Raw genomic sequence first — 57,671 nt, 5'->3', positions numbered from 1 at the left:
GGGGTTTCCCTAAAAGGGAAAAGAGTTTCTCAAGGCCGTCAGTAATGTCTAAAGCTGAAGCTAAGGAATGTCTGGAGTTTTTCTTTATTCCTGTTTTTTTGATGGCAATGACTGGAGATAATCCTCGAACACTTTCTACTTTTGGTAGAGGGGTCTTTTTAATAAGTGCTTGACGAACATAATAAGGAAATAGTTCGGCATAAGCGATATTTCCTGAAGCATAAAGGATATCGAAAACTAAAGTATGCTTTCCTGATGCTGAAGGTCCAGAAATAGCTGTTAAGGCATTGCGAGGCAGAGTAACATCAATGTGTTTCAGGTTGTGATGATAAGCATCTTTAACAGAAATATCTCTAAGAATATGCGTATTTTGGCATTTTTTAGTGCATTTAGGAATAGGTTGGGTTTTTGTAAAATATGGTTGCAAAGCTTTTGCCGTAGGAGTGTCTAAGAGAATGAGCTCTTCAGGAGAACATGATGCAAGTACATATCCACCAAGATTTCCTCCTTCAGGGCCAAGTTCAATGACGTGATCCGCAGTTTTTACAATGTGCATATTATGTTCTATGATAACTACCGTATGTCCCTGGTGTGTCAGAGAAAACAGAACTTGAATAAGAGCATGGATGTCATGAGTATGTAATCCTGTTGTTGGCTCATCAAGAATATAGAGGGTAGATTTTTTAGATGGGGAAAGAAGCTCGTAGGTAAGCTTTAATCTCTGAATTTCTCCTCCAGATAAACTGGATAAAGGTCGTCCTAAAGGAAGATGATCCAGCCCTAGAGAACATAACGCGTGTATCTTTTCATGAATATGGGGAGTAGTTATAAAGAATTTTTCTGCTTCATATGCTGTCATTTCTAAAATGTCAGCTATGCTTTTCCCTTGATAATGTACGTCTAAAATTTGGGGTTGAAAACGTTTTCCATGACACAGAGGACAGGGAATGAGGGTATGATCATCTAAAGTTACCTCCCCTATTCCTTGGCATTCCGTACATGATCCTAATGGTAGGTTAAAACTAAAATGCCCTTTAGTTAACCCCAGCCGCTTACTTTTAGGCAGTTGGGAAAATAGTTCTCGCAGATCATCAAAAGCTTTAATATACGTTAGGGAAATAGAACGTTGCGAGCGGCCAGGAAGGTCGCGAGTAATATGTACAACACGTGAAATATCCCCTCCATCTATGCGCAGGTAAGGTTCTGGTTTTCCTTGTATAAGGCGTTCCATAGCAGGAACTAACGTGTCGTTAATTAAAGACGATTTTCCAGAACCTGAAACACCAGTAACCGCGGTGATTCTTTCCAAGGGTAGGGAAATAGCCTCGTCTTTTAAATTGTTAGTTGTTGCATGAGATAGAGAAAGAGTGGATTGTGTTTTAGCACGTCTTTTGGGGATATCTATAGTGAGTTCATTTCGTAAATATTTTGCTGTTAGAGAGTTGCTTTTGTTTAGGAATTCTTGGGGGGTGCCGTTAAATAGTACCTCACCTCCGAAAATCCCTGCTCGTGGACCAATATCAATAATACGGTCTGCGAAAGAGATCATATGTTCATCATGTTCTACAAGAAGAATGGAATTCCCTTGATTGCGTAGTTTTTGAATTACTTGTATGAGCTTATCTGTGTCACGAGGATGGAGTCCTATGGAAGGTTCGTCAAGAATATAGGTAATTCCTGATAACTCAGCGCCGAGATGCTTAGCAAGAGCTGTACGCTCTTGCTCTCCTCCTGATAGCGTTGCTAAGGCTCTATCTAAGGTAAGGTAGGAAAGACCTAACTGAATAAGTGTAGCAAGGCGATTATTGAAACCTTCTAGTACCTCATGCACAGATTTTGATGACGGTGTTATAGAAGATGTCAAAGAGAACAACTCATCAATAGGCATTTTCTGAAGTTCGATAAAAGTTTTTCCTTGCCAAGTGGCTGCAGATGCGTATTCTCCGATCCCTATTCCTTGACATTTAGGACATGGGACTGCTGTGGTCCCCTCAGGAACATATTTTGAAGGTTTCGCTCCATAGCGTACTTTTTCACCAATATCATTAAGAACTCCTCTCCATACTTTGTGGGTAAGGGATTTCTTTCCAATTGCAGGATCAAAAAGACGTACTGGAAGAACTAGGTATTTTTGACCGTAGAGAAAGGCGTCCTGGATATGACCAGGGAGATTTTTCCAAGGAGTATCTAAGCTGAAGTTTAAAGTGTCCGCTAGAGATTGATAAAGGGCATGGTAAAAATAAGTAGAGCAGTTTCCAGCGAGCTTACAACAGTTTTCCCGGATTGATAAATTATTTTGGATGAGAGAAGGGTCTTCAATGGTGATAAGAACTCCTGTTCCCTGGCACTTAAAACAACGATCTTCAAGGCTATGGGGAGAAAACAATTGTCGCGTTAATGGTGTATAAGTTTGTTGGGTTTCTGGTATATACACTTGTGTAGAAAAGGTTTCTTCTTGGGATCCGGTATTTATAGAGCAGCGCCCCTGACCTAGTTGCAGCGCTGCGAATAAGCTCACTTTCATTCTTGCATTGTTACTTTCATTTTTAATGAAAGAATCCACAACAATGTCGATAGGGTGATCAGTAGTAAGAGGAGATGATAGAAAAGGGTAGATTGATGAGATTTCATTATTAATACGGATTTTAGTATATCCCTGCCTGACGCATTCTTGAATTGCTGAGCTACTTGTATCCGGTAACGGAGCAAGTAGTGTTATTTGCGTGCCTTCAGGGATATTAGCAAGTGTTGCAAGAATCTTTTCTTTGCTTTGTAGATGAAGCGCTTTGTTACTTACGGGATCTCTAGCCTCCCCGTCTAGGGAAAATAGCAGCGCAAGGTGTTGGGAAAGTTCTGTAACACTGCCGACAGTAGCATGAAAGTGATAAGCAAAATGATTTTGCTTAACAGCAATGGTTGGAGATAAGCCCTGGATGCTTTCAACAGTAGGTTCAGGTAAAGAAGATAAAGTTGTCGCAAAAAATGAAGGTAGCGTGGATATATACCGTTTTCTTCCTGCAGCGTAAACAGTATCAAAAGCTAACGAAGATTTTCCAGATCCTGATACTCCTGTGAGTAGAACAATTTCTCCTGGTAGAAATTCTATGGAGATATTTTTCAGATTTCTAACTGTAATACCGGAAATACGAACAGGTAAGCTGGGCATAGATCTCATAATAATTTTGGAAAATAAGAAGAAATTCTCTACATGGATAATTATAACTACTTAGTAGAAACTAGTTTGATTTACTTTTAACTTTATAGAAAGAAAAAAATCCAATCCTTCATTTTGCCTGATTAAAGGATAGGGATACGCGATATGTTCTATAAAATAGTATTTAGTTGGGTATTTCAACGTACAAATTAAGGTCAAATCATGTATCGTGTCTTGAGTAGCGAAGAATGTTAGCTGTAAGATAAAAAAAGTTTTTGATTGGTTTGATAAATTAGGGAAGTATGATCGCAAGAACGAAAATCATTTGTACTATAGGTCCGGCCACAAATACTCCGGAAATGCTTGAGAAGCTTTTAGACGCGGGTATGAATGTCGCCAGGTTAAATTTTAGTCATGGTTCTCATGAAAGTCATGGTCAGACAATAAATCTTCTTAAAGAGTTGCGAGAGAAAAAAGGAGCTCCTTTAGCGATTATGTTGGACACTAAAGGTCCAGAAATTCGTTTAGGAAAGATTCCCACACCAATTAAGGTAGCACGAGGTCAGAAAATCACTTTAGTAGAGAAAGAGGTCGAGGGATCTCTGGAAGTGGGAGTCACTTTACATCCTCAATGTGTATTCCCTTTTGTGCGTGAAGGTACTGATGTTTTGATAGACGATGGGTATCTCCAAGCTGTTGTCACTTCTGTTGGTAACGATTGGTTAGAGTTAGAATTTATTAATTCTGGAGAGCTGAAGTCTCACAAGTCTTTAAGTATCAGAGAAATTGATTTAGCTCTTCCTTTCATGACCGATAAAGATATCCATGATCTTAAATTTGGAGTAGATCAGGGTGTTGATGTTATTGCGGCTTCCTTTGTTCGTTGTGCTGAAGATATCGAGAGCATGCGCAAGTGCTTAGCAGATTGCGGATGTGAGGATATGCCGATTATTGCTAAGATAGAAAATCACCTAGGTGTAGAAAATTTCCCTCAGATTGCCAAAGTTGCGGATGGGATTATGATTGCCCGTGGGGATTTAGGAATCGAGCTGTCTGTTGTGGAAGTTCCTAGTTTGCAAAAATTTATGGCAAAGATCTCTCGTGAAACAGGTCGTTTTTGTATTACTGCTACACAGATGTTAGAATCTATGATTCGCAATGTATTGCCAACGCGTGCAGAGGTTTCAGATATAGCGAACGCTATTTATGATGGGACATCTGCAGTGATGTTATCAGGAGAAACGGCTTCAGGTAGTCATCCTATAGCTGCTGTGAAAATTATGCGTTCTGTAATTCAAGAAACGGAAAAAAATCTTAATTATATGTCTTTCCTAGAGATTAATGATAGTGAGAGTGCTGTTAAGGTATCTCCTTATCTTCAGTCTATAGGGCTGTCAGGAATTCAAATTGCTGAGAAGGCAGCAGCTAAAGCAATTATCGTGTATACAGAATCCGGAGGCTCTCCGATCTTCCTTTCTAAGTATCGTCCACGCTTCCCAATCATCGCTGTTACACCAAATCTGTCTGTATACTACCGACTTGCTTTAGAGTGGGGGGTATACCCTATGCTTACTGAAGAGTCGGATCGTGCGGTCTGGAGGCATCAAGCTTGTGTCTATGGTATCGAAAGAGGAATTTTATCAAATTACGATAAAGTTTTAGTGTTAAGTCGCGGAGCACAAATGAAAGATACCAATAATCTGACATTGACAACAGTAAATGATATCGTCTCAGCATCAGCCAAATAAGCTGATGCTCGTAGGATTTCTTATGCAGGTAAAAAGCGGTTTCTCGCTTTGAAGCATCCTGCTGATAATGAAGCTGTTACCAATGCGATTGCCAGGAGTATTGGTGTCATGACGTACTTGCTGATTCCCCAAAGGGTTTCAGGAACCTGAATCGTGCCTGCGCATATTAATGAGAAAATAACAACAGCTGCTATTGCTAATATTGCAAAGACTAATGCGGAGATTAGTGCTAGAATACGTTTATTATTCTGAGAGTTTTGACAACTGCAGATGCAGTTGAGGGTACATTCAAATGAGGATCCTAAACAGTCTGTTAAGCACATAAAATTCTTTTTATTTATAAAACACCAAGAGCATTCTGGTGTAAATCAAGAAAAAAATCAAAAAAACTCTTTTGCAAGTTAAAAATTTTTTGAAAATTTCTTGATTGCTGTAATTAAGGGAGCTGTAGGTTGGGATATTTTCTTTTCTAATGCTTTTCGGGTATAAAGAACCATTGACCCCGTTTTCTTAAAATGCTTATGCAGGCGTACTGGAAGTTCAGCTAAATCAAATATAGCGGGAAAGCTATTGGGAAGAGCATATAGAGTTTCAAGATGTGAAAATTCTTTTATAGTATATTGAAGTAGGTTTGCAGCAAAGATCTTTTCTTTAGTAGGGTTATATAGGGCTAATGTTAACGCGGCTCCTGAGTACAGTCGCGCTAGGTCAGAAAGAAATTGTCCAAGGTGGTCAAGATCCCCAGAGTTCACAATAACGAGTATGTGACTATAGGCATATTTCTTTTTTAACCCATTGTGCAGTTTACGTTTCCATCGTTTATGCATCCACATCCATTGCTGTGGCTTATGAGCTATGCCTTTTTCTAAGAAGCCCATGAGCTTGTTCATAAGTGATGTTGTGGCATCTTTGATAGGAAGAGATTTATCAGCATAGAGCTTTTTACTAGGAACAATAGTATAGCCGTTTTTATTCCGGTATATTGATATGGCTATCACAGGCTTGCCTGTTTTATATGCGAGTAAAGCGGGGGATGTTGTTGTAAATGCTTCATGCCCGAAGAGTGGATAAGTATAAGAAGAGATCAGTAATGCTTGATCACCAACTATGCCGATAACATGCCCTTGTTGTAAGGCATGAAGGGCAGAATTGATTCCTTGTTTTGGAGCAACAATTTTCCCTTTAAAGATTTCCCTTAATGAAAAAATTTTTTTATTTAACCGGGCATTTGTTATAGGTTTAGCAAAGGCTAGACCTGGATAGTCTCTAGTAATATAAAGAAAAGGCAGTTCCCAGTTTGCCTGGTGGCCACAAAATAAGATAACTCCTTCATTTTCATTGAGCTGAGAAAATGTATCTTGTAATTCTTTTTGTGTAAGTATTTCATCCGAGGAAAATCCTTCAGGACGCGATTCTGCTGTAGCTATGGAAATTAAATCATTAAGGTTACTAATGAGTCCTTCTACCGCTAACAATTCTAAAACAGTAATCATTACATGTTGTATTGAATGTTTGGCAATGGATTGTCTCTCTTTAAAAGATTTATCGGGGAAAGCTAATGCTAAATTTGTAAGAGCTGTTTTTTTATAGTCAGAGATAGTATAAAAAGCGAGAGTTCCTAAAGCTTTTCCGAAGCGATGTAACAAAGAATGAGGAATACGTTTGAAAATACCGATTAAAGTTATTCCTAGATAGTAAACGAAAAAGTCTACAAAGCTTTGCTTAGCACGACGCAAGTTATTTAACATAATTTAGGATCCCTACTCTACACAGCGTAATAAGAGGCTGGGGGTAAGTGAGAACGCTGTCCCTTTATTTATGAAAAATTACGCTCTTTTAGTAATTAAATGAGCTATTCGCATTGACACTATAATAGTCTCAATAACTCTAACAACTATTTTTATAATTTTTACTCCTATTCAAACTGTTAGTTATAAATATCAAACGGTAGACATAACGAAATTCCTACCAATCTTTTTTATGTAGCTTTGAGGTTTCTGTAGGTTTTGAACGAATAATAACCTTATTATGAGAAATCTCTGCAGAAAGGTTTAATGGAAATCCGTCTTTGCCAAATAAGGTAAGTTTTCTTAGGTATTCACGGAAGCGATGACGTATTCCTGTTTCGTCAATCAAAGCAAAGTCATGAAGAATTCCATGTTCTTGCGCCATGATTGCTTGAACAAAGGTGTCCTCAAGAGTCTTTTCATCTATAAACTCTACAGCCCAATTTACAGAGTTATTCTCATGTGGGGGAGCCATAACAACTGTTAAAGCAATGTTATTCTTTACAACATCTAAGAAAAGTTTACTTACATCTTTCACATAAAGAGGAATATTAATTTGATAAATGCCCTGATTAAGAATAATTGGGTGGGAAGGTTCTAAAGTATAGGCTAAAGGATTGAAAGTGTTGCTGTATTTAACAGGGAAGAAGAGTAAAACAGGGAGATTAAGATTTAGAGGAATAAATTCCTGTTTTAAAAATAATAGACGTAAAAAATCTGCTTGAGGATCATTTAGGTTTTCATATGTATTTGTATTCCCAAAAGGTATAAGAATTTTTTTCCATTCTTCAGGAATAGGAAAGATAATTTCATCATGATTCCCTTGAGCAATACGATTTCTTTCTAATTCTTCAAAAGATACCTTATTGAGATTAAACGTGAGCTCCAGTCCTTGCTCTTTAAGAGCATTGACATATTCTTTAGGACCGCTAACTTTTTGAATAAGATATTTTGGCCAAACATCCAAGTATTCGTAACCTTTGGGGGGACTACCTACGGGAGTCGTAATCGTTACTGTAATATCTTCGGTTACATATTGTGTAAGGCGAATAAAAATATCATCAGCAGAAACACTTTGAATATCTCTACGGATATTAGTTTCACCATCGAGACTGACAAGGTTGTACTTATCAATAGCTGCTATCCAGCTTTCTGAATGTCCTGTAGCGCTAATAACGACTTCTAAGTTTGTGGGTCGAAGATCATGAACTGTATTTTTATTCCCAGTAATCGTTAAAGAGACTTTTTTGTCTAATAACCCATTACTTTGTAATCCTAATACAGTTTGATCTGGATTGAGGTCAATAATACGCACAGGAATATTATTTAATGTACGGGTAACAGTTACTGTTTGCCCGACGAGAACCCAAATGATGATGGCAAAGCCCAAAGACACCACTTTTCTCAGCCAATTACGAATGAAAAAACGAGAAAAGAAATCGATCATTTTTTCCAAATCCATGAGCTAAAGGGTTTATGTTTTTGTTCTTTCAGAGTAAGGATGCTTCTTAGAACAGCTTTAAATCTATCCATCTTGACTCCGCGAGTCAAAATTCCATCGCGGGATAATGATACATAACCATTCTCTTCAGAGACAATGATGATCAATGCGTCGGTACGTTGACTCGCCCCTAAAGCTGCGCGATGACGGGTCCCCATAGAACGAGATAACTGTGTTGTATCTTGAGCTAGGGGAAGAACAACACGGGCATAGGCTATTGTTTCTGCTCTGAGGATTACAGCTCCATCATGCAGAGGAGAAGAAGGTTCAAAAATTGTTTCTAGAAGTTCTTCTGAAAAGTCTGCGTTAATTTTTACGGAAGAAAAGCTTAAGAATTCATCAAAAGAATCCTTATTTTCGAGAACAACAAGAGCTCCAATTTGTCTCTCAGACATTTGATAAATGCATGAAGTCAGATGCTCAATAAATTGATCCTGTAAATCAATAACAAACTTTCTCCCATGAAAGCGTACACGAGATAAAGCCAGTCGTATTTCTGGCTGGAAAATAATAAAAACGACAATGGCAGCAACATTAACAACATGTAGCATCAATCGTCGAATAATGGGAAAATGTAGCTTGTCTGCAAGAACAAAGAGAAATAGAAAGGCTAGTAAACCAAAGACAACGTCCATGGCTCGAGTTCCCCAAAAGAACTTTAAAAGATAATTTAACATTACCCAAATCAGAACAATCTCTAATAAGGGTGTTGTATAGTAAGTAATATCTATGGGCATAGCTTTACTAGTTTCTTGAGAATACTCGAAGAGATTCTCACCTTAATGGCAATGGACTGCTTTCTAAAAGAAGGTAATATACTACTGTAGCATATAGAGAAAAAGGTTAACAGCAAAGTATTTTATAGTTGCAATAGTTTGTTATATACTTCACATTACAGCTTTTTTATTTGTTCTCGGATTTCTGGTGGACATGATGGATACAGTAATTTTATCTAGAATACAGTTTGGTTTATTTATTGCATTTCATTACCTATTTGTTCCTTTGAGTATGGGTCTCAGTATGATGCTTATTTTAATGGAGGGCTTGTATCTAGTTACGAAGAAGAATATCTATAAACAAATGACTTGGTTTTGGATTGGCGTATTTGCTTTAACATTTGTTATTGGCGTTGTCACTGGAATCATGCAAATTTTTTCCTTTGGATCTAATTGGGCGAGGTTTTCTGAATATACGGGGAACGTGTTTGGAACACTTTTAGGAAGTGAGGGTGTTTTTGCTTTTTTCTTAGAGTCTGGTTTTTTAGGCGTATTGTTATTTGGGCGTCATAAAGTTTCTAAGAAAATGCACTTTTTCTCTACCTGTATGGTCGCTTTAGGAGCTCATATGAGTGCTTTCTGGATAGTTTGTGCTAACTCTTGGATGCAAACGCCTTCAGGTTATGAAATGGCCATGCATAACGGAAACCTTGTTCCTGTGATGACTTCATTTTGGCAAGTAGTCTTCTCTCCTTCAAGTATAGATCGCTATATTCATGTGGTATTGGGCACGTGGCTCTCTGGTATTTTCCTAGTGATTAGCGTAAGTGCGTATTATTTGCGCAAACAACGCCACATAGAATTTGCGCGTAAGGGATTAAAATTGGGTGCAGTGACTGGTATTATCGTACTCATTTTGCAGTTGTGGTCTGCAGATGTTACAGCACGTGGTGTTGCTAAGACGCAACCTGCAAAATTAGCTGCTTTTGAAGGTTTATTTAAAACTGAAGAATACAGCCCAATTTATTTGTTTGGTTACGTAGATGTAAAAAACCAAAGAGTTTTAGGCTTGCCTATTCCTGGAGGTCTTTCGTTCTTAGTGCATAGAAATACTAAGACGCCAGTTACGGGTTTAGATCAAATTCCACAAGATGAGTGGCCTAACGTGCAACTTGTATTCCAATTTTACCACCTTATGGTAATGCTTTGGGGGCTTATGGTTATTTTGGCGATCATTTCATGGTTTGCCTATAAGAAAAGACGTTGGGCAGTACGACCTTTCTTTTTATCTATACTTTCATTTTCCGTTCTTTGCCCTGAGATATGTAATGAAGTGGGGTGGTTTGCTGCAGAAATGGGAAGACAACCCTGGGTTGTTTATGGATTATTAAAAACTAAGGACGCTGTTTCTCCTATGATCCGCGGAGGACAGGTTGTTCAGTCTCTGATTTTATTTAGTTTGGTGTTTGTTTGTCTCTTATCTTTATTTCTCTTTCTTTTATGTAAAAAAATACAACGAGGACCAGATCAAAACGATCTTAATGAGGTGGAAGTATAATCATGGAATTTTCGTTAACTTCGATGTTGCCAATAGCTTGGTACGTTATACTAGTGGTTGCAGTATTTGCTTATTCTCTAGGAGATGGTTTTGACTTAGGTTTGAGCACAATCTATTTCATCTCTCGTGCAGATGAAGAACGACGCGTATTACTGAACTCTATAGGACCTATTTGGGACGGTAATGAGGTTTGGCTTATTATTATTTTTGGCGGACTTTTTGCAGGATTTCCCCCAGCTTATGGTGCATTATTATCTATTTTCTATATGCCAATATGGACTTTGGTTTTGCTTTATATTTTTCGGGGATGTTCTTTAGAATTTCGTAGTAAGACCGAGTCAGCAAAATGGAAGTCTTTTTGGGATGTTACTTTCTGCATATCAGGAATAATGATTAGCTTTTTCCTAGGGGTTATAGTAGGGAATATGGTCTTAGGATTGCCTATATCTCCTACAACTCCGTATTCTTCATTATCTTGGATACTCTTTTTCCGTCCCTACACGTTGTTGTATGGAGCTCTTGTTGTTTGTGCTTTTGCAATTCATGGGATAACTTTTGTTTTAATGAAAACTACCGGAGAATTACAACAGCGTATTATTAAACGCTTCCCTTATGTTTTGTCAGCATTTTTAGTTGTTTATCTACTGTTAATTAGTACTACACTTGCCATAATACCACAAATACAAGGGAACTCTTTCCAAGTAGGTAATTTTTCTGGTGTCCCTACATATCCTCTATTGATACTTTTATTGGCTATGACTTTAGGTTGTTGCTTTGCAACTAAAACTTGCATATCTCGAGAACGTCATGGCTGTGCCTTTCTCTATTCTTCGCTGAATTTACTTCTTTTAATATTATCTGCCGTGACTTTGGTTTTCCCAAATATCTTATTTTCTACAGTAGACCCTGAGCATAGCTATACGATTTATAATACAGCAGCAAGCACAAAAACTTTACAAAGCTTATTAGTCATTGTACTTGTTGGTTTGCCGTTTATAGTTGCCTATGGTGTGTATATTTATCGTGTTTTCAGAGGGAAAACAGATTTCCCTTCTGTGTATTAAGAAGTTTTAGAGGTGACGTGTTTTTACCCATTACAAAAAACTCTAAAATTTTTATAACATGCTGCCTATTTTTTATTTTTAGGTTGCATTTATGTGGAAGGGCTGGATTTGTTTGATATTCTTTTCTCCTGTGGGTTTATATGCAGGAGAAATTTATAAGCCCTGTGAGGAGCGCTGGCTATCTTCTGACAACAGGACTTCAGGAATGTCGACAATTGTAGAGACTTCGGGACGTCTGCTTGTTGTTTGGCAAGATTGCGACAGCAATAAGCTGATAGGAAGCCGTTGTGACCAGGGGATATGGTCGGAGCCTTATGAAATTTTCCCTCAAGAATCCGGCCTATTTTCTCATCCTGTATTGGTAAGAATTAGCTCTCAAGAAATTTGGCTGTTTTATAGAAAGCAACAGTTTGGGGAGAGTATAAGTAAACCTTATGTAGCTTTTTCTTTTAATTCAGGATTTCATTGGTTGGAGCATAGACTCTTGCCTCCAGGAATAGAAGGAACAACTAGAAATCCTCCATATGTTGATAGGATAAGAAATCGAGTATACATTCCCTCGTATAGTGTTTATGAAATTCCCGGTCAAGAGTTGATAGGAGATTCTTGGGTTGAAATTTATAATTTCTTTTCTAGATCTTGGGAAGGACGTATTGGTCCTATTTTAGGAGGTTCACGAAATCAAGTTCCTATAGAACCTGCAATTGTAAAACTAACGTCGAATAAGCTCGCATTGTTTTTTAGGAATGCTTCTGTAGAAGAAAGTTATATTTGTATGGCTGTATCGACAAATCAAGGAATCTCTTGGTCAAAACTCAAGAACCTTCCCTGGAGAAGCTATGACAATAGTATTTCTGTTCAATCCGGAAGAAATGGAAAATTGTACCTTTTTGCGAATAGCGCTCCTGCAGGAGAGAGGCTTACATGTTTCTCATCGTATAATGAGGGAATAACTTGGAATCATCCTAAGCTTATTGACTCTGGTTATAGCATAGATCCTTGTGCTTATTTAGACAGACAAGGATGCATTCATCTTGTGTATACAAGTAAAGACGTCCAAGGTATTCAGCGCATTAAATATTATAGAATCAAAGAAGATACTCTACTTCTAAATTGTCCTGCATGCTGGATACTCGAAGATGTTAAAGAGAGTACGGAAGAATAATTTAAGAAACTATTTCTTTGATATTAATTATGTAATAAGCAGGGAAAGCAAAATGGTTGTTTGGGCGAGGGAGGCATTCTACAGAAACTCTCTTTCCTAACCATTTTTCTAAATCTATTTTTGTTGCATAGACGAATGCTATAGTATTTTCTTTGTCTTTAAGCAAAAAATCTCCGGGATTGTTTTTTACGACATGAGGATAAATTTCAAGCTCACCGACAAAAGTTTGCTTTTTCTTTTTCTCTTCTTCATAGAAGGCTTCTTGAGTAAGCTTTTTAGCGTTTTCTTGAGGTTGCATGCTTGCCCAAATTTTAAACAACGACAATTCTAGACTTTCTCTTCCTTGAGTTTTCGGAGAAGTTTTTATTGCTGTTTGCTTGCGGATATGTCGAGATAACAAAGACCCTGTTGTAGGTTTCTCGATATTGTCAACAATACTAGAAGAGTTGGACACTTGTTGTTTCCCTATCGTATTATCTTGATTTGTCAATGACTTCGATAGGTAAGAATCTTGAATTTCTTCTAAAGCTTTTTGTATTAGAGGTTGTAAACCTGGGACATCATTAAATTCTTCAGATTGTACAAGGTTAATCTTTTTATAAATAGCTTCTAGATCAACCGCGTCTAAAGTTTTTTGTAACTCTGCTTTAGCAAAATTCATAGCGGAATCTAGCAAATCTAAAGCAATTTTTTTCTGACCTTCTCTATGTTTATAAATATCTATAGGGCCTTTCTGAGAAACAAAATTTTTGGCAACATAGAAAGCACATTGGTTAGGTAAAGCAATCTCTAACCACTTTCCTTGTGGTTGGCTGGATGTTGCTTGGATTTCTGTTCCTCGGGACAAGCGTGCAAGAACAGGAGCTGATGTTGAAGGCTCTAAACGTACATTCACTTGCTCGCCTTCAATAACATTGTCTAAAACAAACGTCCGAAATACATAACCTTTGAGACCTTCTGGTGCTGCAACAATGTAGTAATCCTTGCTTTCACCAATTACAGCAACATAATCACCTTTGGAAAGTTCTTTTACAATAGAACTATCAACATGGGGAGCTAAGCGCAGACGAACACGATTTCCTTTAATCTCTCCTGTAAATGGAGAAAAGGAAGCTTTGTCTATTTGCGCAGCGGGGGTCTTTGATGTGGAAGGTGCAGCATGCAAGCTTACTGAACTTATTCCTGACCCGATGGCAAACAAAAGCATAGAAATCGATAGCGTTCGCATGCTTTACTCCTACAGTGTATTCACATTAGAAATCGATACAAGGATGTGACCTAGTCCTTTAGGGGAAGTACCCCTAGAAAAAAGAATTATATCGACTGCAGTGAAAAAGTCAATTATCTTACCAAACGAGATTAGATTGAACCTTAAGTATAGAGAACAGCTTTGATATGTTCACAATTTACCTGCCCACATGTACATCCTATAGGTGTGCCTAAGTATACACTAAATTGCTCATTCGGATTTAAGGGATTGGTAACAAGATACAGTTTGTTCCCTGTCGGACTGATATCCCATGTGCGAAAAGATAAATCTTGTTCGGATACAGTTGCTTCTTCTTCTTCACTAATAACTCTAGCAATTTGACAGTGCATGCAATTACAGTGAGGCTCTGCTTTAGGAAGAAGGTTTTGATTATTGCCTACTAATGAACGAATTACCGTAACCATTTTTTCTAAAATATCGGCAGGAGCGTCTGGATGATCCTTATGTTCTGGAGTATGTTGTAAGATCATTTCCATTGGACTAGTTCCAGAAAATAGAGGGGATATGAGACTTTTATGTGCAAATATCTGCATATCGGTATCTTTTGATAATTGTTGCAGTGCATTTATTAATATACCCAATTTGTCGTCTTCACGGCCAGATTCATCGCGCATCATTTGAGAAGATTCTAAGTGGAGGAGATGCTCTTGGAAAGCAATGTCGATAATCGCCTGATCTAAGTTAGGGATAGAAATGGTTTTTCCGTCAATTAAATGCAGCTTGAGGGTAGACCGACCTTGAACTTCTCCTTCTTGTGATTCGATAAAAGCTATTTGATTCCATCGTGCGGAAATATAGGGAGGGATGCAAATCAATTGGTCATTAATTTTCACTTTCATGACGACCTCCAATGGGTAAACTCTACTGTCGTTGCTTAACGTCATTGTAGGGAAGCTTTGTTTTTTTTACAATCGAATTAGCAATTAGTATTATCGATTGCTAATTCATGACTTAACTTCCTAAAGATTTAGGGAGTTTTTCTTTTTTCAAGAATAAGAATAGAGTTTTTTTTACTTAGAATTATATAAAAGGGGCAAGAAGTTTCTAATAAATTTTTGTCAACGCCGGCAAAGATTCTCTAGGTATTTGTTTAAATATTTTCATAGTTCTACTACTAAGGATATTTGTCGTTATAAAATGATTTGATTAGGGTTGGGGCCCATTTCGTTAGGAGTTAGCTGAATGAAGAAGACAATGGTCATTGATACGAGTGTGTTTATTTATGATCCTGAAGCCCTATCATCGTTTGAGAATACACGCATCATTATTCCTTTTACTGTAATTGAAGAGCTGGAGGCATTTGCTAAAGATCGTGATGAATCGGCAAAAAATGCTTCGCGCGCTTTGAGCAATATCCGTTTATTGCTTGAAAGGTCTGGTAGTCACGCTGAAGGCATTTCTTTACCTAATGGCAGTGAATTGCGTATAGAAGTATCTTCTATTGCTAATTTAGCTAATGATGAAAAACGTAGGAAACTTCTCACGTTAGAACTTCTTCAAGTGATCGCACAAAGAGAACCTATGGTTTTTGTTACGAAAAGTCTGGGACGTAGAGTGCGAGCAGAGGCCCTTGGAATAGAAGCCAGAGATTATGAAAATAAGAGATTTTCTTTTAGATCTCTGTATCGTGGTTATCGTGAGTTAACTGTATCAACATCTGATGTAGAGAACTTTTATACACATGGGTATTTAGATGTTCCTTTGGATATAACTCCATCACCTAATGAATATTTTTTCATTTCTGGAGGAGAAAATTATTTTGCCCTTGGTCGTTATCATGAAACTGAGGGAAGGATTGTTTCTTTAAGAGCCCTTCCAGATAAAATTTGGGGAATAAAACCTTTAAATAATGAACAAAAATGTGCGTTGGATCTTCTTTTAAGAGACGATATCAAGTTAGTTACCCTTATGGGACAAGCTGGGTCTGGGAAAACCGTATTAGCTTTAGCTGCAGCTATGTATCAGGTATTTGATAAGGGAAATTATAATAAGTTATTAGTAAGTCGTCCTATTATCCCTATGGGCAAGGATATTGGATTTCTTCCAGGTCTTAAGGAAGAAAAGCTTCTTCATTGGATGCAGCCTATCTATGATAATATGGAATTTCTTTTTAGTATTGGTGGGATGGGGGATTTTTCCGAAGTTTTACAGTCTTTAATTGAGGCTAAAAAATTAGAAATGGAAGCGCTCACATATATTCGTGGACGGTCTTTGCCAAAGGTGTTTATGATTATCGATGAAGCACAAAATCTTACTCCTCATGAAATTAAAACAATTATTTCTCGTGCAGGTAAGGGAACAAAAATTGTTTTAACTGGGGATCCTACGCAAATTGATAGTTTGTACTTTGATGAGAATTCCAATGGTCTTACTTACTTGGTAGGCAAGTTTCATCACTTATCTTTGTATGGCCACATGTTTCTGACGCGTACAGAGCGCTCTAAACTTGCTGCTGCTGCTGCAACTATTTTATAGTTGCATAGGTCCTAAGAAATCTTGGAGTTCCTCCTGTGCAGATTTTGGAGGCGGAACTGGTAGATTTACGAGATTAATATCTGCGCATGCCGGAGATATACACCCACAGACTTTATTGAAGTATCCAATAACTACGCGTATAACCTGAAGAATTGCTTGAAAAATAGCTGCAAAGCCTTTAATTCCAAAAATTTCCAACCAAGCATCTTTATGGATCTTGGGCACAGCTTCATTAATATCCACACAAGGTCCAATGGAGCATATTGTACTGTAACCTCCTGTTGGAATGAGCAAAACATTTTCAATATTTGAAATTCCTAATAAAGCACGCACTCCAGTAAAAGTACTGAAAATTGGTAAGTAGCTCAGAAACAATTCAAAACAGGAGCGGTATAGAGGATTTTGAAGCACGTATTCTTTATTCGTGTCAAAATAATGATCTAATTCACCAGTAGGAGTATGAGAATGATTTATTATTAAGACTGCGTGTTCTAAAATTCTCATGCTTTGTGCAAGTTTCTGCAATTGTTTGATTTATTTGGGAACTATAATGAAAAAGTAAGTTTTCGAATAGATGCTGATTGCAGTTACTGTGAAATTCAAGGGATTATTTATTTCTTTAGGTCAATAAACGTTTTGATTCCAGGCCTTTCTATAATTAGCAAAGTATGGAGGTGGAGAGACTCGAACTCTCGTCCTTAGTAAATTCCCTGCTAACTTCTACATGCTTAGTCCCTAGTAGTATTACATTGCATTTCCTCAGCTAAGAACATCTATGGAAACCAACGATTCTCAATAACCTCGAATAAACCCCCTTGAGAATTAGAGGAGGTAGATTCCAACCAGATAGATGACGGTACTTCACAAACCTCTGGTAAAGTCCATGAAGACCGGGTTATTTAGAGGTTATCTAAATAACAACTTTTGCTAATTATGCAGCTAATCTTTGCTCAGAGAGTTCAGAGAAACTGATAATTTCGCATTCAGCCTTAGGTTCGGCATTTATTGTTTTGTCGGCTTTTTAGGAGGCCAGCCAACGCCCTCCGCATGCGATTAACACTTCATTCCCAAGTCGAAACCTATACACCCCCGAAGTATATTGTAATCTTTCCTGTGCTTTTGTACAACTCAAGTATCTCTCTATTTTAAATGTTGTCAAGAGAAGGAAAATTTATCTCAAACTCTAGGGCAAGGTGGACGAAAACCAAGGAAATCTTTATTTTTAGAGTGATTTTATATCAACACACACTCAACGGCTACAGTATGCATATGGAAGGGGATGGCAGCAGGGAAAGTCTTGCTAGTAGAGAAGAAAGAATATTGAATTTTTGGAAAACCAAAGAAATTTTTCAAAAATCATTAAAAAATAGAGAGGGTAGAACCCTGTATTCTTTTTATGATGGCCCACCATTTGCTACAGGTCTACCTCATTACGGTCATCTTCTTGCCGGAACAATTAAAGATGTTGTTGGGCGTTTTGCTACTATGGATGGGTACTATGTTCCTAGAAGGTTTGGCTGGGATTGTCATGGTGTTCCTGTGGAGTATGAAGTAGAAAAATCTTTAAATCTTACCACTCCAGGGGCCATAGAAGATTTTGGTGTTGCTAAGTTTAATGAAGAGTGCAGAAAAATTGTTTTTCGTTATGTTGATGAATGGGAGCATTATATAAATCGCTTAGGCCGCTGGGTAGATTTTTCTGCTACGTGGAAAACTATGGATGCCTCATTTATGGAAAGCGTCTGGTGGGTGTTCCGTTCTCTTTATGATCAGGGGTTAGTTTACGAAGGTGTGAAGGTTGTACCCTTCTCTACGAAATTGGGCACACCTTTATCAAATTTTGAAGCAGGTCAAAATTACAAGGAGGTCGATGACCCTTCTGTAGTGATTAAGTTTGCTTTACGCGGGGATCCTGGGTCTTTATTGGTATGGACCACAACACCTTGGACGTTAGTGTCTAATATGGCAGTTGCTGTGGGTCCTGAAATCACCTACATACGTGTTGCTGATAAAGTTTCTGGCGAGCAATGGATTTTAGGGCAAGGATGTCTATCGCGGTGGTTTTCCGATCCCGATACATATGAAGTTATAGAAAGTTTCCCAGGAACAACATTGATTGGGAAAAGCTATGAGCCACCTTTTAACTTTTTTGAGCAGAAACGTTCGGAAGGAGCTTATAAAATTCTTCCTGGTTTGTTTGTGGAAGAGAGCGAGGGCACGGGAGTTGTGCATATGGCGCCTGCATTCGGTGAGGCGGATTTCTTTGTATGCAAAGAGCACCATGTTCCCATGGTCTGCCCTGTAGATAATCGCGGCTGTTTTACTGAAGAGATTCCTGAATATCAAGGACAATACGTTAAGAGTTGTGATAAGGGAATTATCAAGTCTTTAAAAAACCAAGGAAAGATTTTTTATCACGGTACTGTAGTGCATCGGTATCCTTTCTGCTGGAGAACAGATACACCATTGATTTATAAAACAGTGAATTCTTGGTTTATTTCTGTTGAGAAGATCAAAGATAAAATGTTGCAAGCGAATAAAAAAATCCATTGGGTTCCAGAACACATTAAAGAAGGACGTTTTGGCAAGTGGCTGGAAGGAGCCAGAGATTGGGCTATTAGTAGAAATCGTTATTGGGGAACGCCAATTCCTATTTGGAAAAGTAAGGATGGAGAAATCTTAGTTATAGGTTCTGTAGAAGAGCTTGAGGAGCTTACTGGAGAGAAGGTTTCGGATTTACATTGTCATTTTGTTGACCAATTAAAAATTGAAAAAGATGGGAAGTCATTTCATCGCGTGCCTTACGTATTCGACTGTTGGTTTGATTCAGGAGCTATGCCTTATGCACAGAATCATTATCCTTTTGAAAATCAAGAAGATACTGAATCTGGATTTCCCGCAGATTTTATTGCCGAAGGTTTAGATCAGACACGAGGATGGTTCTATACTTTAACTGTTATTTCAGCGGCTTTATTCGATCAGCCTGCGTTTAAGAATGCGATAGTTAATGGTATTGTTTTAGCTGAAGACGGCAATAAGATGTCGAAAAGGTTAAACAACTATCCGAGCCCTATGAGCATAATGAATACTTATGGTGCCGACGCTTTGCGGTTGTATTTATTGGATAGTGTTGTTGTTAAAGCAGAGGATTTGCGTTTTTCTGATAAAGGTGTTGAATCTATCCTTAAGCAAGTTCTATTACCTTTAACAAATGTATTATCATTTTTCAAAACCTATACAGATTTATACGGTTTTGATGCTAATAATTACGATAAAGAAGAAATTAGTTATAGTGAAATTGATAGATGGATTCTCTCTAATCTTTATACTGTTGTTGGTAAAGTTCGTGAGAGTATGAGCTCTTACAATTTGAATACCTCTGTGAATCCTTTTGTTACTTTTATTGATGATCTAACAAATTGGTATATTCGTCGTTGTCGTCGACGTTTTTGGGAATCAGCAGATACCCCAGATAGAAGAGCAGCTTTTGCGACACTCTATGAGGTGCTGGCTGTTTTCTGTAGAGTGATAGCTCCTTTTATTCCTTTCATCTCAGAAGATATATACCAGCAGATAAAAACAGAAAACTCTTTGGAGTCAGTACATCTTTGTGATTTCCCACACATTGACCTTGCTAAGGTATTTCCAGATTTAGAACAGCGTATGGGTGATGCTAGAGAGATTGTCGGGTTAGGGCATTCCTTAAGGAAAGAGCATAAGTTAAAAGTACGTCAACCTTTGGCTAATTTCTATATAGTGGGTCCTAAAGATCGTTTGGACCAGTTAGCTTCTTTTAAGCAGCTTATTTCAGAAGAGCTTAATGTCAAAAATATTGTATTTTATAAGGAAGCACCAAGTTTTGTAAAAACAACGGTGAAACCGAATTTTCGTTCTTTAGGTAGAAGAGTTGGAGGGAAGATCAAGGATATACAAAACGCTTTGGCTTCTCTTTCTCAAGCACAAATACAGCAGTTGTTAAAACAGCAATACATCTCTCTTAATTTAGGTTATGAAGAGATTATTTTAAATATGGATGATGTATTGATTTCCTGGGAAACCGATCCAGGTTATGTGGCTCGTAGTTCTTCGTTGTTTACTGTTGTTCTTGATTGTCAATTGACTGAGGATCTTATTGTTGAGGCGATTTCTCGAGAATTAGTGAATAAAATCAATACTATGCGTCGCAATCAGAAACTTCATGTTTCTGATCGTATTGTCTTGCGAATACAAACATCAGAAGATGTTAGAAAAGCGTTTTTACAATATGAAGATTATATTTGTGAGGAGACTTTAACTACTCAATTGGAATTTGCTGATATTCTTGAGGGAGAAGCATGGGACATTAACGGCCATCCTACAGTTATCGCAATCGAAGTAGTTACTAGACCACATTAAGCTCTAGATTTCTTACTGCATAGAGAAAAGAAGATCCTCTGTTAGGAGAGTCTTCTTTTTTATTTTTTCTTATTATTCTTGGGGAACAAACGATGGTGTCGTTGATAGCGAATGTACCCAAATATATAAACAAAGAATCCTAAAGCCAGACTATTGACTAGATATCCCGGAAGCGTAGTTGGTGCGGGAACATTTTTTAAACGTCCAAAATGTCCCAAAGGCCAGAAAATCCATAAAGGTGATCCTAAGAGGTTTTCTAAAGGCACAAAGCCGAACTCTCTACTATCAGCACTCATAGGGTAATTATCTCCTAAAACCAAAACGTGGCCCTCAGGAATTTGTATTCCGAAATTGTGAATAAACTCTGAGAATTGTTCTGGATCTTGAGGAGGGGGGCCTCTGTCAATAAAGCCTATATAAGGACGATCTTCTGCAGATGCTTCCTGTTTTGTTTTTTCAGATTCTACAAACTTTTGCAAAGCAGGATCATTTTTAATGAAAATAGGAGAGTCCATAACATAAAGATTCCCCTGGTTATAAAATGCATACCGGTTAGGCAAAGGATTGTATTTAGGATTTTTTGGGATGAAGAAAGAACTAAAATTAATGCCGCAGTTAAATAAATCAATTACTTGATTATCATTTAACTGCATTAAAGGATGCGTAGGTTTAAGTTTATAACGCATGCCTCCGAAACCTATTTTGTAAGCTTCTCCCTTTGAATATTCATAACAACCATCATCTACTCCGGGAAAAGGAAGACCATAGAGTTTAGCGGCTCCCTCTGAATCTGTTGCAAATGGTTGGTATTTACAAGCAACACCGTCAGAAATCACAAATCGCGATGTGGTTAGATTATTCCTAATCAGGTGAATATGTTCCTGGCGTAAGGGAAGAAGAGTTTTCATCGGTTGTATTGTAGGAACAATCTGATTGTTATAATGCTGAAGATTTGGTGTGGGATAGGAAACGTTTGGAGTATGAGATATCTCTAAATATGCCTGAGCTGTTGAATTAGGTAATGTATGACATAAGCTCGCTTGTTTATGTGTCAGAATGCGCACCATAGCATAGTTGCCTATACCAAAAAGATCCGCATAACTAACAGGAGAAGAGTGGTGTTTTTTTAATGCACTCGGAGTATCATTGTGCCAAACAGCTTTATGGAAAAATTTGCCGTAGGGACCCTCTTGAGGTAAGGAAAGTTTTCCACATGGTTGGTGCATTTGTTTAAAATAAGCGGTAGTTTTATTGTTATTTACGATCTCTACTGACCCATCAAAAGATATGTAAGGAACGTGATAGAGATGCTCTAGGCCAAAATCATTGGGGAAGTGAATAACAGAACCTTCTTTATCTAAGCCGTAAATTTTACCACCATAAAAATACAGGGTGTCGCCTGGCTTCCCCATACAGCGCTTAATATAACGTTTCTTCCCTGGAATGAATCCAAAGTACTTGGTGTCGGAGTTGGAAATTGGAAGATCACCAACAGTAAAGACTACCAGACCACCACGAGTAACAGCTTCAGGACGAAATCCCCAAGGTTTTTTCTTAAACGGAAAATGTAAGCCGAAAGTGGTTTTAGAAACAATCATACGGTCTTGTTCTAAAATAGTTGGACGCATTGATCCTGTAGGAACTTCATAAAGTTCAAACCAAAATTGGCGAATAAGAAACGCTGCTAAGGCAGCAAAAAGAATGGCTTTAGTAAGTTCCCATGATTTTTTTGCAAAAGAAGCGGGATAACGCTTGCTGAATTGCTGAGCTTGTCCTGCGAGTTGACTAGCCGCTTCCTGATCTTGTTGAAAAATGGCTTCTTCAAGTTGTTCTAATAACTTTTGTAGCTCTTGTTTAGAGTCGGGATCTTGAGCAAGTTTTTTACTTTTGAGTAATTTATATGTTGAGTGAAGTATCTGACGACTTTTATTTAAAGAAAACCGATCTTTCATGAAGATGCCTAGTGAAACCCTTAATTGCTTTCTGAGTTTGAATTTCTCCATAACATATGGAGGTTCGAAAAGGGAATTTCCCTAATCGGAATTGTGGCCATACTTAGCGCACCTAGAGTAGACGAAAGTCATACACACTTAATTTTAGTATTAAAATTAAAATGCGAATGTCTAACAAAAACCATGGTAGTCATTTTACTCTATTGGATTTTTCAATCAAAAATATTTTCTAGATAGGTTTAAGAATTTGCACTTTTCAAAGTTTAATCTATAGAAGACGTCTAGGCATTATTTTGGAAAGGGTTTTATATTTTCGGAATGCTGTAGGAATATGGAGATATAGCATTATGACCCACATCAATAGTTCGTAAGACAACCGAACCTTTGGGAGTTTCTATACTTGTCCATAGAGGGAAAACAGAGATTTCACAGGCTGTAAAATACATAAGAACGTTTTTCTCTGATAAAATAGAAGAATCTTTGGGCCAATGTGCATGCCAAGCTTGCACAGGCATTTTAACCGAACAATTTCCTTCTAGAGTAATTCTAGGGGACCATGGGTCGTTGTTTTTCCCTTGTGTTTTTATTAGATGCGCAGGAGCTTCGTTTAAAGAAAGTTGTACAAGCGTGGCAAACAAAGACAGATCATCTGTTTGGATCTGCTGCAGTTGTTGAGTCTTTAGATTTAAAGAGAAGATAAGCAAGTCTTGCTTTGACAGAGAAATTACAAAAACTCTTCTGGGCGAGTGTAGACTGCTAATTAAAGTTTTCCATGGGGTGTTTTTTAATAGGGTTTGGTCTTGTTGTGACAAATATGGGAATTCTGTCATTTCTATCCAAACAGTTTCTGCTGATATGGATTTCACAAATAAAAAAAACTTTTGTCCTCCCTTGCTAAAGACTGCATAATCTCCAGCTTGAGCAAGAAACAAATTTTTTTTTAGAGAATGGGGAGACTGAGAAAAAGCTGAACAAGGACAAAGGAAAATAACTAGAATGAAAAGTCTTTGAAATAGAGGAAATAAACGTGTTTTTTCTTGCTTTTTCATAAAGTATTACTGTACTCTTTTCTCTTAGTATTTCATGATGTTGTTACCCACATACCATAAGATGGTGATTTTGGAGTTGTCAATATGAAAAAGAACACTCATCCCAACTATCAACAAGTTTTATTTGTAGACTCTTCTACAGGATATAAATTTGTTTGCGGATCTACATATCAAAGCGATAAAACTGAAGTGTTTGAAGGGAAGGAGTACCCTGTATGTTACGTAAGCGTATCTTCAGCTTCACATCCTTTCTTTACAGGAAGTAAGAGACTAGTGGATGCTGAGGGTCGAGTAGACAAATTCTTAAAGCGTTACAGCAATGTAAAGCCCGCACAACCCTCCCTGGCTGCTGTTGAAGAAGAACCTACAGTTAAAGCTAAGAAAAAAGCTCCAATAAAGAGAAAGAAGTAATTTCCCTTTTAAGCTTCAAATGTTTTTGTAAACACGTTGTCATTTCCCCTGTGATAAGGGTGTATTGAGACGTGTTTTGTCATTTAATCCCCTATTTGGAAACACTCATAGTTATTCGATAAATAGAGTAATGAATTAGTAACCTTTTTTGTTTGCAGTGACGCATATTGACAAAATATGATAGAACTATGATCCAATTACCAATTTAAAAGTAAGCAAAGGCTTTATTTGCAGTGGGTTTGATCCGAGGATATAGCGGCTCTATAAGAATGTTTTCATTAAGGGATGGCCTACTTACATCAGGTAAATAATTTAAGAAATTAACTTAAGAACTTCTGGGCATGCGTAGCGGGAAGCATGTCAGGAACTCTTGATTGAGAAGTGATACATGCAAAAAAAGATTCTAGAGTATTTGAAACGTCTCGAGGAAGTGGAAGTTAAAATCTCTAATCCAGAGATTTTTGATAACCCTAAAGAGTATAGCCTCTTAAGTAAAGAGCACGCGCGGCTTTCTGAGTTAAAAAATACCTATGATAGGGTTGTGGCACAGGAAAAAGTTCTGAGTGATGATAAACAAGCTTTAGCTCAAGAAAAAGATCCTGAGATGATAGCTATGCTAGAAGAGGGAATTCAATCGGGGAAGGCTGAGGTTGAGAAACTTTATAAAATTTTAGAGAATTTATTAGTCCCCCCTGATCCAGATGACGATTTGAATGTCATTATGGAATTACGTGCAGGTACAGGAGGAGACGAAGCCGCACTATTTGTAGGGGACTGCGTAAGAATGTATCACCTATATGCGTCTGCTAAAGGATGGAAATATGAAGTGCTTTCCGCTTCCGAATCAGATGTCGGTGGATATAAGGAATACGTGATGGGTATTTCAGGAACTGGAGTTAAGCGTTTACTTCAGTATGAAGCAGGAACACACCGTGTTCAAAGAGTCCCTGAAACTGAAACTCAAGGTCGTGTGCATACTTCTGCAATTACTGTTGCTGTATTGCCAGAGCCTGCTGAAGATGATGAAGAAGTTTTTATCGATGAAAAAGATTTAAAAATCGATACTTTTAGAGCTTCGGGAGCTGGAGGACAGCACGTAAATGTCACGGATTCTGCAGTTAGAATCACCCACCTTCCCACAGGCGTTGTTGTTACTTGCCAGGATGAACGCAGTCAGCATAAGAATAAAGCTAAGGCTATGCGTATTTTGAAGGCACGTATACGTGATGCAGAAATGCAGCGTCGTCATAAAGAAGCGTCGGCTATGCGGTCGGCCCAAGTGGGTAGTGGAGATCGATCAGAAAGAATTCGTACTTATAATTTCTCACAAAATCGCGTGACAGATCATAGAATAGGACTGACGCTTTATAGCTTAGATAAAGTTATGGAAGGCGATTTGGATACTATTACCTCAGCTTTGGTTAGCCAAGCTTATCACCAGCTTTTGCAAAATGGAAACGAAGAGAATTCTTAAAGAAGCTGCTGCTTATTTGGAATATCGTGGCGTAGTTTTCTCAAATAGAGAAGCCGTTGATATTTTGATGGATTTGCTTGGAATAACTTCAAGAGCTCAAATACTATCCGTGCGTTTGAATTCTGATACTCTAAACATGTATTGGATGCGTATTCAGAAAAGAGCAGAACGTGTCCCAACAGCATATATTCATGGTAGTGTACGTTTTTTAGAACTAGATCTAGAAGTAGATTCTCGGGTGCTGATCCCTAGAATGGAAACAGAGTTGCTCGCTGAGAAAATTATACAATATTTAACACAGCATTCTCATATCCAAACATTTTATGATGTGTGTTGTGGTAGTGGGTGTTTGGGATTATCTATAAAAAAATATTGTCCAAATGTTAAAGTAATTCTTTCAGATATTTGCCCAAAAGCCGTAGCTGTAACTAAAATAAATGCTTCTAAAAATAATCTAAAAGTAGACGTTCTTGAAGGGGACTTATTTGCCCCCTTTTCTTGTCCAGCTGATGCTTTTGTCTGTAATCCTCCTTACCTTTCTTTTGATGAAATTATGCGAACAGATCCAGAAGTTCGTTGTCATGAGCCCTGGAAAGCTTTGGTGGGAGGCAGTTCGGGATTTGAGTTTTATGAAAGAATAGCTCGGGATTTAGACGCTATTTTATGTCCCGGAGGTGTAGGTTGGCTGGAAATTGGTTATAGTCAAGGAGAGGTGGTAAAAAGAATTTTTGCAAATCATGGTGTGTGTGGTTCCATACACCAAGATCTCTCAGCATGCGATAGGATTTTTTTTCTTGAAAATCATGCAAGTGATACTGTATTCTCATGAGATTATTCTTGATTTTTGCTCAGTAGATGATCAGTTCTTTATCGCAAAAACTATCCTCAATTTTTTCTTCTCTGGTTGCCTCACGTAGAATTACTGAAGAAAATATCTCTGAAGCGATCCGGGAAGTCCGGTTGGCGTTGTTGGACGCTGATGTGAATTATCATGTGGTTAAAAGTTTTATTTCCAAGGTAAAGGAAAAAGTTCTTGGAGAGGAAGTCTGGAAACACGTTTCTCCCGGACAACAGTTCATACGTTATTTACACGAGGAACTGACAGAATTACTGGGTGATAAAACTGATTTAAATACTTTTGGGAATCCTGGGGTAATTTTACTTTGTGGCTTACAAGGAACAGGGAAAACTACGACCTGCGCTAAGCTCGCAGCTTATGTTTTAGAGGAACGCAAAGCAAAGAAAGTACTTGTTGTTCCCTGCGATTTGAAACGCTTTGCAGCGGTAGAACAATTGAGAAACTTAATTTCAAAAACCAAAGCTGAGCTTTACAATAGCGAAGAACAAGATCCTGTAAAAGTAGTTTCTCAGGCTTTAGATTACGCTAAACAGGAAGGGCATGATCTTGTTTTGATTGATACAGCAGGTCGTTTGCATGTTGATGAAGTATTAATGGAAGAATTAGCCTCCATACAAAAAGTATCCCATGCATGTGAAAGGCTTTTTGTTATGAATTTAGCGATGGGGCAGGACGCTGTTTCTACAGCAAAAGCCTTTGATAATTATTTAGACTTGACTGGAGTTATTATCTCCATGACAGACGGTGATGCTCGCGCCGGTGCCGTATTATCTATGAAAAGTTTATTAGGGAAACCAATAAAATTTGAGGGGTGCGGCGAGAAAATACAAGATCTTCGACCTTTTAATGCAGAATCGATGGCGGATCGCATTTTAGGTATGGGAGATACTGTGCATTTTGTGCAAAAAATGCGTGAATGTATTTCTGAAGAAGAAGACGAAGAACTCGGGAAGAAGTTAATAGAATCGACCTTTACTTATGAAGATTATTATAAGCAGATTAAGGCGTTTCGACGAATGGGTCCACTTAGAAAACTTGTGGGAATGATGCCAAGTTTAGGTGGTGCTAAACCTAGCGATAAAGAGATAGCGGATTCCGAAGAGCATATGAAAAAAACAGAAGCGATCATTCTTTCTATGACTCCTCAAGAGAGACAAGAAAAAGTAGAGTTAGATATGAGTCGCATGAAAAGAATAGCATCTGGTTGTGGGTTGACTTTAGGTGATGTGAATCAATTCCGGAAGCGTATGATGCAATCTAAAAAGTTTTTTAAAAATATGAGTAAAGAGAGAATAGAACAAATGAAAAAGAAAATGTCTGGAGGAAACCTGTGGCGTTAAAAATTCGTTTACGACAACAAGGGCGAAGAAATCACGTAGTCTATAGACTAGTACTTGCTGACGTTGAGTCTCCTCGTGATGGTAGGTATATCGAATTATTGGGTTGGTACGATCCTCACAGTACAGTTAATTATCAATTGAAAAGCGACCGAATCTTTCACTGGTTAAATCAGGGGGCAGAACTTACAGAGAAGGCTGCTGTTTTGATTAAGCAAGGAGCTCCTGGAGTTTATTGTGAATTAATGGCTAAGAAAATGGCTCGTAAAGCTGCCTTATGCCAAAAACGCCGTGCTTATCGTCAGCGTCGTTCTTTAAAAAGAGCTGAAGTAACACAAAGTGTCGTCAAGTAATTTTTTAGGCTTGGGATGGAGATTGATATACTTTCTTTATTCCCAGAGTATTTTGATAGTCCTTTGCGCTCTAGTATTTTAGGGAGGGCTATTAAGAGAGGGCTGTTAAAAATCCAATCCAGGGATATACGAGAGTTTGGATTGGGTAAGTGGCAGCAGGTGGATGATGCTCCTTTTAATAATGATGGGATGCTTCTTATGGCTGAGCCTGTAGTGAGGGCAATAAGGCATGTTAAAAGAAGTGATTCGAAGGTGGTGTATCTTTCTCCTCAAGGAAAGCTTTTAACAGCAAAAAAGAGCCGGGAATTAGCAAAATGCTCTCATTTGATATTCTTATGCGGGCATTACGAAGGTGTTGACGAAAGAGCCTTAGAAAGTGAAGTTGATGAAGAGATAAGTATAGGGGATTACGTTTTAACTAATGGCGGCATCGCGGCTTTAGTTGTAATTGATGCTTTATCTCGCTTTATTCCCGGAGTGTTAGGGAATCAGGGGAGTGCGGATAAGGACTCTATGGAAAACGGGTTATTAGAGGGGCCCCAATATACACGTCCTCGAATATTTGAAGGGCGAGAGGTTCCTGAAGTGCTTCTTCATGGGGATCACCAAGCGATTTCCCAGTGGAGAAAACAAATAAGTTTAGATAGAACCAGAGAAAGACGTCCTGATCTATATATCCGTTATCTTTATGATCTGGGAAATAGGGAAGTAACTCAGCAGGAAGCTGATCCCAAACAGTCTATGCTAGAAGGGGAAAGTGCGGTAATTTTAGAGGTTGAAGATCTCAACCGGTCGCGAAAATTTTACTCTAAGATGTTTAGATTAAATCAACCTGTCAATGATAGACTACATATTCCTGGAAAGACGCAAATGACAATACATTTGCAAGAGGTGGGGTTAAAAAATAAAAATACAGTCCTTTTATCGCTTCGATTAGATTGTAAAGATGATTTTTTTAGTTTTTTAGGACGATGGAAAATGCTTGGAGGCACTCTAGAACAAACTGACGATCGTGGAGCGGTGAGATTAGTTCGTGATTTTGACGGCCATTTATGGGCTATCTCTTGCAAACAGGCAGAATAGAAATAGAGAATGTAGGTGAAGTATATGGGGAACTTAATAAAGGAATTGCAAGAAGAACAACTTCGAAAAGAAATTTTTACAAATTTTTGTGTTGGGGATACCATTCGTGTAGCTACAAAAATTGTAGATGGTGGTAAAGAACGAACACAGACATTTCAGGGTACAGTTATGGCTCGTAAGGGTGGAGGAGCAGGAGAAGTGATTTCTTTGCACCGGGTAGCTTATGGAGAAGGCATGGAAAAAAGTTTTTTACTTCATAGTCCTAAGATTGTTGGCATTGAAGTAGTGAAACGCGGTAAGGTTTCTCGAGCTCGTCTGTACTACTTGAAGGGTAAAACTGGTAAAGCTGCTAAAGTTAAAGAGTATATTGGTCCTAGATCTTCAAAGAAATAGTTGTAACTAGTGCATTTAGCTGATTTCTGATTTTATTTAAGATACACCGATCTATGAACATGCTAGCTATGGATGCAGAACAGCTCTTTCTATCTAAAACTATCTTCGAAGAAGAAGTTTTCCATGAAGGTTTTTCTCTCATAGCTGGGATAGATGAAGTTGGTAGAGGCCCTCTAGCTGGACCTGTGGTTGCAGGAGCTTGTATTCTTCCTCGAGGCAAGGTGTTTGCCGGAGTGAACGATAGCAAAAAGCTAACGCCTAAAGAAAGAGGCAAAATTCGCGATATTCTTGTGAATGATCCTGAGGTATATTATGGGCTTGGAGTTGTCTCTGTAGAAAGAATAGATGAGATTAACATCCTTGAAGCAACCAAGGAAGCCATGGCAGGAGCTATAGCTAATTTACCTATTCATCCCGATTTTCTTCTAGTGGATGGTTTGCATCTACCCCATAAGATTCCGTGTAAGAAGATTATTAAAGGAGATTCTAAGTCTGCATCTATAGCTGCGGCATCGATTATAGCTAAAGAATATAGAGATGATATAATGCGGGAGCTTCATCAGCTTTATCCTCATTATGGTTTTGACAAGCATAAAGGATATGGTACAGCCGCTCATTTAGCGGCATTGAAGGCTTTTGGCCCTTGTGATTGTCATAGAAAGAGTTTTTCTCCTGTAAGGCAGGTATTCTAATATTTTATGAAAGATAAAGTTCGTGTTCCTTTTTCTCCCGATCATCCCCTGTGCGTACCGAAATTATTTACTATTAGTGCTCCTGCTGGAGCTGGGAAAACGACGCTAGTACGTATGTTAGCTCGAGAATTTCCAGATTCTTTTCAGAAGACTTTATCACTTACAACACGGGCACCTCGTCCTGAAGAAGTTCCTGGAGTAGATTATCAGTTTGTTTCTCAAGAGGAGTTTCAACGACGCTTAGACAATGATGATTTTCTTGAGTGGGTAGCACTTTTTGGAGAGTATTACGGAACGAGTCGTTTAGGGATTGATGAAATTTGGAAATCTGGGAGACACGCGGTTGCAGTCATTGACGTGGAAGGAGCTTTGGTCTTACAGAGTAAAATTTCTACGGTGAAGATTTTTATTTCTGCGCCATCTCAGGAAGAGCTAGAAAGGCGTCTAAAACAAAGAGGATCAGAACGAGATACTCAAAGACAAGAGCGGTTGCAGCACAGTCTTATTGAACAAGCTGCGGCTAATAAATTTGAATACGTCATTATCAATGATGATTTGGAGAAATCTTACGAGGTTTTGAAAAGTATTTTTATAGCAGAAGAACATAGGAACGTATTATGACTAACAAAGATCGTTTAACCAATGAAAAGTTAAACCAGTTGTTTGACAGCCCGTTTAATTTAGTTAATTACGCGATTAAACAGGCAAAAATTAGGATAGCAAAAGGTGATGTGCGTTCTTCTAATGCTGCTATTGAAGCTTTAGTTTTATTAGAAAAAGAAGGCGTACAGGCTGATTATATAGAAGAAGATACAGAACATGTTTCTACTCCAACTACTGAAAAAAAACGAGAAGGTGGTACTTCAGGAAGAAGAAAGGATCCTTCCGCTTATACATGGAGTGACGTGAAATAATGCCTTCGCGTGTCTTAATTACCTCGGCATTACCTTATGCGAATGGACCTCTGCACTTTGGACATATAGCTGGAGCGTACTTACCTGCAGATGTCTATGCTAGATTTCGTAGATTGTTAGGGGATGATGTTCTTTATATTTGTGGTTCTGACGAGTACGGAATAGCGATCACATTGAATGCAGAACGCGCAGGTATGGGATACCAAGAGTACGTGAATATGTATCATAAGATACATAAGGATACTTTTGATAAGTTAGGGATTTCGATAGATTTCTTCTCGCGTACTACAAACCCTTTTCATAAAGGGCTGGTCCAGGATTTTTATATAGAATTGAAATCCAAAGGTCTTATCGAAAATCAAATCTCTCTTCAGTTATATTCTGAAGAAGAGGACCGTTTTCTTGCTGATCGTTACGTAGAGGGTACATGTCCTAAATGTGGATTTGATGGAGCTCGTGGTGATGAGTGCCAAAAATGTGGAGCTGACTATGAGGCTACAGATTTAGTTAATCCGCGCTCTAAATTATCAGGATCTCAACTTGTTCTTAAAGAAACTGAACATGCGTTTCTGCATTTAGAACGTATGGTGGAACCTTTATTGGCATATATAGATACGTGTTATTTACCAGAGCATGTTCGTAAGTTTGTTACAGATTATATAAAAAATTTACGCCCACGCGCGATTACCAGAGATTTATCTTGGGGAATTCCCGTTCCGCATTTTCCTAACAAGGTATTTTATGTATGGTTTGATGCTCCAATTGGATATATTAGCGGAACTATGGATTGGGCTGCATCTCTGAATAATCCTGATGCTTGGAAAGATTTTTGGTTGGAAGACTCTACAGAGTATGTGCAGTTTATAGGCAAGGATAATATTCCTTTTCATGCGGCAATATTTCCAGCTATGGAATTAGGTCAGAGTATTCCCTACAAAAAGATGGATGCATTAGTGTCTTCTGAGTTTTATCTGCTTGAAGGCTACCAGTTTAGTAAGTCTGAAGGGAATTATGTAGATATAGATGCTTTTTTGGATACGTATTCTCTTGATAAACTACGTTATGTTTTAGCAGCAACAGCTCCAGAGACCTCTGACAGCGAATTTACCTTTATAGATTTTAAAACTCGATGTAATTCCGAGCTTGTAGGCAAGTTCGGGAATTTTATTAATCGAGTTCTTGCATTTGCTGAGAAAAATGGATTTAAGGAATTAGCGTATTCAACAAATCTTTTAGAAGATCAAGACAGACATTTCTTAGATCATGCACAGCAGATAGTTCGGGATGCTTGGGAGTACTATAGTAAGTACAGCTTACGTAAGGCATGCTGTGCAATTATGGAGTTAGCAGCATTAGGAAATGTGTACTTTAATGATCAGGCGCCGTGGAAGCTGCTGAAAGAAGGTTTCACCCATCGTGTAGAGGCCATACTCTTTTGTGCATGTTACTGTCAAAAGTTATTGGCATTGATTTCTTATCCCATCATTCCAGGAACAGCTTGGGAAATATGGCGTATGCTTTCTCCAAAATCTTTAAACCTGGAGAGTTTGGATAAAGATCGAGTTATGAACCTTTGGAATATAGAGTTTTTGAATTTTTCTGAAGAGGTATTTTCCTTAACAACCCCTCAGTTATTATTTACGATCGTGGACTAGTCTATTTTTATTTAATGATGATGTGCCTTATTGGGGTGAGTAAGTTGTTCAAGAGCTTGCAAGAGTCCCGTACAGCGGTGCTGTACCTTATCATTTCTTGTGGCTATAGCAATAGCTTTTTTCGTTCCGACTAAGACTACGAGTTGTTTCCCTCTAGTGATGGCTGTGTAGAGCAGATTCCTGTAAAGCATCATAAAATGAGAAGTGTGTATAGGTAGGATAATACACGGACTTTCACTTCCTTGGTATTTATGTACTGAGGTAGCATAGGCTAAAACCAGATCATCAAGCTCTGAGAAAGAATAGACGACATACTTGCCTTCCATATTTACTACAACGCGTTTATTTTCAAAGTTAATCATAGAGATATAACCAATATCTCCATTAAATATTTCTTTATTGTAGTTGTTTCGGATTTGCATGACCTTATCTCCTACAGCATAGGAATGAAATCTCCCGTGGAGAGTTGCCTGCTTAGGATTTAAAGCTGATTTTAGGACTCTATTAAGATTATGAATTCCTAAAACACCCTTTTTCATTGGGGCAAGAATTTGAATATCTTTGGGATAGATATGGTATTTCTTGGGGATGAACTGTGTCACTAGATGGACAATATGGTCTACAGCTTGTTGAGGATCTTCTTTTTGGAAAAATAGGAAATCTTTCCGGCCAGATTCAGAATATAAGATAGGGAACTCACCTTCCTTGACTTTATGGGCATTGATAATGATATTTGAATCGTGGACTTGACGGAAAATCTTATTTAGCTCAGTCACGGTAATTTTTTTAGAATTGATAATATCTTTTAGGATATTTCCAGGCCCAATACTAGGAAGTTGATGTACATCTCCAATGAATATCACGATCACATGATCAGGAAGAGCTTTTAAGAAATGATATAAAAGATAGGTATCCATCATTCCAGATTCATCGACAATGATAAGATCGCAATCTATAGGGTTGTCGTAGTTCTTACGAAAAGACCGTGTTTTAAAATCATATTGTAACAGTGCGTGGATAGTTACTGAGTGTTTTCCAGTAATTTCTGTCATGCGTTTTGCAGCTTTCCCTGTAGGAGCTGCTAAAATGATTTTATAAGTAACTTGCTCAAATATCTTGAGTATAGCCTTAGTGATGGTACTTTTTCCTGTTCCTGGTCCTCCAGTAATAATATGAATTTTTTCCGAAAAACACGCACGAATAGCTTCTTTCTGGTTTTGTTCTAAATGTATACTTAAATTTTCCTCAACCCATTGAATGGCTTTGTTGCTATCTATAGGGCGGATTTTTCTTGAGGAAAATAAAATGCGTTTTAAATCAGAAACTACTGTTTTTTCTGCTAGGTAAATATGCTTTACCCACACGTAGGGTGTGTTTTCTAACTCTTGGATGTGAAGAAGATTTTTCTCTTGCATGATGTACACTTGAGAAATGATTTCTTCAATTCGTATGAGTTTTTCTGGAATATCTTGATTTAGTAGTTTCTCTACTGACTGAGCAAGACTTTGTAAGGGGTAGCAAGTATGACCATCTTCTTGGAGTTCTTCCAGAGAATATTGTATTCCGGCACATAATCGGCTTTGCGAGTTTAAAGGTACGCCAAGACGTGTTGCTATAAGATCAGCAGTTTTAAATCCGATACCTTCCATTTCTCTAGCAAGAAGAAAAGGATCCTCACATATTTTTTCTATAGAGTTCTCTTTATACTTTTTATAGATTCTTACGCCGTAATGAATAGCAATGTTGTATTGTTGTAGGAATAGTAATGTAGTCCTAAGATTTTTTTGTTCGCGTAGTTGTTCGCAGAGACTATCACAGCGTGTTTGACTAATCCCTGGGATTTCTATTAATCTTTCGGGTTGATTATCGAGGATATCTGCGGTGTCATTTCGGAATTTCTCGATGATTTTTTCTGTGATTTTTGGTCCAATGCCTTTGATAAGTTTAGAGGTAAGGTAGTTGATTATCCCGCGATTATCCCGCATTTCTTGAGAATCACAACTATATACTTGGAAGTACTTCCCTAGGTTGGGATTTTCTGACCACTTGCCGTATAAATGTAGTTGCATACCCAGCTGTAAAAAAGAATCGGGGAATTGTCCTTTGATAACGATCATGGTACCCTTATAGGGTATTCTCATGCGTGCAGCAGTTTCCTTTGAATCATGATCTTCAAAAAGCACGCTTTCTAATTTTCCGGAAATTTTCTCCATAGAATTCTTAAATCTAATTTCGAGGGGTGGGTGTCCCAGGAGAATGAACTGACATATTCCCACAGTTATATTTTATGGAATTTGGGGATGTAACTTTTTTCAAGTTGCTTGCCTCCTGGGGAACGCTAGTTACCCTTCTCCAATATTTTTATCTATAGGAGATGCGAAAACTCTCTGGTATTTAAGCGTAACAACAGAAGACACCTATACACTAGTATTTCCAATGTGTCCATAAGAACACTTATACAGTTTTTTTCTCACCCAGAATCCGCATGATGAAGTTTTGTTTTACACTTTCAAACGCGAGGTTGTGATTTAATCTTCATCAAGTTTTGTTGATTAAGATAGTAAGGTGAGTTTAGCTGAAGATAAATTTTTTATTCGATGAGTATTTTTGAAGATTTGCTTTTACTTTTAGAAGCAGAAAAGACTTCTTGCCTTACAAAATTTTTATCATAAGAAAGTATATTACGCAGAATGAGTATAAAATTTGATTAATCAACAAAGGGAAGTACTTTGTTGTTTTCTGCTTCTTTTTGATTTGTTTTTCTTCCGAACAGAATCAAGCAGACTAAGCTTCCTCCTAACATGAGAAAAATCCCGATCCCTTCCTGTAAGGAGGGGAGGCTCCTTTCGTAAAGATAGGATAAAATTAAACCAAAAATGGGTTCGAAGATCAATATGGCTCCTAAAAGAGCGGGGGATAGATGAAGGCTTGCCTTATTCCATGATAGAATGGCTCGAGATGAGGACAATATCCCCATGGCCGAACATAGAATGATAAAGAGCAACCGTTCTGATATAGGAGTGTGTGTAATGAAATTATGAGCTATATGTGTAATGTTTAGACAATCAAAAATGACAATCAAAGGCAGACAGATAACCAATGAAGCTACTCCCAACATGGCGCACCATAATTCTGGGGAAATATTAGGATTTTTTAGCAGAAAGTCATAATTGCAAATAATGTAAGCAACCCAGATTCCTGTGGAGAAGATGACACAGGCAAGGCCTAGGAAATAATGTAGTGGGTTTGTAGCTGTTGTGGCATGAAACTCTGAGAGGTTGGTTAGCACGACTCCTAAGAATATCACACAACTAATAGCAGAGAGTAGGGTATAGGAAAGCTCTTTTTTCTTTATATTTGAATGGAAGAGAACGGCTATGGGTGCTAAGCCGGCGATAATAATGGTTATTGCGGCTCCTACATAACGGATAGCTAGGGCTATGCCAAAATAGTACACTAAATTGACAAGGAAAGCCCAGAGGAAGCTTTGCCCCCAAATATTCAAAGTGATATTTTTAAAGATATTTTGTCGTTTCCATAGAACGGGTAACAAAGAAAAAATCCCAAAAATGGTATAACGGGTTAAGACAATATCAAGTTCTTGAAAAGATTCTAACAAATTAGGAATGACAAACACAATTCCCCAGTAAAGGCACGCCAAAAGACTGTGGAATAGCCCTAGAGCGAAATTACGCGATTGTTTTGTTTGAGAATCGTTAACAAACATAAGTGTCTTTGAAAAAATAACGTAGTTTTATAGGAAATAAAATAAATATTTTACCAGAAGTAACATTTTAATGGATTAAACACTTTATAATATTTGAGTGATTCTAATCCAAGTACTAATCCTTAGTTTATTTGTTATGAGAACAAAAATACTCGTTTACTCTGATGAGGGCGTCTCTCCTTATTATTTACGTCATCTGATGCGCTGGTTAAAAAATAGCCTCTCTACTGAAGAAAACCTAGAAATTTGTCGTGTAAACGGGAACTTTCTTCTTTATGATCCTTTATGGGAACTCTCTGCGAGATTGTTAGTTGTCCCTGGGGGTGCAGATCGTCCTTATCATAAGATCCTTCATGGTTTAGGAACAGCAAGAATTGATAATTATATTCGTGAAGGGGGCGGTTATTTGGGGATTTGTGCAGGAGCCTATTTTGCATGTAAGAGCTTGAGTTTTAATGAACCTGATGCTTCTCTTTATGAAGCAGATAGAGGATTGGGTTTTTTCCCTGGCAGAGCTGTAGGCCCGGCTTACGGTAACGTATTTTCTTATACCAGTCCAATAGGTGTTCGTGCTTCTCCCCTACTTTTCTCTAATTTTTCTATGCGTGGGTGGGCTTTATTTAATGGTGGCCCCTATTTTGAACACGCGGATACGTACCAAGAAATTTGTGTGGAAGCACGTTATGAAGATCTCCCTAATCAACCTGCCGCGATTATTTCCCGACGTTTAGAAAAAGGTTTGGTTGTTCTTTCTGGATTGCATATAGAGTATCTTCCTGAGTGCTGTCACATGTCAGAGGAGAATGTTGTAAAGGCGCGTGAGCTTTTATTAGCAGATACTTCAGTTTTGAATCAGTATCGTACATCTCTTTTGTCACGCTTACTTAATAATCAAACATTGGCCACTGTGTGACTCAAAGTTGTTAATCCGTATTGTCCTGAGATTGTCTAGGATTTGTTTCCCTACAGAGGCTGATGAGATCATTAATTTCAGGCTGCGTTAGGTTGGCTACGATCATGAATTGTGTTTCCATGAAGCGCTCCCGATTCAGATTGAACATGGAGTTTTCTCGGCTTCCTTGAGGGTGAGAAAGGAGGCCAAATGGAGATGATTCTCTTGGGAATGATGTTGTGTCTTTTGTTACAAATATTTTCCAATAGTCTTCTGGAGATAGAATATAGACAGAAGTGTGATTTGGATCTAAAGGTATGTCGCGTTCTAAACTCTGATCAACTAAGAATTCTTGCGTTGCATCAAAATTGTGGGTGGGAATGCTTCTTGTATTTTCCGTAGAAGTCGTGTGTGAATCTCGTGTATTAAATATCGTTTGCAGATGTAGTTGACCGTAGGGAGATGCATACTTGTCTGCTGTAGGTGTAGAAGCTTCTCTAGATTTATAAGTAAAAAATGTAGAGCTCTGTTTGTGTGCTGGGGCTTGGGGAGGAGGAGTCTCTGCTGTTCTGATTCGACGAACAGCGTGTGTTTGGGGAGTTTGTGTATAACGCATTTGTTCAATGGCGCAGAGTAAAGCAAGAATTTCCAATTGACGGGCTCTGTGGTCAGGATAGGCAGATTGCAATAACTGTAGTGTGATTATTTTGTTGTGAGTAACAGAGCTGTTTAAAGCTACATAGTAGTTTATGAAGAAAGTTTTAAAAATTTCATAAAGAACTGAATCAGCATTTTCCGTGCTATTTGGATTGGTACCTTCATCGATTGTGAAGAAATTTGGAATAATAGGAAGTACATAAGCTAGATTTCGCAACTGTGTTCTTATGACTCGATTGCTGTTAATTTCTTCGGGTAAATCGGTTTGAAGAACTTGATGTATGTAACAGCGTTGTGGTTGTTGGGTAATGAAAGTCACTGATTCAAGTTCGTCAAAATTACATTCCGTAAGGACAAGACAAAACCCTATGTAATCTTTAGAGAGGATAACATGTCCGTTTTGCTTGTCGACAACGTTCCATGAAGAGAGGGCGCTTTGTAGCAAAAATAGTGGATTTTTTAAGAAAACACGCTGCCATTCATCTTTATCTGTAATGAAATCGTTAGCTTTAACATGTGTGATGTATTCTATTGTGGCTAAACCTGATTCTCTAGACAGCCTTTGTTGTAATTCATCAAATACTGCTTCTGATAGTTGAGGAACTGTGGAGATTTCGGGTAAATTGGTAGCCTCGGGTTGCGACTCATCATTTGTCAGTTCTAAAATGCGTGTTTTCTTACTATGGATGTGAAAAACAATTTGCAAGAAGCATAAGATAGCAAGGATAGTTGAGACTAATACTGTTGCGATTACAAGGATTTGCGGCGAACAAGTTAAACTTAGAGAGGTAATTACAGCCGTAGAAAAAATTGCAGTTATGCTGATAAGAACACCCAAGGCAGAGGAAGAGATAGGACACTTACCAGGAAGGAAAAAACTTCCCTGCAACCCATTTTCAGAAATCCTTTGGGGGGGGGGGGGGGACACATTACAGGCCACAGACCTCTTATTTCCTCTCTATGTCATGCGAACCTTAATAAAGAAAAAACTCCGGAGGATGGGTTCGAACCAACGACCAATGGATTAACAGTCCACTGCTCTACCGCTGAGCTACTCCGGAACACTAAAAGAAGACAATTCTAAGTGAAATAGCAAAAAAGTCAATAGGTTTTCTATATAAATATGTTTTTGAGTTGGAATGAGGTAAATTTGAGCAGTTAGAAGTAATGGGAAAAGGCTAAGAGTTTTATTGTTTTTTCATTTTTAATGAAAGAAGAGTTCTCTGACAAACTCGACGATTTCGTCAGTGGACTTTTTTGATGTTGTTGTGGTTTCGTATTCTTCTTTTTGTGTGAAGATGGGGTAGGCAGAGATGAAGTAGTTATGTGATTGCTCAGATAGAGTTTTGACAATATCTCCGGGGATATTTACGTGGTAGAGACTTTCTTCCACTGCTAGATAAAGAATAGAGGTGAGTGCTGTAGCTAGGTTAGGAAGCGAGTTATGTTTACTAATGTTGCTATGGAATTCCATGGAGGGCACAGCAAGATAGGGGATGTCTTTGTTGTTTGATTTTATGCCATGAATGCGGGTATTCATGAACAAACAGCGTTTGATAAGCACAGGAATATCATCAAGTCTTGATGAGAAGGAGTATGACGAAGATAGAGCGTGATTTTCTTGGGCTTCTGGAGTGAAGTTTTTCCATAACAATGACCAGTTTGTTTTTGAAGATTGGCTATCATATGGAAGTATAGTGAAGTTTGCTCCGTGGATTAGAAGATCTGATATTTCTATTTTTTTCGATAAAAGCATAGAAATAAGAGAGAAGCGGAGGTTTACATATTCGATTTCCATGGCATAGGGGAAACGTTCCGATGGCATGGGGTTATGAATACATAAGTAACGGATTTTCATTCCTGAAGTTCTAGGGGAGACTCTTCCTATAGTTACTTGTGTATGTAATTTTGCAGATAACCAGTGCTCGACAATGCTTTCTTTACGAATCCAGAAGTAGGCAGCAATGCAGAATGCTAACAAAAATAAATTCTTTAAAAGTTTAAGCATGCATGATGAGATTGTGTTTATCTTAGTTTCTAACATAGATGAAGAAAGAAATATTACAAAATGAAAAAGGTCTCCCTTCTTCTTGAGATAGATGAAGGGAGACCTTGTAAGAATAGAGAAAAAGTTCTCTATATAGTGGATTAATAATCCATTCCTGCACCTGGCATTGCTGGAACAGAAGAGGATTTTTCTTCAGGAATATCAGCAATTAAAGCTTCTGTTGTTAATAGAAGGCCAGCTACAGAAGCTGCACTTTCTAAAGCACAACGTGTTACTTTAGTTGGGTCGAGAATTCCTGCTTCAATCATATCAGTGTAAGCATCGCGCAAAGCATCGTAGCCTTCGTTAGAAGAGCGAGCAAGCACTTGCTGGCAGATGATAGCACCTTCTTTACCAGCATTTGCTGCGATTTGTTTTAAAGGAGCGGATAGTGCTTTAAGAACAATACGTGCTCCGATTTGCTCATCTTCATTTGTAAGAACTGGAATGAAAGCTTCTAAAGTAGGGATACAACGCACTAAAGCTGTACCTCCGCCTGGCAAGATTCCTTCTTCAACTGCAGCAAGAGTTGCGTGTTGAGCGTCATCTACCCTGTCTTTTTTCTCTTTCATTTCAATTTCTGTAGCGGCTCCTACACGGATTACAGCTACGCCTCCAGAAAGTTTTGCTAACCGTTCTTGGAGTTTTTCTTTATCATAATCAGAAGAGCTGTCTTCGATTTGTTTTTTGATGTTTTCGCATCGAGCTTCGATATCTTCTTTGTTTCCTAGACCTTCAACAATTGTTGTGTCTTCTTTAGAAACGATGACTTTCTTAGCTTTTCCTAGCATGGATAAAGTTGTGTTTTCCAGCTTCATACCAAGCTCTTCGCTGATAAGTTGGCCACCGGTTAAGATAGCAATGTCTTCTAACATAGCTTTTCTTCTATCGCCAAATCCAGGAGCTTTAACTGCGCATACTCTAAATCCTGCGCGTAGTCTGTTTACCACTAAAGTAGCTAAAGCTTCGCCTTCGATATCTTCAGCAATAATTAATAGGGGACGTCCAGATTCTGCTACCTGTTGTAAAACTGGAAGGAAATCTTTAATTCCAGAAATTTTTTTGTCGTAGATAAGCACAAGAGCTTCTTCTAACACACATTCTTGTGTTTCAGGATTTGTAGAGAAATAGCTAGAAAGATATCCTCGGTTGAAATTCATACCTTCAACAACATCGAGAACAGTTTCGAATCCTTTAGCTTCCTCAACAGTAATAGAGCCATTTTTCCCAACTTTTTCCATGGCTTCTGCAATGAGGTTACCAATTTCAGCATCATTGTTAGCAGAAATTGTCGCTACTTGAGCTATTTCTTTGTGATGCTGTACAGGTTTGCTAATTTTTTTGATTTGATCCACAACAACTTTTACAGCTTTATCAATTCCTCTTTTGAGGTCCATGGGATTGGCACCTGCAGTCACATTTCTCAATCCTTCACTGTAGATAGCTTCAGCAAGAACAGTAGCTGTTGTAGTTCCGTCACCAGCTTTATCTGCAGTTTTGCTAGCGACTTCCTTCACCATTTGAGCTCCCATGTTCTCGTGTTTGTCTTCGAGCTCAATTTCTTTGGCGACAGTTACACCGTCTTTTGTAACTTGAGGAGAACCAAAGCTTTTATCGATAACCACATGACGTCCTTTAGGACCTAAGGTTACTTTTACAGCTTCTGCAAGAGTTTTAACTCCCTTATGAATTTTTTTTCTGGCGTCTTCGTTATATTTAATGTTTTTTGCTGCCATTGTTTTTTGTGCTCCTTAACTTTTTGCAATCTATAAATAATTATCAGTCTTACTTGAGAACTGCCATAACTTCGCTTTCTTGAACAATGACGTAATCCTCACCATCGATGGTAAGTTCTTGTCCCGCGTATTTATCTATTAAAACAGTGTCACCTACTTTAACTTCAAAAGGTAGGACTTGACCGTCTTTATCACGCTTCCCTGTTCCTAGGGCTAGCACTTCTGCTCGGTCTTGTTTTTTCTTTGCTGTATCAGGTAAAATGATGCCGCCGCGCGATGTAGAATCTTCCTCTTCTCTTTTCACTAAAATTCTATCGCCCAGGGGCTTAATCCTAAAGGTCGTTGCTTGATCTGACATATTGTAAGCTCCTTGTGTTTCATATTCTAAGAGACTTTGCCGTTTCTCGAAAACGATAACAAAGCTCCACGTTTTTGGCAATGATTTTAGCACTTAATAATATCAAGTGCCATTTTTTTTAGTTGTTTCAAATTAAAGATGATAGCTCTTGAATTTTTCTCTCAATAAAACAAAAAGCCTTTTGGATTGGCTCAATTGTGCCCATATCTAATCCTGATTTTTTTAAGATTTCTAAGGGGAAATCCGATCCACCGCTTTTTAAAAAGTTAAGATACGAGTTAAGAGCATTATCTTCGTTGTTAAGAATTTTTTCTAAAAAGCACAGGGCGGCTATAATGCCCGTTGCATATTGATATACGTAGAAATTGTAATAGAAATGAGGAATTCTTGCCCACTCTATGTTAGACAGGACATCAAATGTGATAATTTCGCCGTAAAATTCATTTTGTAAATTCTTGTAAGTTGAGGATAGGTATTCTTCAGTTAGAGGAATCCCTTGTTCTGCTGCGTTATGAATTTCGTATTCAAAAGAGGCGAATAATACCTGACGGAATAGTGTAGAGAAGATGGTATCCAAACATCTTGTCAGAATTGTGATTTTCTCTTCTTTTGAGTCGCTGTCCTTAAGCATTGAATCCATAAGAAGCATTTCATTTAAGGTAGAAGCAATTTCAGCAAGGAAAATAGGATATTGAGCGTCATGGAAAGGTTGATTCTTCCTACTAAAATACGAGTGCATACTGTGCCCTCCTTCGTGGGCAATTACAGATACATCATAAAGGGTTCCCGTATAGTTTAGGAGGATATAAGGGTGGCTATCGTAACATCCCGAAGAATATGCTCCAGATCGTTTATTAAGATTTTCGTATTTATCTACCCAGCCTTGAGTTGTTAACCCCTGTTTTAAGATATCAATATATTCAGTTCCTAGAGGAGAAAGGCTAGTATAGATAAGATCCACAGCTTCTTTGAACGAATATTTTTTCTCTTCGGACTGACTTAGGGGAGCATAAACGTCATAAAAATGGAAATCTTCTAGATTTAAGCATTGTTGTTTAATGGAAAAGTACTTCGTGACCAGTGAAGAATTTTTCTTCACGATATCAATAAGGTTCGTGTACACGGTTATCGGAATATTGTTGTGGTATAATGCAGCTTCTAAGCATGAGTTATACCTTTTATTTTTTGCGTAAAATAAATGTGCTTGGATTTTCCCATTAAGTAAGTTAGCAAAAGTATGTCGGTAACTGTGGTATCTTTCACATTGTGCTAGGTAGGATGTTTTTCGTAATTCCCGATCTGTAGATTGCATATACAATGAAGCAAGTGCGTGAGAAAGAGGGTGGGAGTTGCCTTCTGAGTCTGTGGCTTGCCCAAAGGGAATTTCAGAGTCACTTAAAGAAGAAAATGCCTTACTTGCTACTTCAAGAGGAGTAAAGGCAGAAGCAAGAATTTTTTCTTCTCCAGGAGTGCCTGTGTGTATAGATAGTCTAAAGATTTTCTCTAAATAGAATCTATAGGGAGCTAAACAGGGAGCCGATAAATGCTGAGCAATTAGAGATTCAGATAAGCTGGTTAAAGCAGGTTGTACCCAAGAGACTTCTTCAGCAAATAAGGTGCATAGATGTGTGATAGATTTAAGATCTGCAATGCCCTCTTGGTTTGTAATGTCCTGGTCATGAACTAGATGAGCGTAAACATAGAGTTTGTCCAATTTCCTCTCAATAGAGAAGAGTGTGGTTAATAAGGATAGTAGAGATTCTGAATTTTTAAGTTGGTATTGCGTTGCTTGAAGAGCAGGCCATGTAGGTGAGCCGTCTGTTTTTAATCCGAAAGAATCAAGGTCTGTTTTCCATGCTTCTCTATTTAGATATAAGGGGCTGATATCCCAACAATCTTGAGGGGAAATTTCACTTCTTGGACGGACTTGTTGCTTGTTTAATTCTACGGTCATGACGGTCTATAGATTTTTGAAATAGTAAAAAGAACTTATTATAAAGTAAGTTCTGAGAAAAAGCCAAGAACGATCAAGCACATTGCTATAGATTAAAATGGATTGTCGGTATCAATAAATGTTGAGGAAATTTGTAGGTTTGTTTGTAAGTAGTGAGCAAGAGCTTTTGGTCCTATTTTTTCTGTTGCGGTATGTCCAAACGCTAGAAAGTGTAAATGATTTTCCATGGCAGTAGACCATGCTGGTTCATCAAAATTTCCCGTGATAAAGCAATCTACGTTGCAAAGAACAGCTTGAGATAACTCTTTATAAGCTCCTCCAGAAATCAGTGCTGCAGAAGAAATGATTTCTCTACCGCCAAGTGCTTGAGCTTTTATTGGAGATTGGTAGTAGTTGGATAAGTTTTCTATAAAAAGTTGTATGGGCGTAGGAGAGAGGGATCCTTGAACTCCAAGATGTGGAAGAAAGCTCCCGAATGGTTGAAGATTGGTCCATTTTAAATCATGAGCTACCTTCCAGTTGTTCCCAATAATGGGATGAGCATCCAGGGGTAGGTGATAGGCTAATAATTGTATGTCATGTTTGATCAAGTGTTGTATTCGATCATAGAGCATGCCTCTGATGGGATAGGGCATTCCTTTCCAGAATAAGCCATGATGGACAATCAAGACATTAGCTTCTATTTCAATAGTGGCCAGTATAGTGGACAAATCAGCAGTTACTCCAACTGCTATCTTTTGAACATCAGCACTTGTGCTGCCTACTTGCAGTCCATTAGGACAGTAATCAGGAAATGATTCCGGAGAGAATAGATCGTTTAAGTAGACTAGAAGATCAGCAATTTTCATGTAGGATAACAATAGTTATGAGAATTCATTTTTATTATTAATTCACAAATGAAAATTCCTGACAATCTTTACTAAGGGCCTTGGTCTAGCGTCTGAAATACTGTTTAGTGCCTATTTGAGTTTTTTGATTTTTCAATCTGTAATCATTATTGTATCTGGTTGCAAACCCGGGATTTAATTTCTGATTTGCAAGGTCTCATGATTTCTTGTGTACATGACCAATATCAACCAAGTTTATCATTCACGAAGTTTTCTGTACGATTGGATATAGAAAAATCTAAGAACTTCCTTTAATTATGTACACATGGATTGAATTGGGAGCAGTTACAGTTATTTACAAAATTAGATAATGTAGTTCTGTGAATTTTCTTTGCGAAATAGAATTGCAAGGTCGTGGGGGATATCTATTTAGAAATGTGATTACTACTTCTATTTATACCTAAGAAATGCCAGCTTTGATCCTAATATTGCATTATTGATATGTGATGAATGGATAGACGACTATCTGGATAGCTCTAAGAGAAATCAGAGATGGAGAGCCCATGAATCAACAGTCAAGTGGTTAAATCGTAGACGGGATGAAGGAGAGTGTTTACAAGAAATCTCAAAGGATCATGAAGGCAGACAACCGTACTATAATTATCACATTCGTACAGGAGTCAGAAACAGAATACAGTAGAGTATTTAAACAATTCATTTAGAGAACTTTAGTGATGTATTCTTCTACTTGCTATGAAAATATAGAGTTAGGAGGTCGATAACATTACGCTAGCTGTGCAGAAATTATCAATTTTCTAACTCTGTGAAAACTGTTTGGTGAAACAGTTGATTTTTATAATTCCGTAGTATTTCCAAACCTTCTTGTGGCTAATCTTACATTCCTATGTGGTTAATAGTCATAGCACTCTATTTCAGAGTTTGATTTCAGGTATTCTACCTTGACAATTCAGGGATTTATCCATTGTTTTTTGTTTCTGAAAATGCGTATATTTTCTCAAATTTAATTAATTGGGTGTATAGCATGCATCCTTTACAGGCACCTTCTTATTTAGGATCTAATGCTGTTTCAATATTAGTAAAAGAACGCAGGCCACAGCCTTCTATTACGGATAGTTTACGTAAATATGCTTTAGCTGTAGGAAATAGTGTTTTTCTTGCTTTAATTACTACTTTCGCAACTTTGATGATTTGTGGATTGACTCAACCTGTAATTATAGTTGGTTTGATAATCTCGATAATTCTTTTGTGTGTCTCTTTGGGCTTATTGATTTATCGTACGTATGAGTTAAAGTTTAGACCTTCTATTCCTCAAGGTTTTGCTTCTATAATTAAACGTGAATTCCCTTCGGTTATTTATGATTTCGTTATTCGGGAAAGGTTGTCTCTGCAAGAGTTTCGTGCAGCTATATCGGGACTATCTTCTGGAGAATTTGTGTTCCCATCACACAAGTGTCAAGAAAAAGTAGAGAGGTTTGGTCTTGAGCGCTTAAAAACAGCTTGTCAGGGAATACATCTGCCTGATTTAGAAAAACTATTATTAAGGAGCTGTCCTTTGTACTTTCTGGGTAAGTTTATAGAGCTGGGGTCTAGAGAGCTTGCTCAGGCAGAGGATATGGAGCCTGAAGTGTATTGGGTATGCCGCACAGGATTATCTAGTTGCTTAGATACTGCTTTTCATCATTATACTTGGCTTTTGGCTCAAGTAGTTTCTGAATTTGAATACGAAAGTTTATTAAATCATGCTCACAATGGTACTTGGAATGAAGCACAGCCTATAGTTGAAAGCATTCGTTCTCGACTTATAGCTATTCTTCCGGATGTGTTTGTTGACAGTTTTCATGTTGATCATGGTTGGGTGTCCTATTGTTTAAATACCTACCCACTCGATTGGTTGCTGTTCTTATGTAAACACGGTGTTTCTTGGGAGCAATTACAGTTACTTAAAGAAGTGGAATGTAGACATGTGGTTTTCCTGTCTTTATTCAATGAGGAAAATGGAGGCATGAATTTGGCACGCCTCATGCTTGCTACATACCCGTATATTCATCAAGAAGGCTCTGAGTTTGATTCTTCATTGGCTCTACTTACTTGGGACGAGTGGATTCACTATTATGAGAAGAATAAAGAAAGCCCTAAATGGCATTTTTATGATCAGACGCTATCATTCTTAAACAAGAGTAGTAATAAAGAACTTGTAGAGAGACACGATCTCTCTCATATTCCTATTTATTCCTTAAATCGCACTACAGGAGAAAGGACGCTGAATTAGCATCTTTTTAACTCACGTTGTATTTCTATATCTTAATAATGTTTTCTTCTAATTTTCGTGCATTATTCATTTTAGTTTCATCGAAAAATAGCTGTAGAGTGGCTCAGTTTTGTTATTTTTTTTTAATTTTGAATATAATTAAGAGCTTTTGGTCTCTGCTCTGTTTTTCAAAAATATAATAATAATAGGACATGTTATGAGTGTGGATAGTATCCCCCTAGACGGGCGTCTTCCGGCTTCTTTGATTTCTCTGAGTTTGAGAAGTAAAGAGCATTGCCGGTTAGATAAGTTATCTCACCATGCTATGGCTATTACTAGTATATTCTGTCTTTAGTGGAGTTTTCGTGTTTTTACTTGCCTATGGATTTTCTCATCCCTTGATTATTTTAGGCCTAGTGTTATCTTTGTTTATTGTAGGCATAACAGCTGTTTGGGTATTGCGTCGTTGTTTGCATGAGTTACAACATCCTCTTCCTTCAGGATTTCTCTGCTTATTAGAGAAACACTATCCTAGAGTTATTTGTGATTTAGTTTTTGATAATACGCTCACTCTTTAAAGAATTGCGATCTATGCTCTTGTATTTGTCTTCGGGGAATTTTGATATGTTGCCTGAGGATTGTAAGGAGAGGGTGACAGCCTTGGATTTTGAGCGTTTACAAATTGCTTGCAATGGGGTGGAGATTCTTGATTTAGAAACCCTATTATTCAGGAATTGTCCTTTATATTTCATAAATAAGTTTATAGGTACTCTTGCTAAAAATTTTTCTTTTTTCAGTAAGTCTGCCAATGCTAAAATCTCTTACGCTTTAATAGCAGGAGTTACATTATTCGCTCTTTCTGTGGCAATTCCTGTTTTTGTCTTAACGATTAGTACGGGTTTCCCTTTGATGGTTATAGCTCCTTTTGGTTTTATTTTTGGATTAATAGGAATTCAGTGTATCTATGCACAAAGAAAACAACGTGTTATTGAAAACAAGAATATTTCCTGGAGATTCTCCCAGTTAATTTTTGATAAATATACCAGGGCTTTTTGGTATTGTTTGCATGAATAAAATAGCTCTAAAGTTACTGTATCTCTAATAGGTGAGTGTAATTTATCCTTTTCTTAGATTTATAGATTAGCGATTTTAGCCTCTAGGGCTATCATGGATCTTCTTACAGATTCTCCAAAACTATTAGTAGCTTTAAAGGATTTAATCACTGGGCAGATGTCATTTCTAGGTATTTTTCGTGTAAAATATTTAGAGTTATTTTCTTCTGTAAGTATGCAGGACTATCTTAAGTTAGAAGTAGGGATGCTCCAAGCTTCCTGTAGTGTCTGGAAAAGAAATACCGATGAGATAGCCATAGTGGATAAAGTATTGGCAACACAGTCTTTATCTAAGTCTATAGGGAACAGTTCTTGTGTTATCTGGATTTGGGTTTAGAGATTTGCCCGTTAAATACAAAGGCTAAATCCTTACTTAAGAATCTTAGTGACTACCAAGGTCAGTACTTAAATAAATTTTCAGAAAAACAGATTTAGAATCGCGTTTTAGATTAACTACAGATATTGATGGTATGGATTTTCTGCCTAAACTTGCTTATAAAACTTGGGGAGAATAGATATAAGGCAGCGGTATTTTATGATGTTTAGATTACAGGGAAAACTGTCCGGGTGTTTGATCTTTTTGTTAGAGAACATCCTCATTTGACCTCACAAAGACAATTATATTAGTATGATTTAGGCTGTTAGTTTTTGTGTGAGAATACAGATATTTTCTAGCTAAAGGATAGAGAAAGGTAAAACAAATAGAGGTGTTGTGAAAGAAGATCCCTATTTAGAAGTAAAAAAACAGTTAGCTCTTGAAGCAGCAGACTTGGTGGAGCCAGGAATGCTTTTGGGATTAGGGAGTGGCTCGACATCTAGAGAATTTATCAAAGCTGTTGCTAACAAGCATAAGCAAGAAAATTTAGATATTCATGCTGTTGCTTCTTCAAAAGAGTCGTATTCTCTAGCCATGAATTTAGGAATTCCTTTAGTTGATGACGAAGAGTTCATGGAAATAGATCTTGCTGTTGATGGTGCTGATGAAATCGATCCCCAATTGCGCATGATTAAAGGTGGTGGTGGAGCAATTTTTCGTGAGAAGATCTTATTACAATCAAGTCGGCGACGGCTGATACTTGCAGATGAAAGTAAACATGTTAAGGTTTTAGGGAAATTTGGTCTTCCTATAGAAATTAGTCCTTTTGGTAGATCTTCTATTATTGCTACTTTGCAAAGTTTGGGGTATCTAGGGAATTTAAGAAAAAATCCTCGTGGAGGATTTTTTATCACCAATAACGGAAATTATATTTACGATATTCATACTCCGAATGTATATCCTCATCCCGAGGAAGACCTGCTGAAGCTGCTACAAATTCATGGTATTATTGAAGTCGGGTTTGTTATAGCGAACGTTGAGGTATGGTTTGGTTATGCCAACGGTCAGATTGGTAAAAAGAACACCGGTAGAGTATGAGTATAGAAAAAGAGCTGCTCCAAGATACCCCTTTGGTTTTACTTAATTTTTATAAGTTAGTCAGCTTTTGTCATTACGCAGGAATAGTCTTAGGTACCGAAGAAAAAAAATTTGCGATATATGGGCATGTATCTATGGGGCAGGCTTTTCAAAATTCTGATCCTACGCATTTTGCCTTGTCAAGACCATTGACCCATGATTTACTAAATTTTGTTTTTTCAGGTTTTGATATTCATGTATTGCGTGTTGTGATTAGTGATTACAAGGATAACATTTTTTATACGCGTATGTTTTTAGAGCAAAAACAAGGGGATTTCCTCTATATCACCGATGTTGATGCTCGCCCGAGCGATAGCATCCCTTTAGCGCTTACACATAAAGTTCCTATTCTTTGTGTGAAGTCTGTGTTTGATGCTGCTGTAGCTTATGAAGAATAGAAGAAAATACCATGGTATCTTATGGCCAAAATTCCCTATGCTATTTTAGAGAAAGGTTCGTTATTACTAGCTTCTCCTGATACAGATCAGGGAGTATTTACTCGTAGTGTAATTTTGTTATGTGAGCATAGCCTCAATGGTTCTTTTGGTCTCATTTTAAATAAGACATTGGGTTTAGAAATATCCGACGATATTTTTACTTTTGATAAAGTATCAAATAACAATATCCGTTTTTGTATGGGAGGTCCCTTACAAGCGAATCAGATGATGCTTTTGCATTCCTGTTCAGAAATTCCCGAACAAACTTTGGAAATTTGCCCTTCCGTATATTTAGGAGGGGATCTATCTTTTTTACAAGAGATTGCTTCTAGTGAGACAGGACCTATGATCAATCTATGTTTTGGTTATAGTGGTTGGCAAGCAGGACAATTGGAAAGAGAATTCCTTGATGGGAATTGGTTTTTAGCTCCTGCAAGTTATGAATATGTATTTACAGATTGTCCTGAAAATCTTTGGTCTATGATTCTTAAAGATTTAGGAGGTAAGTATGCTTCACTATCTACAGTTCCTGAGAATCTTTTGTTAAATTAGCTCATATTGTTTATTTAATATTCGCTCAGCCTTTTCCTAGGTTTTAAAGTTGTCATGTTTCAAAATAATCCCAGATTTGCTTAGGGGGTTATATGTCAGTTATTGAAGAGTCAACTATGACTTACGCAGAAGCTTGCCGCTATTTTCCTGGAGGAGTCAATTCTCCGATACGCGCGTGTATTCCTGTGGGGATTATTCCTCCCATTGTCTCTAGTGCTTACCGTGACATTTTCATAGACAGTTTTGGTAAGACGTTTATAGATTTTTGTGGGTCTTGGGGATCGTTAATACACGGTCATGGCCATCCAAAAATTTTAGATGTTATTTGTAATTCAGCATCTCAAGGCACCTCTTATGGTCTAACTTCAGAAAACGAAATTTCTCTAGCAGCAACATTATTTTCCTGTTTGGAGTTAAAGGACAATAAGGTGCGGTTTGTCTCATCTGGTACGGAAGCTACAATGACCGCTGTGCGTCTTGCTTGCGCAACTACAGGTCGTTCCATAATTATTAAATTTTTAGGATGCTATCATGGACATGCCGATATTTTGTTAAAAGGAATCGCTATAGATGAGAGTAATATACACCAAGTTCCTCATATTGTAGATACCTACTTTTTGGGAAATCCTTATTTGCCTCTGAATTTGATCTTGCCCTACAACGATTTGCAGATTTTCGAAGAAGTTATGCTTCAGGTAGGGGAACGAGTTGCCTGTGTAATTTTTGAACCTATAGCTATCAATATGGGTGTTGTTCTCCCAAAGCCTGGATTTATTGAGGGTGTTACAACTACAAGTCGCAGGTTTTCAGCTCTAACGATTATGGATGAAGTGGTGACAGGATTCCGCATGGGAATTCGGGGTGTGCGCTCTATAATGGATGTAGATTCTGATATTACTGTATATGGGAAAATCTTGGGAGGAGGTATGCCGGTAGCTGCATTCCTGGCCCACCATAGTATTATGGATCATTTACTTCCTCTAGGAAAGGTATTTCAAGCAGGAACACTTTCTGGGAATCCTATTGCTATGGCTGTAGGAAAAGCTTCCATAGAGCTATGCCGTGAAGTAGATTTTTACCCTAAATTAGAGAATCTTGCACAAAGTTTCTTTGCTCCTATAGAAGATGTAATTCGTAATCGAGGTTTTCCAGTATCTTTAGTGAGAGTAGGTTCGATGTTTTCATTTTTCTTTAGAGAAACACCCCCGAAAAATCTCAGTGAAGTTCAGGAATGTGATCAACAAATGTTCGGAGTATTTTATCGTCGTGTCTTTGCTCAGGGAGTGTATTTATCCCCGGCCTCTATGGAAGCGAGCTTTCTTTCTTCTGTACATAGTAAGGAAAATCTAGCCTATACTCAAAATGTGCTTATTGATAGTTTAGTGACAACATTTGATAGCCTTTAAAATACAGGGGCTTCTCAAGATTTTGAGGATATGGAGTATGGAGATGGAGGCAAAAAAACGCGCTCGTATTTTCCAAATACTTTGTGTTTTTCCTTTGGAATTAGGCAGATGGATGGGGTTCACTTGTGCAGTTATAAAAAGCTTATCATGGAAGAAGAGCTTATTGCGATCTATAAGTATTCAAGGTTATGATATCGGTGTAGCTTCTTTACCAGTCGTGATGCTTACTGGAGCTGTAACAGGAATCGTTTTGGCTTTGCAGTCCTATTATCAATTGGGAATACATGGATTGTCCTGTGCTATAGGATTTTTCGTGGTAAAAAGTATTTTAGTAGAAATAGGTCCTGTTCTTACCGCTCTCGCTCTTTCTGGAAGAGTAGGAGGAGCAATTTCTGCTTTCTTAGGAACTATGCGCATGACCGAACAAGTTAGCGCAATGGAAACTTTAGGAGTAAATCCTTTAGAATACTTTGCCTTACCAAGAATTATCGCAGGTATTATTGCTATGCCCGCTTTGGTGATTGCTGCAGTTTGGTCAGGGATCTTTTGTGGGTATTTACTCTGTCGTTATGCTTTTCAATTGCCAGCACAGGTATATTTACACATGGTCTCTGGGAATGTATTCATATCCGATATTGTGATGGTCATTGTGAAGTCCTTAGTATTCGGATTTATTATCACATCTTTAGCTTGTTATCAGGGATTAGGGAAACATTGCCGCATTACAGATGTTGCTAAGGTAACTACTGCAGGAGTTGTGACCTCATATATTTCTATTCTATTTGCTAATTGTGTGATTACAGCATTCTTTCATGTTCTAGGTTACTAGGGAGAGGTATGGTAGAACCCTGGATTTCTGTAGATCGCATTTATAAGAGTTATTGTAATACTGAAGGTCAAGGCCATACGGTACTGCATGGGATTTCTTTGCAGGTATTTCCTGATGAGTTGTTGGTAATTCTAGGAAAATCCGGCACAGGAAAAAGCGTGCTTCTTCGGCATATTATAGGGTTAGAGGTTCCAGACTCTGGAGAAGTGCGCTATGCTAAAGAACTTACTCATAAAGGGCGTTTAAAAGATTTTACTATTGGCATGGTGTTTCAGGGAGGAGCTCTCTTTGATTTTCTTTCTGTTAGAGAAAATGTTGCTTTCGGTCTTCATGCATATAATGACCGGTATAAGATATTTTCCCAAAGCGAGATCAACGTTAAGGTGGATCAAGCTTTGTCTAATGTAGGATTAAGTTATGCTGCCGAGTTTATGCCGAGTAAATTATCTGGGGGTATGGTAAAGCGAGTCGCCTTAGCCCGATCTTTAGTCTATTCTCCTAAGCTTGTCCTTTATGATGAGCCTACAGCAGGTTTAGATCCTATGACTAGTCGGGAAATGATACACTTAATTTTCCAATTGCGAAAAGAACAGGGAATAGGAGGTATAATCATTACTCATGATATTACATTAGCATTAGCACTTGCAGATCGAATTGCTATCCATGATAAAGGAACTATACCCCGCATCTACACAAAGGAAGAATTTATAAAGACAGATGATGCTTTGGTTAGGCAATTCTTTGCCGGTCATCAGCATGGTGAAATGCTGATTAAGGAGGGCTAATGTCTAAGGAAGATCGTAAATCAATATTTTTTGGAGTATTTCTTTGTGTAGGAATTCTAGGTTTATTTTCTGTCATGCTATTCACTCCCAAAAGTCGTGGGGATGGAAAACAAGAAATCCATGTTGCCTTTACTCACCTTAGTGGAGTAAGTAAAGGAATGAATGTTTGTCTAGCAGGTAAGATTATTGGTTCTGTAGCTTCTGTGCACAATATTATGGATAAGGGAATTTCCCAAGATTCCGGACAATTGTATTGCTACGAACTCGTTTTGAAAATTGATTCGGGAATAGCTCTTTATAAAGACGATACTTTTGCTATGTATTCTCCTAAAATTATAGGAGAATCTATAGTGAATATTATTCCTGGAAAGATAAGAGCTGAAAACAATCGCTTATACTCTCAGGATTTAGTCTACGGTAATAATATTGATCCTATTGAGAAATTGATACAGTTTGTCGATAAAGCTGACAAAGCCTTGGGGAAGCTCGAAACAGAAACTGTACATATTTACGAAAAATTATCTTCCTTGATTGATGATGAGAAAGACTCTTCATTAATCAAGCAGGCTCGATTAGCAACAGAGTCTATACACAAAAGTGCTAACAGATTAGCGGATTGCTTAGATGGTGAGCGTATTTCCCGTCTCGATGGGCTAATGAGTGACTGCCGGGATATCGCTAGTACCGTGAAAGATTACGGATTATTATATCAATACAACTCGCAATGGAAAAAACAGCAAAAAACAAAAGATAAGAAAAAAAAATTATTACAGAAGCAAGAAGTCGCTTTGGAAAATAGATAGATTTTTTGTTTTCTCTATGTAATGAATAAAATGTTTCAGCAGAGTGTTAGGGCTGTTTTATGGATAAGATATCGGATGCAGTAAGCGAAGCTCTAGAAAAGGCTTTTGAGCTCGCTAAATCACAAAAAAATCCTTACGTAAGCGAAAACCATTTTCTTAAATGTCTATTAGAAAATACTGAGTCGCTATTTTATTTAATTATTAAAGAGATTCAAAGCAATCCTAAATTGCTGATTTCTGCAGTTGATAAGGCTTTATCGTTAGAACCTTCAGTTGTTGAAGGAGACGCTATGCCGAAACCTTCTCCAGGGCTGCAAAGTCTACTTTTAGATGCTAAACATGAGGCAAAAGATCTCGGAGATACCTACATTTCCGGAGATCATGTATTATTAGCTTTTTGGAAATCCAACAAGGAGCCTTTTGCTTCTTGGAAAAACACGGTAAAAATATCCTTAGACGATCTTAAGAAACTTATTATTAATGTAAGGCGTGGCAATCGTATGGACTCTCCTAGTGCGGAAAATAATCTCCGGGGCCTAGAAAAGTATTGTAAGAACTTAACTTCATTAGCGAAAGAAGGGAAGCTTGATCCTGTAATTGGCAGGGATGAAGAAATTCGTCGTACAGTTCAAGTGTTATCACGAAGAACTAAGAATAACCCAATGCTTATAGGTGAACCAGGAGTAGGGAAAACAGCCATAGCGGAAGGCTTGGCTTTACGCATAGTTCAAGGCGATATTCCTGAAAGTTTAAAAGGTAAACAGCTCTATGTTTTAGATATGGGGGCGTTAATCGCGGGAGCAAAATATCGCGGGGAATTTGAAGAACGCTTAAAAAGTGTGCTTAAAGATGTAGAATCTGTTGATGGGGAAAGTATTTTATTTATTGATGAGGTGCATACTCTCGTAGGTGCTGGAGCTACCGATGGAGCTATGGATGCTGCAAATTTATTAAAACCGGCTTTAGCACGCGGGACTTTGCATTGCATTGGTGCGACTACTCTTAATGAATATCAAAAGTATATTGAAAAAGATGCCGCTTTAGAACGGCGTTTCCAACCCATTTTTGTAACAGAGCCTTCCTTAGAAGATGCTGTGTTTATTCTTCGTGGTCTTCGTGAAAAGTATGAAATTTTCCATGGCGTACGTATTACTGAGGGGGCATTAAATGCTGCCGTTCTTCTTTCTTATAGATATATTCCTGATCGTTTTCTTCCTGATAAGGCGATCGATCTTATTGATGAAGCTGCAAGTTTAATTCGTATGCAAATTGGTAGTTTACCTCTACCTATCGATGAAAAAGAACGCGAGCTCGCAGCATTGATTGTTAAACAAGAAGCTATAAAACGAGAAAAAGCTCCTGCCTATCAAGAAGAGGCTGAAGCTATGCAACAGTCAATAGATCAGCTTAAAGAAGAACTTGCAGCCTTACGACTACGTTGGGACGAGGAAAAAAAACTTATCTCCGGTCTTAAAGAAAAAAAGAATTCTTTAGAAAATATGAAGTTTTCTGAAGAAGAAGCAGAACGTATTGCTGATTACAATCGCGTTGCGGAGTTGCGCTACAGTTTGATTCCTGCTCTTGAAGAAGAAATCCGTCATGATGAAGAAGCATTAAATCAAAGAGACAATCGTTTACTTCAAGAAGAGGTAGACGAGCGTCTTATTGCTCAAGTCGTAGCAAATTGGACAGGCATTCCTGTGCAAAAGATGTTAGAAGGCGAAGCAGAAAAACTTCTTGTTTTAGAAGAATCATTGGAAGAACGTGTTGTTGGTCAACCGTTTGCTATTGCTGCGGTAAGCGATTCTATACGTGCTGCGCGTGTTGGACTGAGTGATCCCCAACGTCCTTTGGGGGTATTCCTATTTTTAGGCCCTACAGGAGTTGGAAAAACAGAGCTTGCTAAAGCTCTAGCGGATCTTTTGTTTAATAAAGAAGAGGCAATGGTACGCTTCGATATGACCGAATATATGGAAAAGCATTCCGTGTCGAAGTTGATCGGATCGCCTCCAGGTTATGTAGGTTATGAAGAAGGCGGAAGCCTTTCCGAAGCTTTACGTCGAAGACCATATTCTGTTGTGCTCTTCGATGAAATTGAAAAAGCAGATAGGGAAGTTTTTAATATTCTTTTGCAGATTTTTGATGAGGGGATTCTTACAGATAGTAAGAAACGTAAGGTAAATTGTAAAAATGCTTTATTCATTATGACCTCAAATATAGGTTCTCAAGAACTCGCCGATTACTGCGCGAAAAAGGGGAGTGAAGTAAGTAAGGACACTGTGTTGTCGGTAGTTGCTCCGACATTACGGAAATACTTCAGCCCTGAGTTCATCAATCGTATTGATGATATTCTTCCTTTTATTCCTTTAAGTACCGAAGATATTGTAAAAATAGTCGGCATTCAGATGCGTAGGGTTGCCCAACGCATGTTAGAAAGACGCGTAACGTTAACTTGGGATGATTCTGTCATACTATATCTCAGTGAGCAGGGGTATGACAGTGCTTTCGGAGCACGACCCTTAAAACGGTTAATTCAGCAGAAGGTAGTTACACTATTATCGAAAGCTTTACTTAAAGGTGATATTAAATCAGACACTGCTATAGAGTTAACGATGTCTAAAGATGTCATACTTTTCAAAAAAGTTAGTGGTTAATTTTCAAGAAGTACACGCTTAGAGATTTCTCTTAATTGTGATAGTGAGCTTTTTCGTGTTGTAAAGAGAGCCTTAGCGTAAAAGTCTTACGAGGCCCTACCCCGTGAGAGCGGGGTAGGGGAGGTGGATGAGATTAGAACTGGATCTTGGATCCGAGATCTATGTTAT

Annotated in this window: 46 protein-coding genes, 1 tRNA gene, 1 other RNA gene and 1 pseudogene (1 of these 49 running past the window's edge); 29 read left to right on the top strand and 20 right to left on the bottom strand. The window is 37.9% G+C overall.

Going from position 1 to position 57,671, the window contains the following annotated elements; all coding sequences use genetic code 11:
• Positions 1-3,166 carry the 5' portion of an excinuclease ABC subunit UvrA gene (gene uvrA, locus E1N70_RS00250; RefSeq protein WP_131743613.1) on the bottom strand. Its footprint begins 2,255 nt before the window's first position, so only the first 3,166 of its 5,421 coding nucleotides appear in the window; the start codon lies at positions 3,164-3,166; its stop codon lies off the left edge, out of view.
• Between the two features lie 290 nt (positions 3,167-3,456).
• Here uvrA and pyk point away from each other — a divergent pair, with 290 nt between their 5' ends.
• Positions 3,457-4,902 carry a pyruvate kinase gene (gene pyk, locus E1N70_RS00245; RefSeq protein WP_131743612.1) on the top strand — a complete coding sequence of 482 codons (1,446 nt, stop codon included), beginning with the start codon at positions 3,457-3,459 and terminating at the stop codon, positions 4,900-4,902.
• A 20-nt stretch (positions 4,903-4,922) separates the two neighbouring features.
• On the opposite strand, the gene E1N70_RS00240 is transcribed toward pyk, so the two are convergent.
• The 4 genes from E1N70_RS00240 to cdaA form a co-directional block, all read right to left on the bottom strand.
• Positions 4,923-5,225: a hypothetical protein gene (locus E1N70_RS00240; RefSeq protein WP_131743611.1), complete on the bottom strand. Its 303-nt coding sequence runs from the start codon at positions 5,223-5,225 to the stop codon at positions 4,923-4,925.
• A gap of 78 nt (positions 5,226-5,303) precedes the next feature.
• Positions 5,304-6,650, bottom strand: a complete 1,347-nt coding sequence (locus E1N70_RS00235; protein ID WP_131743610.1) for a lipid A biosynthesis lauroyl acyltransferase — start codon at positions 6,648-6,650, stop codon at positions 5,304-5,306.
• A gap of 217 nt (positions 6,651-6,867) precedes the next feature.
• Positions 6,868-8,151 (bottom strand): CdaR family protein, encoded by a 1,284-nt coding sequence (locus E1N70_RS00230; RefSeq protein ID WP_165478204.1) that lies wholly within the window; start codon positions 8,149-8,151, stop codon positions 6,868-6,870.
• Positions 8,133-8,927 (bottom strand): diadenylate cyclase CdaA, encoded by a 795-nt coding sequence (cdaA, locus tag E1N70_RS00225; RefSeq protein WP_006343338.1) that lies wholly within the window; start codon positions 8,925-8,927, stop codon positions 8,133-8,135. The genes E1N70_RS00230 and cdaA overlap by 19 nt, the downstream gene beginning before the upstream one ends.
• A gap of 196 nt (positions 8,928-9,123) precedes the next feature.
• Here cdaA and E1N70_RS00220 point away from each other — a divergent pair, with 196 nt between their 5' ends.
• From E1N70_RS00220 to E1N70_RS00210, 3 genes are all read left to right on the top strand, one after another.
• Positions 9,124-10,464: a cytochrome ubiquinol oxidase subunit I gene (locus E1N70_RS00220; RefSeq protein ID WP_131744142.1), complete on the top strand. Its 1,341-nt coding sequence runs from the start codon at positions 9,124-9,126 to the stop codon at positions 10,462-10,464.
• Between the two features lie 2 nt (positions 10,465-10,466).
• Positions 10,467-11,528 (top strand): cytochrome d ubiquinol oxidase subunit II, encoded by a 1,062-nt coding sequence (gene cydB, locus E1N70_RS00215; RefSeq protein WP_131743609.1) that lies wholly within the window; start codon positions 10,467-10,469, stop codon positions 11,526-11,528.
• 91 nt (positions 11,529-11,619) lie between these two features.
• Complete coding sequence (locus E1N70_RS00210) at positions 11,620-12,693, top strand: exo-alpha-sialidase (RefSeq protein ID WP_131743608.1); 1,074 nt, start codon at positions 11,620-11,622, stop codon at positions 12,691-12,693.
• A gap of 1 nt (position 12,694) precedes the next feature.
• On the opposite strand, the gene E1N70_RS00205 is transcribed toward E1N70_RS00210, so the two are convergent.
• Together E1N70_RS00205 and E1N70_RS00200 are read right to left on the bottom strand one after the other, a co-directional pair.
• Positions 12,695-13,921: an SH3 domain-containing protein gene (locus tag E1N70_RS00205; protein ID WP_131743607.1), complete on the bottom strand. Its 1,227-nt coding sequence runs from the start codon at positions 13,919-13,921 to the stop codon at positions 12,695-12,697.
• Positions 13,922-14,064: 143 nt separating this feature from the next.
• Entirely contained in the window at positions 14,065-14,802 is a 738-nt protein-coding gene (locus E1N70_RS00200; RefSeq protein ID WP_131743606.1) for a hypothetical protein, read from the bottom strand.
• Between the two features lie 343 nt (positions 14,803-15,145).
• Here E1N70_RS00200 and E1N70_RS00195 point away from each other — a divergent pair, with 343 nt between their 5' ends.
• The gene (locus tag E1N70_RS00195; protein WP_131743605.1) at positions 15,146-16,438 is read left to right on the top strand and encodes a PhoH family protein; all 1,293 of its coding nucleotides are present in this window, start codon (positions 15,146-15,148) and stop codon (positions 16,436-16,438) included.
• On the opposite strand, the gene E1N70_RS00190 is transcribed toward E1N70_RS00195, so the two are convergent.
• Together E1N70_RS00190 and ssrA are read right to left on the bottom strand one after the other, a co-directional pair.
• Entirely contained in the window at positions 16,433-16,942 is a 510-nt protein-coding gene (locus tag E1N70_RS00190) for a hypothetical protein (RefSeq protein WP_131743604.1), read from the bottom strand. The two genes, E1N70_RS00195 and E1N70_RS00190, sit on opposite strands and share 6 nt — an antisense overlap.
• A gap of 162 nt (positions 16,943-17,104) precedes the next feature.
• Positions 17,105-17,529: a transfer-messenger RNA gene (gene ssrA / locus E1N70_RS00185) on the bottom strand.
• A 172-nt stretch (positions 17,530-17,701) separates the two neighbouring features.
• On the opposite strand from ssrA, the gene ileS reads away from it, so the two are divergent.
• On the top strand, positions 17,702-20,833 hold the full coding sequence (gene ileS, locus E1N70_RS00180) for an isoleucine--tRNA ligase (RefSeq protein ID WP_131743603.1): 3,132 nt from the start codon (positions 17,702-17,704) through the stop codon (positions 20,831-20,833).
• 59 nt (positions 20,834-20,892) lie between these two features.
• On the opposite strand, the gene lepB is transcribed toward ileS, so the two are convergent.
• Positions 20,893-22,785, bottom strand: coding sequence for a signal peptidase I (gene lepB / locus E1N70_RS00175; protein ID WP_131743602.1), 1,893 nt, complete (start codon positions 22,783-22,785; stop codon positions 20,893-20,895).
• 305 nt (positions 22,786-23,090) lie between these two features.
• The gene (locus E1N70_RS00170; RefSeq protein ID WP_131743601.1) at positions 23,091-23,834 is read right to left on the bottom strand and encodes a hypothetical protein; all 744 of its coding nucleotides are present in this window, start codon (positions 23,832-23,834) and stop codon (positions 23,091-23,093) included.
• Between the two features lie 84 nt (positions 23,835-23,918).
• On the opposite strand from E1N70_RS00170, the gene E1N70_RS00165 reads away from it, so the two are divergent.
• The 11 genes from E1N70_RS00165 (at position 23,919) to metG (ending at position 33,005) form a co-directional block, all read left to right on the top strand.
• Positions 23,919-24,245 (top strand): type B 50S ribosomal protein L31, encoded by a 327-nt coding sequence (locus E1N70_RS00165; RefSeq protein ID WP_131743600.1) that lies wholly within the window; start codon positions 23,919-23,921, stop codon positions 24,243-24,245.
• Between the two features lie 388 nt (positions 24,246-24,633).
• On the top strand, positions 24,634-25,719 hold the full coding sequence (prfA, locus tag E1N70_RS00160) for a peptide chain release factor 1 (protein ID WP_131743599.1): 1,086 nt from the start codon (positions 24,634-24,636) through the stop codon (positions 25,717-25,719).
• Positions 25,697-26,548 carry a peptide chain release factor N(5)-glutamine methyltransferase gene (gene prmC / locus E1N70_RS00155; protein ID WP_131743598.1) on the top strand — a complete coding sequence of 284 codons (852 nt, stop codon included), beginning with the start codon at positions 25,697-25,699 and terminating at the stop codon, positions 26,546-26,548. Before prfA ends, prmC begins: the two co-directional genes overlap by 23 nt.
• 26 nt (positions 26,549-26,574) lie before the next feature.
• Complete coding sequence (gene ffh, locus E1N70_RS00150; RefSeq protein WP_131743597.1) at positions 26,575-27,918, top strand: signal recognition particle protein; 1,344 nt, start codon at positions 26,575-26,577, stop codon at positions 27,916-27,918.
• Positions 27,909-28,268 (top strand): 30S ribosomal protein S16, encoded by a 360-nt coding sequence (locus E1N70_RS00145; RefSeq protein ID WP_131743596.1) that lies wholly within the window; start codon positions 27,909-27,911, stop codon positions 28,266-28,268. Before ffh ends, E1N70_RS00145 begins: the two co-directional genes overlap by 10 nt.
• A 15-nt stretch (positions 28,269-28,283) precedes the next feature.
• Positions 28,284-29,351: a tRNA (guanosine(37)-N1)-methyltransferase TrmD gene (gene trmD, locus E1N70_RS00140; RefSeq protein WP_131743595.1), complete on the top strand. Its 1,068-nt coding sequence runs from the start codon at positions 28,284-28,286 to the stop codon at positions 29,349-29,351.
• A 24-nt stretch (positions 29,352-29,375) separates the two neighbouring features.
• Positions 29,376-29,744: a 50S ribosomal protein L19 gene (gene rplS / locus E1N70_RS00135; RefSeq protein ID WP_131743594.1), complete on the top strand. Its 369-nt coding sequence runs from the start codon at positions 29,376-29,378 to the stop codon at positions 29,742-29,744.
• Positions 29,745-29,797: 53 nt separating this feature from the next.
• On the top strand, positions 29,798-30,436 hold the full coding sequence (locus E1N70_RS00130) for a ribonuclease HII (RefSeq protein WP_131743593.1): 639 nt from the start codon (positions 29,798-29,800) through the stop codon (positions 30,434-30,436).
• Between the two features lie 6 nt (positions 30,437-30,442).
• On the top strand, positions 30,443-31,057 hold the full coding sequence (gene gmk, locus E1N70_RS00125; protein ID WP_131743592.1) for a guanylate kinase: 615 nt from the start codon (positions 30,443-30,445) through the stop codon (positions 31,055-31,057).
• Entirely contained in the window at positions 31,054-31,350 is a 297-nt protein-coding gene (locus E1N70_RS00120; protein ID WP_006343318.1) for a hypothetical protein, read from the top strand. The genes gmk and E1N70_RS00120 overlap by 4 nt, the downstream gene beginning before the upstream one ends.
• Positions 31,350-33,005, top strand: coding sequence for a methionine--tRNA ligase (gene metG, locus E1N70_RS00115; protein ID WP_131743591.1), 1,656 nt, complete (start codon positions 31,350-31,352; stop codon positions 33,003-33,005). Before E1N70_RS00120 ends, metG begins: the two co-directional genes overlap by 1 nt.
• Before the next feature lie 11 nt (positions 33,006-33,016).
• Here metG and recD2 read toward each other — a convergent pair whose 3' ends face one another.
• Together recD2 and E1N70_RS00105 are read right to left on the bottom strand one after the other, a co-directional pair.
• On the bottom strand, positions 33,017-35,218 hold the full coding sequence (gene recD2 / locus E1N70_RS00110) for an SF1B family DNA helicase RecD2 (protein WP_131743590.1): 2,202 nt from the start codon (positions 35,216-35,218) through the stop codon (positions 33,017-33,019).
• Between the two features lie 494 nt (positions 35,219-35,712).
• On the bottom strand, positions 35,713-36,732 hold the full coding sequence (locus tag E1N70_RS00105) for a DMT family transporter (RefSeq protein WP_131743589.1): 1,020 nt from the start codon (positions 36,730-36,732) through the stop codon (positions 35,713-35,715).
• A gap of 136 nt (positions 36,733-36,868) precedes the next feature.
• On the opposite strand from E1N70_RS00105, the gene E1N70_RS00100 reads away from it, so the two are divergent.
• Positions 36,869-37,645, top strand: coding sequence for a BPL-N domain-containing protein (locus E1N70_RS00100; RefSeq protein ID WP_208638281.1), 777 nt, complete (start codon positions 36,869-36,871; stop codon positions 37,643-37,645).
• A 10-nt stretch (positions 37,646-37,655) separates the two neighbouring features.
• Here E1N70_RS00100 and E1N70_RS00095 read toward each other — a convergent pair whose 3' ends face one another.
• From E1N70_RS00095 to E1N70_RS00065, 7 genes are all read right to left on the bottom strand, one after another.
• The gene (locus E1N70_RS00095) at positions 37,656-39,221 is read right to left on the bottom strand and encodes a hypothetical protein (RefSeq protein WP_244201087.1); all 1,566 of its coding nucleotides are present in this window, start codon (positions 39,219-39,221) and stop codon (positions 37,656-37,658) included.
• A 49-nt stretch (positions 39,222-39,270) separates the two neighbouring features.
• Positions 39,271-39,342: transfer RNA gene (locus E1N70_RS00090), tRNA-Asn, on the bottom strand.
• A gap of 143 nt (positions 39,343-39,485) precedes the next feature.
• Positions 39,486-40,289: an AsmA family protein gene (locus E1N70_RS00085; protein WP_165478203.1), complete on the bottom strand. Its 804-nt coding sequence runs from the start codon at positions 40,287-40,289 to the stop codon at positions 39,486-39,488.
• A gap of 140 nt (positions 40,290-40,429) precedes the next feature.
• Positions 40,430-42,064 carry a chaperonin GroEL gene (gene groL, locus E1N70_RS00080; protein ID WP_131743585.1) on the bottom strand — a complete coding sequence of 545 codons (1,635 nt, stop codon included), beginning with the start codon at positions 42,062-42,064 and terminating at the stop codon, positions 40,430-40,432.
• Between the two features lie 49 nt (positions 42,065-42,113).
• A complete protein-coding gene (locus E1N70_RS00075; protein WP_131743584.1) occupies positions 42,114-42,422 on the bottom strand; it encodes a co-chaperone GroES in 309 nt (102 codons plus the stop codon).
• 127 nt (positions 42,423-42,549) lie between these two features.
• A complete protein-coding gene (gene pepF, locus E1N70_RS00070) occupies positions 42,550-44,376 on the bottom strand; it encodes an oligoendopeptidase F (RefSeq protein WP_131743583.1) in 1,827 nt (608 codons plus the stop codon).
• A 92-nt stretch (positions 44,377-44,468) separates the two neighbouring features.
• Positions 44,469-45,224, bottom strand: a complete 756-nt coding sequence (locus E1N70_RS00065) for a Nif3-like dinuclear metal center hexameric protein (protein ID WP_131743582.1) — start codon at positions 45,222-45,224, stop codon at positions 44,469-44,471.
• A gap of 1,021 nt (positions 45,225-46,245) precedes the next feature.
• Here E1N70_RS00065 and E1N70_RS00060 point away from each other — a divergent pair.
• The 11 genes and pseudogenes from E1N70_RS00060 to E1N70_RS00005 all read left to right on the top strand — a co-directional run bounded on the left by E1N70_RS00060 (position 46,246) and on the right by E1N70_RS00005 (position 57,503).
• Entirely contained in the window at positions 46,246-47,493 is a 1,248-nt protein-coding gene (locus E1N70_RS00060; RefSeq protein WP_131743581.1) for a DUF1389 domain-containing protein, read from the top strand.
• A 196-nt stretch (positions 47,494-47,689) separates the two neighbouring features.
• A pseudogene (locus E1N70_RS05250) lies at positions 47,690-48,237 on the top strand (DUF1389 domain-containing protein); the annotation flags it as partial.
• A 402-nt stretch (positions 48,238-48,639) separates the two neighbouring features.
• Positions 48,640-48,921 carry a hypothetical protein gene (locus E1N70_RS00050; RefSeq protein WP_131743580.1) on the top strand — a complete coding sequence of 94 codons (282 nt, stop codon included), beginning with the start codon at positions 48,640-48,642 and terminating at the stop codon, positions 48,919-48,921.
• A gap of 375 nt (positions 48,922-49,296) precedes the next feature.
• A complete protein-coding gene (gene rpiA, locus E1N70_RS00040) occupies positions 49,297-49,998 on the top strand; it encodes a ribose 5-phosphate isomerase A (RefSeq protein WP_131743579.1) in 702 nt (233 codons plus the stop codon).
• Positions 49,995-50,435 (top strand): bifunctional nuclease family protein, encoded by a 441-nt coding sequence (locus E1N70_RS00035; RefSeq protein ID WP_131743578.1) that lies wholly within the window; start codon positions 49,995-49,997, stop codon positions 50,433-50,435. The genes rpiA and E1N70_RS00035 overlap by 4 nt, the downstream gene beginning before the upstream one ends.
• A gap of 21 nt (positions 50,436-50,456) precedes the next feature.
• Complete coding sequence (locus tag E1N70_RS00030) at positions 50,457-51,026, top strand: YqgE/AlgH family protein (RefSeq protein ID WP_131743577.1); 570 nt, start codon at positions 50,457-50,459, stop codon at positions 51,024-51,026.
• Between the two features lie 92 nt (positions 51,027-51,118).
• Positions 51,119-52,432 (top strand): aspartate aminotransferase family protein, encoded by a 1,314-nt coding sequence (locus tag E1N70_RS00025; RefSeq protein ID WP_131743576.1) that lies wholly within the window; start codon positions 51,119-51,121, stop codon positions 52,430-52,432.
• Positions 52,433-52,475: 43 nt separating this feature from the next.
• On the top strand, positions 52,476-53,261 hold the full coding sequence (locus tag E1N70_RS00020; RefSeq protein ID WP_131744141.1) for an MlaE family ABC transporter permease: 786 nt from the start codon (positions 52,476-52,478) through the stop codon (positions 53,259-53,261).
• 8 nt (positions 53,262-53,269) lie between these two features.
• Positions 53,270-54,046, top strand: a complete 777-nt coding sequence (locus tag E1N70_RS00015; RefSeq protein WP_131743575.1) for an ABC transporter ATP-binding protein — start codon at positions 53,270-53,272, stop codon at positions 54,044-54,046.
• Complete coding sequence (locus tag E1N70_RS00010) at positions 54,046-54,849, top strand: MlaD family protein (RefSeq protein ID WP_131743574.1); 804 nt, start codon at positions 54,046-54,048, stop codon at positions 54,847-54,849. Before E1N70_RS00015 ends, E1N70_RS00010 begins: the two co-directional genes overlap by 1 nt.
• Positions 54,850-54,908: 59 nt before the next feature.
• Positions 54,909-57,503 carry an ATP-dependent Clp protease ATP-binding subunit gene (locus E1N70_RS00005; protein WP_131743573.1) on the top strand — a complete coding sequence of 865 codons (2,595 nt, stop codon included), beginning with the start codon at positions 54,909-54,911 and terminating at the stop codon, positions 57,501-57,503.
• The last annotated feature ends 168 nt before the right edge of the window (positions 57,504-57,671 follow it).

The sequence above is a fragment of the Chlamydia buteonis genome (assembly GCF_900634605.1).
Taxonomy (GTDB): Bacteria; Chlamydiota; Chlamydiia; order Chlamydiales; family Chlamydiaceae; genus Chlamydia; species Chlamydia buteonis.
The sequence above is the reverse complement of the archived record's forward strand: the minus strand, read 5'-3'. Positions and strand labels throughout refer to the sequence as shown.

What these genes read in the sequence shown, in the direction of transcription:
- pyk (WP_131743612.1), top strand. Translation starts at nt 3,457, where the DNA reads ATGATCGCAAGAACGAAAATCATTTGTACTATAGGTCCGGCCACAAAT.
- E1N70_RS00240 (WP_131743611.1), bottom strand. Translation starts at nt 5,225, where the DNA reads ATGTGCTTAACAGACTGTTTAGGATCCTCATTTGAATGTACCCTCAAC.
- E1N70_RS00235 (WP_131743610.1), bottom strand. Translation starts at nt 6,650, where the DNA reads ATGTTAAATAACTTGCGTCGTGCTAAGCAAAGCTTTGTAGACTTTTTC.
- E1N70_RS00230 (WP_165478204.1), bottom strand. Translation starts at nt 8,151, where the DNA reads ATGGATTTGGAAAAAATGATCGATTTCTTTTCTCGTTTTTTCATTCGT.
- cdaA (WP_006343338.1), bottom strand. Translation starts at nt 8,927, where the DNA reads ATGCCCATAGATATTACTTACTATACAACACCCTTATTAGAGATTGTT.
- E1N70_RS00220 (WP_131744142.1), top strand. Translation starts at nt 9,124, where the DNA reads ATGGATACAGTAATTTTATCTAGAATACAGTTTGGTTTATTTATTGCA.
- cydB (WP_131743609.1), top strand. Translation starts at nt 10,467, where the DNA reads ATGGAATTTTCGTTAACTTCGATGTTGCCAATAGCTTGGTACGTTATA.
- E1N70_RS00210 (WP_131743608.1), top strand. Translation starts at nt 11,620, where the DNA reads ATGTGGAAGGGCTGGATTTGTTTGATATTCTTTTCTCCTGTGGGTTTA.
- E1N70_RS00205 (WP_131743607.1), bottom strand. Translation starts at nt 13,921, where the DNA reads ATGCGAACGCTATCGATTTCTATGCTTTTGTTTGCCATCGGGTCAGGA.
- E1N70_RS00200 (WP_131743606.1), bottom strand. Translation starts at nt 14,802, where the DNA reads ATGAAAGTGAAAATTAATGACCAATTGATTTGCATCCCTCCCTATATT.
- E1N70_RS00195 (WP_131743605.1), top strand. Translation starts at nt 15,146, where the DNA reads ATGAAGAAGACAATGGTCATTGATACGAGTGTGTTTATTTATGATCCT.
- E1N70_RS00190 (WP_131743604.1), bottom strand. Translation starts at nt 16,942, where the DNA reads ATGAGAATTTTAGAACACGCAGTCTTAATAATAAATCATTCTCATACT.
- ileS (WP_131743603.1), top strand. Translation starts at nt 17,702, where the DNA reads ATGCATATGGAAGGGGATGGCAGCAGGGAAAGTCTTGCTAGTAGAGAA.
- lepB (WP_131743602.1), bottom strand. Translation starts at nt 22,785, where the DNA reads ATGAAAGATCGGTTTTCTTTAAATAAAAGTCGTCAGATACTTCACTCA.
- E1N70_RS00170 (WP_131743601.1), bottom strand. Translation starts at nt 23,834, where the DNA reads ATGAAAAAGCAAGAAAAAACACGTTTATTTCCTCTATTTCAAAGACTT.
- E1N70_RS00165 (WP_131743600.1), top strand. Translation starts at nt 23,919, where the DNA reads ATGAAAAAGAACACTCATCCCAACTATCAACAAGTTTTATTTGTAGAC.
- prfA (WP_131743599.1), top strand. Translation starts at nt 24,634, where the DNA reads ATGCAAAAAAAGATTCTAGAGTATTTGAAACGTCTCGAGGAAGTGGAA.
- prmC (WP_131743598.1), top strand. Translation starts at nt 25,697, where the DNA reads ATGGAAACGAAGAGAATTCTTAAAGAAGCTGCTGCTTATTTGGAATAT.
- ffh (WP_131743597.1), top strand. Translation starts at nt 26,575, where the DNA reads ATGATCAGTTCTTTATCGCAAAAACTATCCTCAATTTTTTCTTCTCTG.
- trmD (WP_131743595.1), top strand. Translation starts at nt 28,284, where the DNA reads ATGGAGATTGATATACTTTCTTTATTCCCAGAGTATTTTGATAGTCCT.
- rplS (WP_131743594.1), top strand. Translation starts at nt 29,376, where the DNA reads ATGGGGAACTTAATAAAGGAATTGCAAGAAGAACAACTTCGAAAAGAA.
- E1N70_RS00130 (WP_131743593.1), top strand. Translation starts at nt 29,798, where the DNA reads ATGAACATGCTAGCTATGGATGCAGAACAGCTCTTTCTATCTAAAACT.
- gmk (WP_131743592.1), top strand. Translation starts at nt 30,443, where the DNA reads ATGAAAGATAAAGTTCGTGTTCCTTTTTCTCCCGATCATCCCCTGTGC.
- E1N70_RS00120 (WP_006343318.1), top strand. Translation starts at nt 31,054, where the DNA reads ATGACTAACAAAGATCGTTTAACCAATGAAAAGTTAAACCAGTTGTTT.
- metG (WP_131743591.1), top strand. Translation starts at nt 31,350, where the DNA reads ATGCCTTCGCGTGTCTTAATTACCTCGGCATTACCTTATGCGAATGGA.
- recD2 (WP_131743590.1), bottom strand. Translation starts at nt 35,218, where the DNA reads ATGGAGAAAATTTCCGGAAAATTAGAAAGCGTGCTTTTTGAAGATCAT.
- E1N70_RS00105 (WP_131743589.1), bottom strand. Translation starts at nt 36,732, where the DNA reads ATGTTTGTTAACGATTCTCAAACAAAACAATCGCGTAATTTCGCTCTA.
- E1N70_RS00100 (WP_208638281.1), top strand. Translation starts at nt 36,869, where the DNA reads ATGAGAACAAAAATACTCGTTTACTCTGATGAGGGCGTCTCTCCTTAT.
- E1N70_RS00085 (WP_165478203.1), bottom strand. Translation starts at nt 40,289, where the DNA reads ATGCTTAAACTTTTAAAGAATTTATTTTTGTTAGCATTCTGCATTGCT.
- groL (WP_131743585.1), bottom strand. Translation starts at nt 42,064, where the DNA reads ATGGCAGCAAAAAACATTAAATATAACGAAGACGCCAGAAAAAAAATT.
- E1N70_RS00075 (WP_131743584.1), bottom strand. Translation starts at nt 42,422, where the DNA reads ATGTCAGATCAAGCAACGACCTTTAGGATTAAGCCCCTGGGCGATAGA.
- pepF (WP_131743583.1), bottom strand. Translation starts at nt 44,376, where the DNA reads ATGACCGTAGAATTAAACAAGCAACAAGTCCGTCCAAGAAGTGAAATT.
- E1N70_RS00065 (WP_131743582.1), bottom strand. Translation starts at nt 45,224, where the DNA reads ATGAAAATTGCTGATCTTCTAGTCTACTTAAACGATCTATTCTCTCCG.
- E1N70_RS00060 (WP_131743581.1), top strand. Translation starts at nt 46,246, where the DNA reads ATGCATCCTTTACAGGCACCTTCTTATTTAGGATCTAATGCTGTTTCA.
- E1N70_RS00050 (WP_131743580.1), top strand. Translation starts at nt 48,640, where the DNA reads ATGGATCTTCTTACAGATTCTCCAAAACTATTAGTAGCTTTAAAGGAT.
- E1N70_RS00035 (WP_131743578.1), top strand. Translation starts at nt 49,995, where the DNA reads ATGAGTATAGAAAAAGAGCTGCTCCAAGATACCCCTTTGGTTTTACTT.
- E1N70_RS00030 (WP_131743577.1), top strand. Translation starts at nt 50,457, where the DNA reads ATGGCCAAAATTCCCTATGCTATTTTAGAGAAAGGTTCGTTATTACTA.
- E1N70_RS00025 (WP_131743576.1), top strand. Translation starts at nt 51,119, where the DNA reads ATGTCAGTTATTGAAGAGTCAACTATGACTTACGCAGAAGCTTGCCGC.
- E1N70_RS00020 (WP_131744141.1), top strand. Translation starts at nt 52,476, where the DNA reads ATGGAGGCAAAAAAACGCGCTCGTATTTTCCAAATACTTTGTGTTTTT.
- E1N70_RS00015 (WP_131743575.1), top strand. Translation starts at nt 53,270, where the DNA reads ATGGTAGAACCCTGGATTTCTGTAGATCGCATTTATAAGAGTTATTGT.
- E1N70_RS00010 (WP_131743574.1), top strand. Translation starts at nt 54,046, where the DNA reads ATGTCTAAGGAAGATCGTAAATCAATATTTTTTGGAGTATTTCTTTGT.
- E1N70_RS00005 (WP_131743573.1), top strand. Translation starts at nt 54,909, where the DNA reads ATGGATAAGATATCGGATGCAGTAAGCGAAGCTCTAGAAAAGGCTTTT.